We start from the raw sequence: 55,107 nt of genomic DNA, 5'->3' as shown, positions 1-55,107 counted from the left end.
CGGAAATTGACGTGGTGGCGCGGCGTCCAGGCGCGTCGGGCAAGTGTGAGGAGCCAGTCGCCGGACGCTCGCGTGGTGTGGGTTCCGCCCGCCGTGACGGACGGTGTCACGAATGTGACGCGGGACGCCACGCGTCGTTCTTACGTCACGTGACGTAAAAGGTCACATTGCCTCTTGGCCACCGTCCGCAGGCCGGGCCTGGGCCCGCGCCTCGGCCACCTGGCGCCGGTGCTGGCGGAAAACCAGCCGCTCGATACCGTCGCGAACGGCCTCGGAGAGCCCTTCGAAGGCGACGAACCCCTTGCCGTCGCTAGGTCCCGCCATGCGCATGCCGGGCAGTTCGAGGGGCAGCGCCCGGCAGCTGTCGAAGTGGATCTTCAGCATGACCGACTGCCCGACGGGCGGCAGGCCGGCCCAAGACAGCACCGCGCCGGCGGCGTTGAAGCGCAGGGGAATCCGCGGCGGCAGTCCAGACTGCGGAAGCAGTAGCCGGTTCACGATTTCCATCAGGACGTTGAGCTTGGCGTCCAGTCGGGCCACTTCATGGGAAAGCGGACTGTCGTCTTCCGCGCTGTCCGTACGGCGCTCCATGAGGGCCGACACGGCGACGAGGACGCTGGCGTTGCGATCGTTGATCAGCCCCAGGGCCGCGGCATCGGGCCGTGAGGTGGTTTCGCACGTGGCGTGGAACGCGGCGTCCCAGGCGACCCGTTCGGAAAATGCCTTCCAGCCTTCGTCGCCCATGCGCCCTACCCCCACCGCAGAAGGATACCGCTCAGAAGGAACTATACGCGGCCACGGCGCGGCGCACGCGACGCGATGCATCCCAGGCCGCGGCCGCTTCGTCGCGCGCCACGGAAACGAGGTCCTTGATGAGACCGTCCAGCAGCATGATCGACTTCAACGCCTCCAGGGCCTCCGGCGCCGGTCGCATGCTGCCGCGGCGCAGGATCGGTTCCCGCTCGGCCTCGAGATCGGTCAGGTCGTCCCAGCGCCCCTCGCTCGCGGCGGCGTGCATCGCCTCGGTCAGGTCCAGCACGCGGTCGAGGTCGCACCAGACCTCGGTCACGCCCCGGCTCCGGCGGGTTGGCGCGCCTCGACGGGAATAGCGACCCAGCTGTCGCGGATCTGGACGAGCAGGCGGTTCACTTCCTCGATGGCGTCGCTGTCGCTGTGCAGGTTGGCGTGCAGGAGCCGGCGCGTCATGTAGTCGTACAGTGCCTCGAGCTGTCCGACCAGGGGCGTCCCCACCTCGTGGTTCAGGGCGGACTGCAGGGCGCCGACGATCTCGATGGCCTTGGAGATGGCCTCGCCCTTGCCCGCGACGTTTCCCGTCGCGATGCAACCCCGGGCGACGCGCATTCGCTCGAGGGCGCCATCCATGAGCATGGTGATGAGGCCATGCGGATCGGCCGTTTCGACGCCGCCTTGCGTGCGGACTTGCTGGTAGGCGCCTGCGCCCTGGGAGTATCCGAGTGCCATGTCTTTTTTCCTGGGACGGCCGTTACTTGTTCGCGGTCAGCGCGTCGAACTGCTGCTGGAGGTAGCTGCTGGTACCGGCGAGCTTGGTCATCATCGCGTCGAGCGCCGTGTACTGCTTCGTCAGGCGGTCGCTGTAGTCCTGCATCTGCTTGTCGAAGTCCGCGGCCTGATCCTGCAGGTCCTTCGTCTTCTGGTTCAGATTGTTCTGGCGCTGGGTAAGGATGCCCGTGGTCGACGTCCAGCTGGTGATCAGCTTGTCCAGTTTGGGCGCGATGCCGCTGTCCCCGCTGAGCAGGTTCTGGGTCTCCTTCGGGTTGTCTGCCAGCGCCTTGTTGAGCTTGGTGGTGTCCAGCTTGAGGCTGCCATCGACCTGGAAGGCGACGCCAAGGTCGCTCAGGGACGTCGGCCCACTGGTGTTGCCCGTGAACTGGGATCCGAGCAGGGTCGAGACCTGGTTCTTGATCGAATTGACCGTGGCGTCGCCAATGAGGGCGCCGACCTGCTGGTTGGTCGCGTCGTACTTCGTCAGCTGCTGATAGGTGGAGATGAACGAGTTATAGGAGGTGACGAGCGAGCTCAGCGCGCTGGAGACGGCGCTGGTGTCATTGGTGATGGTGACAGCGGTGGGAATGGCAGCAGGAGGCGTGCCGTTGTCCTTGGCGCTGACCTTGGACAGTGTCAGCGTTACGCCGTCGATCGCTTTCGTAACGACATTGGTCGGACTGCTGGCGGCGAGCCCGTCGATGGTGAATTCGGCGTCCTGCGCCGCGACCGTCGGGGTACCCGTGGCAGGGTCGAAATCCAGCTGCGAAAGTTTGCCGTCGCCTCCGCTGGTGACGACCTTGAAGGCATTGTCCTTGCCGGTGACCGACGACGTGAGCACGAGGTGCGCGCCATCCTTGCCAGTCACGATACTGGCAGTGACACCAGGGTTGTCCTTGGCCTTGTTGATGATGTCGCGGATGTTCTCCAGCGTGTTCGCGCCGGACGCGATGTCCACGCTCATCGACTTGTCGCCGATGGAAATCGTGAGGTTTCCGGTGCCGAGCGCGGACTTGCTGTCGGTGAAAGCACCGGAAGTCGTCTTCTGCGACGTCGCCAGCTGGGTGACCGCGACGTTGTAGACGTTGGGCTGTGCCGTGCTGTCGGCGGCGGCCGAGAGGATCGTGGAGTCGCCCACGGAAGTCTTCGTTGTCGTGAACGCGGTGCCGTTGGTCAGCGCCTTGATCGCGCTCTGCAGGCTGGTCAGCGACGAGGTGCAATTGCCTACCGCGGAAATCTGGGTGGCGTTGGCCTGCGAGTCGGCCGTGTTCTTCGCATCCTGCGCCTTGCGCTTGTTGGCGACAAGGTTGGTGACGATCGATGCGACGTCGATGGAACTGGAACCGAGATTGACGGGATTCGTGGCCATGAAGCTTCTCCTTGAAGACGCCTCACTGCCCCGGGCGCCAATTTGTCGACGGCTGGCCACCCTCGCGGGCGCCAGCCGTGACAACTAAGCAATTACCCTGCCAAGGCCCGGCGTATCCGGGCCCGGCGGTCTTACATCTGTTACTGGAGCAGTTTCTGGACGATCTGCTGGCTCTGGTTCGCCTGGGCGAGGACCGAGACGCCGGCCTGCTGCAGGATCTGGGCCGAGGACATGTTGGCCGTTTCCTGGGCGAAATCCGCATCCGTGATGGCCGAACGCGAGGCCGTCAGGTTCTGCGAGATGTTCTGCAGGTTGGAGATCGTGGACTCGAAGCGGTTCTGCACGGCGCCGAGGTCCGAACGGAGGTCCGAGATCGACTGGAGGGCGGCATCGACCCGGTTGATCGTGTCGTTGGCGCCGTCGACCGTCTTGATGCTCGAGTCGGCGAGCGTGCTCGTGGTGGAGACGTCGATCGCACCCGCCGTCAGGCCGGCAGCCGTGATGTCGGCGGCGGTACCACCCACCGTGATGGTGGAGGCCGAGGCGAACTTCACCGCGCCGTCGGAACCGACGTAGGCATTGATGCCGTCACCCGACTTGGCGTTGACCGCATCGGCCAGGTCCTGGGCCGTGTTGAACGTGCCGGAGATGCTGAATGCGGCGTTGCTGCCGACCTGCAGGGTGACGTCACCGATCGTGAGCGGAGCGGGCGAACCCGCATCCACACCGGCAACATCCTTGAGCGTGCCGAGCTGGGCCACGTCGGCGCCAGCGACGACCGGGGCGGCGGAATCCTTGCCCGTGGTGCCGCTGGTGATGACCAGGTGGTTCGTGGCGTCGAAGCTGGCCGTGGCGCCGGAGGTGCCGCCAGCCAGGGACGCGTTCAGCGCGGTGAGGAAGCTCGCCTGGTCGGTGGCGCCGGTGACGCTGGCAGCCTGGCCGTCGACCGTGATGTCGAAGTCGGCCGTGTAGTCGGCGATGACGCTGGAAGCGGTGGTGGTGCCCGCCGTGTTGGCGGCAGCCTTGAAACCGCCCACCGAACCGGTGGCCAGCTGGCCGACCTGGTTCGCCTTCACGCCCTTGTCGAGGCCCACGGTGATGACTTCACCGACGTTCGCGCCGACCTGGAAGCTGAGTTCCTTGGCCGAACCGTCGAGGACCTTCATGCCGTTGAAGTTGGTCTGCGTGGCGATACGGGTCACTTCCGACAGACGCTGCTGGACTTCGGCGTCGAGAGCGGCACGGTCGCTGGCGGAGTTCGACGCGTTGGTCGACTGCACGGCCAGCTCGCGGATGCGCTGCAGGTTGTTGGTGACTTCGTCCAGCGCCGACTCGGTGGTCTGCGAGAGCGAGATACCGTCGTTGGCGTTGCGGACAGCCTGGGTCAGGCCGTTGATCTGCGTGGTGAAGCGGGTCGAAATGGCGAGGCCGGCGGCATCGTCCTTCGCGCTGTTGATGCGGTTACCCGACGACAGGCGCTCGATCGCCGACGACAGCTTGGTCTGCGAGGTGCTCAGGTTACGCTGAGCATTCAGCGACATGATGTTGGTGTTGATGGTCAAAGCCATGATCTTGATCCTTGGTAAGCGGAACCGAATTGCCGGAGGTTGTGCGGCGTAGTCCGGCGGGGTTCCGTTAGGGAAGCCTTCCGCCTCAGGGAGGTTTACGGCACGCCGGGGACAAACTTGAGGACTTTTTCTTCCTGTCAACAACTTTCTTGATCAGGGCCAGGTAGGCGTGAAGCCCGTGGCTCTGTCGGGGAAGTTATCGGCCGCTCCTCCACGGGGTTTAGGATCAATTTCATGGCTCTGGACGAGAGCCGTGGCCAAAAGGAAAGGGAACCTTTCGGCTCCCTTCCCTGGCGACGCGACTCCACCCGCAGGGCGACTCATTCGAGTAGCTTGAGGACCAGCTGTTGCGACGCATTGGCCTGCGCGAGCACGGCCATGCCCGATTGCTGGAGGATGGTCGCCATGGTCTTCTCCGCACTTTCCTCGGCCATGTCCGCTTCCCTGATGGCGGTACGGGATTCGGTGAGGTTCCCCCGGATGTTGTCGAGGTTACGGATCGTCGACTCGAGTCGATTCTGCACGGCGCCGAGCTTGGAGCGCGTGGTGCTCACGGATTCGAGACTTGCATCGATGCGAGCGATGAGCGCGTAGGCATCGTCCTTGGTGAGGACGGAACCGTCCGCGAGCGAGCCCGCGGCATCCACATCGTAAGTCGTCGCGAAACCCAGACTCGCCGCCTTGGCACCTGAAACGGTGGCTGCCGATCGGGCATTGAACTGTAACTTACCGTCGGCATCGACGAAGGCGGACACGCCAGTCTTCGCATTGGCGTTCAATGCGTCAGCGACCTGTTGTGTGTTGCGGAACGAACCCACGATTTCGAACTGCCCGCCGTCCGCGGTACTGAAGCTGAGGTCGCCCGCCTTGAGATCGAGGCGGGCTCCGCCGACGCGCTCGATATCCAGATCGTTGCCATTGGCATTGATCGTGACCTTGTACTCCGAACCGAGCTTGGCCTGGAGGAAGCTCTGGGCATCGTTCGCAGTGCTGCCCTTGTAAGTCGACCAATTGACGTCCGCGCCGCCATAGTCCTTCACTCCCAGCGCTTGGCCGCTGGCTTCCATCCAGTCGGGATTGGCAGCCTCGCTTCCTTTGTAGGGATTCGCGACGAACGCAGCCTTAAGGTCGACTGCGCCACTGGCGAGATGACCCACCTGATCCGCCCGCATGCCCTGCTCCAACTGCATGTCGATGGTATCGCCAATGTTCGGGCCGACCTGGAAGGTCAACCGTGCACTGCTGCCGTCGAGGACTTTCATGCCGTTGAAGCTTGTCTGCGTAGCGATGCGCGTGATCTCCGCAAGGCGCTCCTTCACTTCCTCGTTCAGCGCACGACGGTCGTTGGGAGAGTTCGAGCTGTTCAGGGACTGCAGTGCCAACTCACGAATTCGCTGGAGGTTCGCCGTCATTTCGTCGAGCGCCCCCTCGCTGGTCTGCGCCAGTGAGATGCCATTGCTCGCGTTGCGCTTGCCCTGCGCGAGGCCGTTAATCTGCGTCGTGAACCGGGTCGAGATGGCAAGACCCGCCGCATCGTCCTTCGCGCTGTTGATACGCATGCCTGAACCCAGGCGCTGGTAACTCGTCGCAAGCCTGCCCTGGGTGAGCCCAAGGGACCGTTGCGCATTGAACGAAGCGATATTGCTGTTGATGTTGAACGCCATGCCGATGTCCTTCCTTGTCGTGGCGAACACGCCGCGTGGTCGCGACGGCGGTGCGTGTCCGCGGCTACGTGATTGCCGTAGAAGGTGATCGACAACTTGGCGACGTGTTGTTGACAGCGCGGACTGACGTGTGCGTCGGGGATGATGGAAGTCGGCGTAGGCTTTCCCGGTGGACAGGCACAAAAAAAGGCGGCCCGTGGGCCGCCTGGATTAACGCACTTTCGCTAGCACCCATCGCCGCTCTAGCGGCTCCTACATTACCTTCTTGTCACTTGAGGTAATTGAACAACGTCAGGTTCTGCATCTTCACGTACGCCTGCTGCGCGGCGGTCAGCGCCGACTGCTGCTGCACGAACTGGCTCGTCGCGCTGGCGTAGTCCAGGTCCTGCAGGTTCGACAGCGTCGTCTTGTACTGCAGCTTTACGTCGTCGCCGATCTGCGCCTGCTGATCGAGCGTGTTCATGCGTGCGCCGATCTTCGTGCGCGTGTTGAGAAAGCTGGTCGATGCCTGGTCCAGGTTCTGCAACTGCGCGTTGATCTGGTTGCTCATCGGCGCGCCGCCGCCCGGCGCCTCGAACGCATTGATGATGCCGGCGACGGTCGAGAAGACATCCTGCGACGACGACGGCCCCACGGCGAAGGTGTCGCCCGCGGCCGGCGTGCCGGTGATATTGAGCTGCGCGCCCTTGAAGTTGATCGTGCCGGTCTCGCCGGTATAGGTACCGGTGCCGAGCGGCGGATCCGTCGGTAGCGCGGCGGCGTCGCGGATCTCGTAATCCGTCGCCGTGGTGAAGGTGATGGTGTAGTTGCCGCCGTCCCACGCCGAGGCGTCGGTGACCGACGTGGCGCCCACGACGGCCGTGCCGGTGTTGGTCGCGCCGGCACTGGTGAGGAACGTGCCGTTGCCCCCGCGGATGGCCATGAAGACGTCGGAGCCGCTGTCACCGGTGGCTACCTGGAGGCCGGCTGCCGCGGCGACCATGCGCTGGTTCTGGTCGCCGCCGTAATTCACGGTCAGGCCGTCGATGGTGAACGGCTGGGTGGTGGTCCGGCTGCCAGCGAAGATGTATTCACCCTGCCCGTCCCGGGTGTTTCCCAGGGCGACGAGCTGCTTCAGCGTCTGGCGAAGTTCGGTGGCGATCGACTGGCGCGATTCGTCGGTCTGCGTGCCGTTCACGCCTTGCAGCGTGAGCGAACGGATGCGGTCCAGGATGTCGCCTGCCGAGTTGAGCGCCTGCTCTTCGACGGAGAGTCGGGTCGTCGCCGACTGGATGTTGCGGGTGTACTGGTCGTTCTGCGCGCTCGCCGAACTCGTGTCGATGGCGCGCGCCGCCGCGGCGGGGTTGTCGGCAGGCGTCTGGATCGCCTTGCCGTTGCCGAGCGCGAGCTGGGTCTGCGACAGCGAGTACTGCCGGTCCAGCATGGTGTTGACGGCCTGCTGCTGCCCCCAGGAGGTGGAAATGCGCATGATCAGCCCCGCACCGCGCTGAGGAGGGAATCGAAGATGGTATTCGCCGCGTTGATGACTTGCGCCGCCGCCGCGTAGGACTGCTGGAACCGCAGGAGGTTTGCCGCTTCTTCGTCCATGTTCACTCCGGAAAGGCTCTGCTGGGCGGACGTGGCCTGGTCGAGGATGCTTTGCTGCGCGTCGAGCGCGGTGTTCGCCTGCGCGCCCGCCGTGCCCACCTGGGCGATCAGCTGGCTATAGGACTTGCCCACCGTCGTGACGCCGTTGTCGAGCACGCCCTTGTTGGCGACATCCGCCAGGGCGAGCGCGTTCCCGTTGTCACCGCTGGCCGATCCCGCCGGCTTCACGCTAAACGTATCGTTAGCGGCAGGTACGCCCGAAAGCTTGAGCGTCCAGCCATTGCCGGTGATCGTGTCACCGTCGGCATAGGTCTGCACGGGTCCGCCACCCACCTGATACGTCGTCGGCGAAAGGAAGACGATGTTGGTCGGGGTATTGAACGCTGGATCCGCGGGATCGGTGACGGTCAGGTTGCCGAGGGTCGCCTTACCAGTGTTGAGCGCACCCTTGCCGGCCGCCAGCGGGCCGGACGCCGCAATCTTGTTCGTGTCGCTGATCGCGACGCTCAACGTCGACGCCACGTTCCGGGTCGGCTGGATCTGGAAACTGTCGCCGGCCGCCGGCGTACCGGACGGCACGGTGATCGCCAGGCCATCGATCAGGATCGGATCGGCCGCCGTGCCCGTGCCGCTGGACGGCACGGCGACGCCGGCGGTGGTCGTGACCGACCAGTTCGTGCCATCGAACCGCATGATGTAGTCGGACGGGCCCAGCTTGCCGACGTCGGTGACCTTGGCCACGACTTGCGCATTGCCCGTGTTCCCCGTGCTGTTGAAGATCGCCGAGTCGTTGATGTTGAAGAACTTGCCGCCGGCGTCGCCGTTGAGGTCGATACCTTGCGCATGCTGCTTGTTGAAGGCGTCGCTGAGCGCGATGGCCGCGCGGCCGAGCTGGTTGCGTGCCGGATCGAGTACGTTCGTGCGGAAATCGAAAGTCGCGCCGAGTGAGCCGGAACCGAGCTGCCCGCTGATGACGGAGCCGGTGGGCCCAACCACCTCCAGCCGCGAGGCATCGTACGGGTTGCGCGCGGTCGCCAGCTGGGTGGCATCGGTACCGTTCACCAGCGGCTGGCCGTTGCCAACCGAGACCGTGACCATGTTGTCGCCGCCCTGGGAGACGTTCACACCGACGATCTGCGAGAGCTGCGAGATCGCCTGGTCGCGTGCATCGAGCAAGTCGTTCGGCGCGGCACCGCCTACCGAGGCCTTCTGGATCTGGCCATTCAGGTCGGCGATGCTCTTCGCCAGGCTGTTGATGCTGTCGACCGAGTTGCTGATCTCCTGGTTGGTCTGCTGGTCGATCTGCTGGAACTGCGACGATAGCGTGCGGAAGGTCGAGACCAGCGAGTTGGCCTTGCCAAGCAGCGCCTGGCGGCTGGCCGTGTCGACAGGGGCGTTGGCGACGTCGCTCACGGCGCCGAAGAAGCCATCGAGGGCGGTCTGCAGGTTGGCCGAGCCACTCACCGCGTTGTTGGCCGCGGCGGTGAGGCCTGCGTATTGCAGCGCGCGGCTCTGGCCGGAGTTGGCCGACCACACGGACTGCGTGAGGAACTGGCTGTAGGCACGCTGGACGCTGACCGCGTCGGCACCCTGCCCGACGTAGAAGCCGCCATTGAACTGCGGCGTGCGCGCGTTGAAATTCGTGATCTGCCGCGTATAACCGGCCGTATTCACGTTGCTGATGTTGTGGCCCACGGTCGCCAGGCCTACCTGCGAAGCAAGCAGTCCCGAGATACCTGTGGAGAGCAGATCGGCCATCGTCGTATTCCCTTCTAATCCCTGGTCGGTTCGCGGGTCACAGTTCCGCGGCGATGTTCTTCAACGCGGCGAGCGCCTGCTTCATTACCGGGCCGTTCGCAATATCGGTGAGCTTGCGCGCGTAGCTGGGATCGGTGGCGTACCCGCCTTTCACCAGCGCATGCGCGAAGCCGGCCACATCGTCGCCGCGGCCCACCGCGGCCGCGTAGCGGGGGCTGCTGGAAACCATGTCGGCATAGTCCTTGAACGAGTCGGACGGCGAGTCGTAGGCGCGGAAGCTGTCTTTTCGCCGCACCGCCACGCCGTCTTCGTATTCGAGCGTCGGCACGTTCACACGCTTGCCGTCCCAACTGCTGCCGGCCTTGATGCCGAACATGTTGAAACTGGACGTATGGCCCTGCGCCGGCATGTGCTTGCCCCAGCCTGTCTCGAGTGCCGCCTGGGCAAGGAGCGCTCGGACGGAGACGCCGAGCTTCTTCGCCGCTTCAATGGCATGCGGGGCGAGCTTCTGCACGAATTCCTCGGGGCTCGACACGGTGAGCTTGCCGACCGCCCCGGCGACCGCATCGGCACCCTCGCCCACGGCGCGTCCGGCGCGCCCAAGCATACGCTCGAGCGAATCCATGAGTCCGCTTTGCTGGTCCGACGGCGAAGACACGGCGGCAACAGTGCTGGCGTCACCCGTGACGTCCGCGAAAGGATCGTTGGACGCCGAGGTCTGCGCCGGCGTACCGCCCAACTGGCGGATGAGCATGTCGGCGATGCCGATGCCCCGGCCTTGCGAAAGGGTCAGCGAAAGCTGGTGGTCGAACATGTCGCGATAGGCGTTGCCCGCCTGCGAACCCATGATGTCGTCGCCCAGCGCCGAGCTCGCGTCGCGCATGGACTTCAACATCATCTGCGTGAAGATCGATTCGAACTGCTTCGCGACGGTCGGCAGGGCCGCCTTCGAGTCCTTCTGCGCGGCCGCACGCAAGCCGGCGAACGCGGACATGTCCGTGTAGGTGCCGAGCCTTTGGTTGTCGACCGGCGCGGCCATGTCAGATCACCACCAGCTCGGCATGCAGCGCGCCGGATTCCTTCAGGGCCTGCAGGATGGAAATGAGGTCACTGGGCGAGGCACCCACCTGGTTCACCGCACGCACGATGGCGTCGAGGCTGGTGCCCGGTCCGAACTTGAACATGTGGCCGCCTTCCTCGCTCACCGCCACCTGGCTGCTCGGCACTACCGCGGTCTGGCCGCGACTGAACGGGGCCGGCTGGCTCACCTGCGGCTGCTCGCTGATGGTGACCTGGATGGCGCCATGCGCCACCGCGGCGGCACCGACCTTCACGTCGGAGCCGATCACGACCGTGCCGGTGCGCGAATTCACGATGATGCGCGCGGGCGCGTCGCCCGGCGTGACTTCCAGCGCCTGGATGGTGGATAGCCAGGAGACGCGCTGCGACGGGTCCATCGGAGCGCGCACGGCGACCGACGCGGAATCGAGGGCATTCGCCGTGCCAGCGCCGAAGGACTGGTTCACGGCCTGCGCGATACGCGCGGCCGTGGTGAAGTCCGCAGTGTTGAGGTTGAGCATGAGGTCGCCGCCCTTGTCGAAAGACGAGGCGACGCTGCGCTCGATGCTGGCACCGCCGGGAATGCGGCCGCTGGCGGAGATGTTCACCTGCACGCTCGAACCGCTCTTGCCCTGCGCGCTGACGCCACCCACGACGACGCTGCCCTGGGCAATGGCGTAGACCTGACCGTCGGCGCCTTTCAGCGGCGACATCAGCAGCTCGCCACCGCGAATGCTCTTGGCGTTACCGATCGACGCGACGGTGACATCGATACGCTGCCCGGGCTTCGCGAACGGCGGAAGGTCGGCGGTGATCGTCACCGCCGCGGCGTTCTTCAGCTGCGGCCGCACGTTGGCCGGGACGTTCACGCCGAACTGCTGGAGCATGTTCTCCAGGCTTTGCGTGGTGAACGGGGCCTGGCTGGTCTGGTCGCCGCTGCCATCGAGGCCAACGACCAGGCCGTAACCGATCAGCTGGTTGCTGCGGACGCCACCGACCTGCACGAGGTCGCGGATGCGATCCGCGTGCGCGGGCAGGACGGCGCCCAGCGCGAGCACCGCGATCGACGCCTGGAGGATGCTGCGGAAGGAACGGAAAGCGTTCATCAGAACGGCATCCACTTCGAGTCGAAGAAGCGCGACAGCCAGCCACGCGTGTTGGAATCGGCGAGCGTGCCTTTGCCGACGTACTCGATGCGTGCATCGGCGACGCGGCTGGACGGCACGATGTTGTCGTTACCGATGTCCTGCGGGCGGACGATGCCGGAGATGCGCACCAGTTCCTCGCCCTGGTTGATGGTGAGCCACTTCTCGCCCCGGACTACCAAGGCACCATTGGACAGGCGCTGCGCGACGGTGACGGTGATCTCGCCGGTGAGCTGGTTGCTCTGGCTGGACGAGCCGTCGCCGTCGAAGGCGTTGTTGCTGGAGAGCGAGCTGTCGGCCGTCTTGCCACCGATGCGCAAGCCCTGGCCGAGCAAGGTCGGCGACGAGATGGTGTTGCCGTTCTTCTTGGTCGTGCTCGTCGCCGCCTTCTTGCTGGCCTGGGTGGCTTCGACGAGGGTGATCGTCAGGATGTCGCCGATGCGATGCGCGCGCGGGTCGGCGAACAGTTCCATGGATTGCTGGTCGGCGTAGATCGACCCCGTGGCCTGCGGCTGTGCGGCCGGCTCGACGGGCAGCGTGGCTGTATACATGGGCTTCGGTGTCGGCGGCACCATGGCGCAGCCGCCGAGCGCAAGGAGCGGCAGCGCGGCGACGAGGAGGCGGGCGATGATGCGGTTCATGGGGTGTCTCAGGTCTTGTTGGAGATGAACTGCAGCATCTGGTCGGATGCGGAGATGGCCTTCGAATTCATCTCGTAGGCGCGCTGCGTCTCGATCATGTTCACCATTTCCTCGACGACGTTGACGTTCGACGTTTCGAGGGAGTTCTGTTCGATCGTCCCGAGGCCGTTGAGACCGGCGGTGCCGGTTTGCGGCGCACCGCTGGCGGCCGTCTCCAGGTACATGTTGTCTCCGCGCGGCTCGAGGCCGGCGGGATTCACGAAGTCGGCGAGCTGGATGGTGCCGATCTGCTGCGACGCCGGATTGGCGGCGGTGGTGACACTGACCGTGCCGTCCTTGCCGATCGTGATCGTCTTCGCGTTCGCGGGAATGGTGATGGCCGGTTCGATCGGATAGCCGTCGTTGGTGACGATCTGACCGTCCTGGTCCTGCTTGAGAGCGCCGTCGCGCGTGTAGCCGACCGTGCCGTCCGGCATCGTCACCTGGATGAAGCCCCGGCCCTCGACGCGCATGTCCAGCGGATTGCCGGTCTGCTGGACGCCACCCTGGTCGAACATCTTCTGCGTACCGACCACGCGCACGCCGGTACCGATCATGTAACCGGTGGGCGACTGCGTCTGCTCGGTCGTCTGCGCGCCGGCCTGGCCACGGTTCTGGTAGGACAGGTCCTCGAACTCGGCACGGGAGCGCTTGAAGGCGGTCGTGTTGGTGTTGGCGAGGTTGTTCGACACGACGTCCATGCGCGTCTGCTGCGCATCGAGGCCGGTCTTGGCGATCCAGAGGGACGTGAACATCGTTGACTCCTGCGCGCTGGCGCTTTACGTGCCGGCGACGGAATTGCGTCGCGCGGCGGTGGTTACCCCACCTGTAGCAATTTCGATGCCGACTGGGCGTTCTCGTCGGCGGCCTTGATCGAGCGGACCTGCATCTCGAACTCGCGCGAGAGCGAGATCATCTTCACGAGCACGTCGGACGGGTTGACGTTGCTGGCCTCGACGGCGCCGGAGACAAGCTTCACGCCCGCGTCTGCCGGGGCTTGCGTGCCGTCCCTCATGTGCATGAGGCCGTCGGGGGCGTACGCGAGCTGGTCGTTACCGGGATTGACCAGCTTGATGCGGTCCGTCGTGGCGATCGTGGCTGGCGATTCGCCGAGCGGCACGACCGAGATCGTGCCGTCCGAACCGATCTTCACGCTGGACGCCTGGGGAATGGTGATCGGACCGCCGCCGCCGAGGACGGCGTTGCCCTTGGCGTCCGTCAACAAACCGTCGGCGTCTATCCGCAGGTTGCCAGCCCGGGTGTATCCCTCCGTGCCGTCGGGCGTCTGCACCGCGATCCAGCCGTCGCCCTGCACCGCCACGTCGAGGTCGTTGCCGGTTTCCATCTGGTTCCCGGCCGTGGTGTCCCAACCCGTGCCCTGGGCGATGCCGTTGATCCGCGTCTGCAAGCCGTCGCCCTGGACGGGCAGGCTCTGGAACGCCGACAGTTCCGCCTTGAAGCCGATGGTGTTGGCGTTGGCCAGGTTGTGGGCCACCTCGGCCTGTGCACGCATGATCTGCGTGGCACCGGTCATCGCGACATATACGGAGCGGTCCATGGCGGGCTCGTTTAGTTACGAATGTTGATGATGGTCTGGGTCAGCTTGTCGTCGGTCGAAATGACCTGCGCGTTCGCCTGGTAATTGCGCTGCGCCTTGATCATGTTGACTAGCTGCGCCGTCAGGTCGGCCGTGTTCGATGCCTCGAGCTGACCGGCCTGCACGGTGCCGACATCGCCGGAGTTCGCCACGCCGCGGATCGGCTGGCCGGACTCGGACGACGGCACCCAGTTGGTGTCGTTGAGCTGGCGCAGGCCCTGGTTGTTGGCGAACGTGGCGATCGCCAGCTGGCCCAGCGGCGTCGATACGCCGTTGGAATAGATCGCCGAGACCGTGCCGTCCTTCGCGACATCGATCTTGGAGAACTTGCCGGCGGCGTAGCCGTCGGTCGGCGCGGCGGTGGTCGCGTAGTTGTCGCCGAACTGGGTGATTTTGTTGATGTCGACGGTGACGTTCAGCGGATCGGCGCCCGGATTCGGCGAGGCCGCACCGAACGTGAGCTGGCCGTTCGCCGGGGTGACGATCGCGCCGCCCGAGCTGAAGGCGATGGGCTGTGCCACGCCGACCTGCGTGCCGTCCATGGTCATGTACGCGCTCCACGTGTTCGGGTTGGTCGCGTCTTTCACGTAGTAGATGTTCGTCGTGTGCGTCGCACCCAGCGAGTCATACGACTGGAAGGTGGACAGGTAGTTGTAGGTCTTGTCGTTCGTCGCGTCGAACGCGCCACCCGTCGGCGCCGTGGCGCTGGCCGAGAGGTTGGCGGTCAGCGTGACCTTGGTGCTGGCCTTCGCCGGGCTGGAGCCGCTGGTGATCTTCAGGTCGGTAAGCGCGCTGATGTCGAAGCCGCCCGCCGCCGACGGCGGATAGGCCTGCACGAACTGTCCGGTCGCCGTGACGATGTTGCCCTGGTCGTCCGGATGAAAGTTACCCGCACGCGTATACGAATAGCCCGCGCCGTCGCGGATCGTGAAGAATCCCGCGCCGCTGAGGCCGAAGTCGTACGAGTTGCCCGTCTGGGTGAGGTTGCCGTCGCTGAACTGCTGGGCGATGTTGGTCAGGCGCACGCCGCTGCCCGCGGCATTGGCCGAGAGGTTCTCACCGGCGACCGAATAAACCTGGGAGAACTCGGCGCGCGAGCCCTTGAAGCCCACGGTGTTGACGTTGGCGATGTTGTTGGCGGTGACTTCCAGGTCGGAAGACGCCGCGTTGATGCCGCTGAGGGCGATTTCGAATGGCATGGTGGGGTTTCCTCGCTGGACTTACAGGATTTGCGCGATCTGGCTGAGCAGGGCGCCGCCGTAGCCGGCCACCTGCAAGTACGTACCGTCGGTGCCCGAGGCACCCACGCCTTCCACCTTTCCGCGAACGAACGTGTCGATCGCGGTCCCGCCGGAAGTAGCGGAAATCTGGTAAACGCCGTCGTTGAGCTGCGTGCCGTCGTCGGATTTGCCGTCCCAGGTGAACTTGACGAGGCCCGCATCCGGCTGGCCGAGCGCCAGGGTGCGAACCACGTTGCCTGCCTGGTCCTTGACCTGCACGTTGACGTAGGTGCCCGAGGTGCCGACATTCACTGCGCCGTTGAGCGTGCCGTCGGCCAGCTTGCCCGCCGAGGAGGGCACCAGCACTTCCTGGCCGACGAGCGAGGCGGCACGCACGAACTGGTCGCCGCTGAGGTTCGTGGCGAGCGAGTCGAACGACTGCTGCAGTTCCTGGGTGGCGGCCACCTGGGAGAACTGCGCCATCTGGGCCACCATCTGCGTGGAGTCCATCGGCTTGGTCGGATCCTGGTTGGTCATCTGCGTGACCATGAGCTTCAGGAAATCCGACTGGCTCAAGGTCTGCTGCTGCAGCTGGCTGGAGGACGACTGCTGATTCGTGGAACTACCGTTGATGGAATCGACTGCCATGGGAGGGGCCCTTACTTGCCGAGGTCCAGCGTCTTCTGCATGAGCTGCTTGGCGCTGTTCATGACTTCGACGTTGTTCTGGTAGGAGCGCGACGCCGAGATCATGTTGACCAGTTCGTCGACCGGGTTGACGTTGCTCGAGTACACGTAGCCGTCCGCGTCCGCGAGCGGATTGGACGGCTCGTAGCGCGACTGGATGGGGGCTTGGCTTTCGGTGACGCCCAGGGCGCGTACGCCGGCGTTCTCCATCTGCCCGTTGACCTGCTGTTGCACCGCCGAGAACAGCGGCTGCTTCGCGCGGTATGCGGTGGCTTCGCTGCTGGCGAGGCTGTCGGCGTTGGCCATGTTGCTGGCGGTGGTGTTGAGGCGCGCCGACTGCGCGGCCATGCCGGACCCCGCGACATCGAAAATCTTGAGCAGGCTCATGAGGCGGATCCGGTGATGGCCAGGCGCATCGTGTGGATCTGGCCGTTGATGAAGCCGAGCGACGCCTGGTAGTGAATGGCGTTCGCCGCGAACTGGGCCTGCTCGACCTGGGTGTCGACCGTGTTGCCGTCCATCGTCGGCTGGGTCTCCGCGCGGTAGGCGAGCTTGTCGGCGTCGGCGAGGGCGACGGCGGGGTTACCGCCGATATGGCCCGGCTCGGTCGCCGTCATTGGCAGCGCATTGCCTTCCACCGCACCGGTGGCGGCCTGCATTGCCTTGCGGAAGTCGAGGTCGCGGGCGAGGAAGCCTGGGGTGTCGGCGTTGGCGAGGTTCGAGGAAATGACCTCGGCACGGCGCTGCCACAGGCCGAGGGCCTGCGCGTGTACGCCGAACAATGCATCGGGTTTGTCGATCATGGGCTCTATCCCCCTCGTGACCTTGGCGAGGGGTTCGAGCAATTCGCGTGCCACGACCGGGGCACGGGCGGGAAATGGCGCCCTGGCGCGGTTTCCGGCGATCCACGACGCGCCGAGGACGGTAAGCGCCGGAAATCCGACGCCTCGTGAGGTCGCCAGACGTCAGAGAACCGCCTTAGGCCGGCAGGAGCTCCAACACCGCCGTCGCCAGCACGTCTGGCTGGAACTTCGCGATGAATCGGTCCGCGCCGACGCGCGCCACCATGGCCTCGTTGAAGACGCCGCTCAGGGAACTGTGCAGCAGGACCTTGAGGTGACGCAGTTGCGCGTCCTCGCGGATGGCGCGGGTGAGCGCATAGCCGTCCATCGACGGCATCTCGATGTCGGAGACCACCAGGGCGATCCGCTCGGGAACGGGTCCCATGGTCAGCGTGCGAAGGACGTCCAGCCCTTCAGTACCGTCCTTCGCGACCACGCATTCGAGGTCCATCTTGCGGAACAGGTCGACGAGCTGGGTGCGCGCCACCAGGGAATCGTCCACCACGAGCACTCGCCGGTTACTGGCGTGTTGCACCTGGGCCGCCTGCTGCACGCGGTCGGAAAGCTCGACGGCCCGCGGATCCACGCTGGCGATCACCTGCTCCACGTCCACGATGGCGAGCAGGTCGCCGTCGAGGCGGGTGACCGCGTTGACCCGGGCGCCGTAGCCGAGCGCCGGCGGCGGCGCAGCCATCTGCGCGCCGTCCACATGGACGATCCGATCCACGTCGGAGACCAGGAAGCCCTGCACCGAGCGGTTGAATTCCGTGACGATGAGGTGCGCGGTATCCACCGCCGCGAGTGCCGGGTAGCCCATGGCGGCGGCCAGGTCGATCACCGGGATGGTGTTGCCGCGGTAATCGAAACTGCCCGAGACCAGTGCGTGCATGCTCGGCATCCGCTCCAGCCTGGGGCGGCGCAGGACCTCGCGCACCTTGAACACGTTGATGCCGAACGCCTGCCGATCGCCCAGGCGGAACAACAACATGGCCACGCGGTTGTGGCCGGCGAGGCGGGTGAAGGTATCCACGGTGTCGAGGAGCGGTCGGGCCATGGGCTGCGCGTGCGTCGTCAGGGGGTGTCGCGAACCGTATCGGCCGGCCCACGACTTTCTGTAGCGGCACCTACGTGCGCCATGGCACATGGATTGCATGATTCAAGAAATCACGGCCCCGACCGATCTTAAGGGCCGACCATCCGTAGAGCGAAAGCGAAATCATGACCCTCCTCTGGAGCCAGCACGTCCGCCTCCTCGCCCATGCCGCCGCCAGCGGCGACGCGGCGCGCGTCCGCACCCTGGCCGCCCAATACCCGGCCGCCGCCAGCGCGCTGGGCGCGCTGCTCAAGCCCGCCGCGCCGCGCACCGTGGCGGCGACGACGATCCAGGCGATCGAGCAGCAGGGCATGGCGCTGACCAACGCCCAGGCGCTCGGCACGACCTTGCTGGAGCTCGGCACCGCGGTCGAAGGCGCACGCGATACCGCCGGACGTTTGACGGAAGCCAGCGCCAGGATTTCGACGGCGCTCGACCAGGCGCATACCGGCGTCGCCGGCATGGCCGACGCGGGCAGCCAGGGCCAGGCGACCTCGGCCGACCTCGATGGCCAGCTGCGCCTCCTGCGCAGCGCCCTCTCCGGCATGAGCCGCAACCATGCCAAGTTCTCCGAATATTTCACCGCCATCCGCAAGCTCACGGCCACTGTGCAGGACATCGCCCACCAGACGAACCTCGTGGCATTGAATGCCGCCATCGAGGCCGCGCGCGCTGGCGAAGCCGGTCGCGGTTTCGCGGTGGTCGCCGACGAAGTGAAACAGCTGGCGGAAAAAACCACGCAAGCCACTGCCGAGATCGATGAAGTCACCCAGGCGGTCGGCGAGTTCTCCGGCCACCTCGACGACGCCGTGCAGACCAGCCTCCGCCGCCTCGAGCAATCGCAATCCGGTATCGCCGGGATGCAGGCGTCGCTGGGGCGCGTCGACGATGCCGTGCGCGGCGCGCGCGGCAGCCTGGAAGCCGCCCGCGAAGGCATGGGCATGCTGCAGGGCCGCGTCGCCGCCATCCAGGCCACTCAGGCCACGCTGGGCCGCGTAAGCAACGAGGCACGCCGCCAGGCAGACGCCGCCGCGCGTGCGGTGGTGCTCGCGCATCGCCTGAGCCTCGCCCGCCTCGAAACCGAGGGCAACCTCGACGCCGCCAGCCTCAGCCAGATGATCCGTGAAGCAAGCCAGGGGCTGCGCTATGCGCTGGAACTCGCCTCGCGCGATCCCTCCAGCCTCGATCGCCGCTGGCTCGACACGACGCCCATGATGCGTTGCATCGACCACCTGCGAGCGCTTCGCCCAGATGGTTCGGCGGACGCCGTGCGTGACGCGGGTGAGCGTTTCTCCATGCAGGCCTCGCAGTACGCCATCACCCTCGGCGAAGGACGCCATGCCGACGCCAGCCACATGCTTTCCGGCCTGACCCGTGAGCTGGACGCGATCACGCAGGGTCTCTCGGCGTCGATGGCTGAGCGCGCGGCGTGATCCACCGGCTCGTCACCCGCCTCGCCCTCTTGGGCCTGCTCGCCTGTCCGCTGTGCGCGGCGGCCACGCAGTCGCTCGAGGTCGTGCGTGCGACGGCGGTGGACTGGCTGCAGCACCATCGCACCCTCCCGGGTGCACGCATGACGGCGGAAGCCGCGCCGCTGGACAGCCGCCTGCAACTGGCCGATTGCGCCGCCCCGCTGGAAGCCTCGCTACCGGCCAACCGACGGCTGACCGCCCGCGTCAGCGTGGCCGTCCGCTGCCCCGTCACGGGTGGTTGGACGGTGCGCGTGCCGGTCCGGGTGAAGATGTTCACCAACGTGCTGGTCACCAGCCGGCCCCTGGCTCGCGGCGACGGCATAGGTGCCGCCGACGTGCATATCGAGGAACGCGATGTGGCCGGCCTGGCCTATGGCTACGTCGCCGCGTTGGACCAGGTCGACGGCCGCTCCCTCGCCCGACCGCTCAACGCCGGCACCGTGCTCACCCCCGGGATGCTCGCCGGCCGCCAGGCTGTGCGCACCGGGGATGCGGTGAGCATGGAAGCCAGCGTCGAGGGCGTGACGATCCACGCGGACGGCGTGGCCATGGGTGCCGGCGATACCGGCGCCCGGATCAAGGTCCGCAACGCGTCGTCGGGCAAGGTGCTCGATGCGATCGTCAGCGGCCCGGGCACCGTCGCGGTCCTGCCATGAACGAAATACGGCACCTGTCACACTCCGGGGCCGAGGGCCGGTTAAAGTTCGCCGGCCAGCCGCCGATACAGGGTCTGACGGAACAAAAGCTCCGAGGGATACAGCGATGACCACGACGATCAAACCCGGCCTACAGGCTCCGCAGCCGCAGGTCCAGCTGCGCACCCAGAACCCCGCCGGTTCGGCAGGTTCCGCCCAAAGCGCGGGCGCGGTGCGCCCGAGCGACGACAGCGTGAAGATCACCGACTCGGCCAAGGCGCTCGATGCCGCCAGCCGTGGCGACGGCGTCGACACGAAGCGGGTGGAAGACATCCGCGCCCGTCTCGCCGACGGTACCTACAAGCCCGACGCCCAGGCCATCGCCAGCAAGTTTCTTGCGCTGGAAGGCCAGATCGGTGGCGCCAAGGCATGAACCCGCCGCTGGGCCAGGACTTCGACACGGCGCTCGTTGCCGTCATGGGCGAACTCGCCTCTGAGGTCGACGCCCTGCACGCCAGCCTGATTGAAGAGCGGATGGCGCTCGACCAGGCCGACGTCCAGGCACTCGAAGTCGCGGGCCGGACCAAGGGCGACCTCCTCGACCGCATCGAGAAGCTGGACGTCGAGCGACGGCAGCTGAGCGACGCGGCCGGCGTGGACAGCCTCGGCGACCCGCGCTGGACAACCACCATCGATCGCCTGCGCGAGTGCAGGACCCTCAACGAGGTGAACGGCCGCATCGTCGGCCAGCGGATGAGCCACGTACGCCAGGCGCTGGCCCTGCTTTCGGGCGATGCGCCCGGGGGTTCCACCTATGGCCCCAACGGCGTGTCGAAGGTAAAGCTCCGTTCCGCGACGCTTGCACAGGTTTGACCGCTGCGAAACAGCGACACTCACGATTCACGAAGACGGTGCAAGAAGAAGGCAATGGCAGTAACTCCCCAGCTGACCGCGGTGAATGACGACGGCATCCTTCCCATCGTCCGCGTGCCGATCCTGGACAGGAAGCAATCGCTGTTCGCCTATGAGTTGCTTTTCCCACGGCCGATCGGCAGCGACATCGACGCCGCCGCGCTCGCGCACACGCAGGCGACGCTGAGCGCCATCGCCGATGGCAGCCTCAAGCGGCTCGTGCGCGACAACCGCGCCTTCCTGCACATGTCGCGCGACCTGCTCCTGCAGCACGCCGACATCCTCCGTCACAACGCGCGCCTCGGCGCCAGCATCAGTGCCGACGTCGGCACCGACGAACAGTTGCTGACCAAGCTGCGCGAGCTGAAGGGCCACGGTTGCCTGTTCATGCTCGAGGACTTCAACCTTCCCGCCGACCCGGAACACCGCGCCGGCGTGGACGCGTTGCTGCGCATCGTGCAGTTCGCCAAGGTGGCGGTGGACCATCGCCACCCGCTGGCGGCGCGCGCGCATATGGACTACGTGCACGCATTCGGCGTCAAGGTGATCGTCACCGGCGTCGATACGCACGAAACCTTCGTCGACTACGCCGACCAGGATGTCGACGGTTTCCAGGGCAAGTACCTGCTCCGTCCGGAGCGGGTCGACATGCCCCGCCTGACGCCGAGCAAGCTCGGGGTGCTGCGCCTCATGGGCGCATTGCAGGATCCCGACAACGGGCCGGTGGAGCTCGGCAAGATCATTCGAGACGACGCCATCCTCAGCTACAAGCTGCTGGGTTGCGTGAACTCCGCCTACTTCGCCTTGCCCCGCCAGCTTAAATCGGTGGAGCAGGCGGCGGTGTTCTTCGGCGTCAATCGCATGCGCAACTGGATCTTCACCATGGCCGTATCGGGCATGGACGAGCGTCCGCCGGAACTCCTGCGCCTCGCGCTCATCCGTGCGCACATGTGCGAGAAGCTGGCGCGCGCAGTGAAGCCGGAGCTACAGGAAATGGCCTTCACGGCCGGGCTCTTCTCGCTGCTCGACACGCTCATGAACGTCTCGATGGCATATGTGCTGGAGCACCTGCCGCTCGCCATCGAGATCCGCGAGGCGCTGCTCGACGGCACCGGTCCGTTCGCCGCGATCCTCGACCAGATCCGCCACTGGGAACAGGGCGAACTGGAATCCGATTCGGCGCTGCGCGAGCAGCACGTCGCGGCCATGGCCCAGATCTATGTGGAAGCCGCCAGCTGGGCCGACCACGTTTACGCGTTCGCGGACGGCACGGCGACCGCCGAAGCCTGAGGCATCCCCATCGCGGGCGCGGTCCGCGATGGGTGCTCGCGCTGGCTAAGCGGGATGCGTCCGCTGCTGCACGCGCCAGATCGCCAGGCCGGCGCCCAGCACCGCGAACAACAGCCACACACTCGCGGACATCGCATCGCTTGCCAGCCACATGACGCCCGCGACAGCGGGCACCACGACCGCGCCGATACCGATCGCGAACAGCACGTCGCGCTGCAGCCGGCTGGTGTAGGCGAGCAGCCAGGCACCCAGCGCCGCCAGCAGGAACGACGCGAAGCGCAGGGCCAGCACCGCCTGCGGCGGCTCGGGCAAGGCCGGAAGCACGTCGAGCAGGCTGCGCTCCCCGACCTGGACGTCGAAACCCGCGCCTGCGTCGCCTCCCGACGTCGCCGGAACCAGCGTGTCGCCGTCGATGCGCGCGAGCACGGTCATCGCCTGCACAGGGACCGCTTCCCAGGTGATGCGCAAGTCGCCCAGCCGGGGATGTGCCGGCTTGCTGCTGGTGACCAAGGCGTCGTCGGAACGCTGGAAGGTGGCGGCGAGGTTCGGCGGCAACGCCTTTTCATCGGGCGGCACCGTCACCCGGCCGGGGAAGGCACGCAGGATGGGCTCGGACAGCTTGAAGTTGCCCAGCTTGACTTCGCCGGCCTCGAACTGCCGCCCCTGGATCGGGAAAGCACCTGGGTTCACGTGACCGGCGGGTTTCGCGAAATCCGAGGCGTCGACGGGACGATCGACCCAGTCGAGCTCGTAGTGGGTGGCCCCGCCGACCGTGATCTCCCGCCACTGGAACATCTCCACGTGCCGGATGAGGATCGGCGCATTCGCATGGACGTTGAACTCCGCGTCGCGCGGTGCCTCGACGATCTGCGGCATGCCACTGACGCGGGTCAGCGACCCGTACTGGCCGGCTGAGGGACGGCCGCCCGCGCCGAGGTCGAGGACAGGCGCCCCGTGCCGCGCGAGTGCCGCCGCGTAATCCATCACGCGACGCTCGTTCCAGGCAATGAGGCCCAGGCCGGCGAGCAGCAGGACCGCTCCGGCCAACCGGGCGCCCAGGGCCATCCCGGTATGCTTCATTTTGTATGTCGACGTCATCCAGCCCCCGTCATGCACCCGCCCAGGCATCGACCCCGGTCATTCGTTCAAGCTTATCGGCCACGATGTACCGACCTTTATCGTCCGTCGCCACCGTGGCCACGGCGCAGCCATGGTCATGGGTGAAAAAGAGCCGGATGCCGCGGGCGATCTTGTCGTCGAGGAAGGTCTTCTTCTCGTCGATGACCTTCTCCGGCCAGCGGTCGTAACCCATCGTCACCGGCAGGTGGACCCAGGCACGCCCCGGGATCAGATCGGCGCAGAAGGCCACGCCGCCGACTTCCGCCAGCATCAGCCCCGGGGTATGGCCCTGCGAAAACGAGAAACGCACCGCGTCGCCCAGCGACGAGCCCTTGCCCTCTTCCACAAGTTCGAGCCGGCCGCTCTCCTCGAGCAGGCGGACGATATCGGGTACGAAGGACGCCCGGTCGCGCGGGTGCGGGTCGCGGGCACGTTCCCAATGCGCGGCCCCGACGATGAAGCGGGCCTTCGGGAACAGCAGGCGCGCCGGCTCGCCGGCCGCCCACGGCGCCAGCAATCCCCCTGCGTGGTCGAAATGCAGGTGCGATAGCACCACGGCGTCGATGTCCTCGTGCCCTAGCCCGGCCTCCGCGAGCGAATCGAGCAGCACGTGGCGGTCCTCGACCACGCCGTAGCGCTCCCGCATGGCGGGGTCGAAGAACGCGCCGATGCCGGTTTCGAACAGCACGTTGCGCCCGCCGAGTCCGGTGACCAGCAGGCAGCGGCACGCCAGCGGGATGCGGTTTTCCTCGTCCGGCTCGATCCAGCGGGACCACATGGCGCGCGGCGCGTTGCCGAACATCGCCCCGCCGTCCAGCCGTTGCGAGTTGCCGATCAGGGACCAGAGTTTCATGCCGCTTGCCTCACTGCACCTTGCCGAGACCGGACGGACGGCGCGGATCGCTCGCCGCGTCCAGCGTGTTGGTGCGATGGTCCCACGTGACGACGTTCATGAAGCCCCACGGCGAGCGGTTGCGCAGCACATGGCCCATGTCGGTGAGGGTCTTCGTCGTGGCGGCATCGAAGACGCCCGCTTCCACGTCCACGCGGTCCGGCAGGTATTGGTGGTGGAACCGCTTCTGCGCCGTGATTTCCGACGCGTTCTTGCCGTCGACGAAAGCAAGGATGCCTTCGAGCACCTGGGTGATGATCGTGGAGCCGCCCGGCGAACCGATCACCGCCGTACGGTCGGCGCCGAAGACGAAGCTCGGCGACATCGACGAGAGCATGCGCTTGCCCGGCTCCGGCGCGTTGGCGAGCGCGCCGCGCAGGCCGAAGGCGTTCGGCTGGCCGGGAACCAGGGCGAAGTCGTCCATTTCGTCGTTCAACACCACGCCGGTGCCCTTGGCGACGAACGCCGAGCCGAACTCCAGGTTCACGGTGAGGGTGGACGCGACCATGTTGCCCTCGGCGTCGATCACCGAGAAATGCGTGGTGTGCATGCCCGGTTCCGGCGCCATGGCGGCCGGCAACAGGTCGGAAGGCGTGGCCTTGTCCGGCGAAATGGTCGCGCGCAGGCCGTCCGCGTAGTGTTTCGACAAGAGCATGTCGAGCGGCATCTTCACGAAGTCCGGATCGCCGAGGTACTCGTTGTGGTCGCGGAAAGCGCGGCGCATGGCTTCGATGGTGAGGTGCGCGGCATGCGCCGGATCGAGCTTGGCGAGGTCGAAGCCGGACAGGATGTTGAGGATCTCGGCGATCGCCACGCCGCCGGACGACGGCGGCGGCGCCGTGACGATGCGGTAGCCCTTGTAGTCGACGCTGAGCGGCTCGCGCTCCTTCGCCTTATAGGCCTCGAGATCGGCGGCCGTCCAGTTCCCGCCCGCGCTCCGCGAAGCGGCGACCAGCAACTTCGCCGTCTCGCCCTTGTAGAAGCCGTCGGCACCGCCGGCGGCGAGGCGCTCGAGTGTCTTCGCCAGGTCCGGCTGGCGCAGCGTCCATCCCTCCGAAGGCACCTTTCCGCCGGGCAGGTAGATCGCCGCGGAGGCCGGATAACGCGCCAGCACGTCCTTGCGGTCCTCAATGGTGCCGAGGAAGCGCTTGTCGGGCTGGTAGCCCTCCTTCGCGATGCGTATCGCGGGGGCCAGCGACACCGACAGCGGCAGCTTGCCGTAGTGGGAAGCGATCCACGCCAGCCCCGCCGGCTCGCCCGGAATACCCGCCGAGAGCGGGCCGTTCGTGGAAACATCCCGGTTCGGCTTGCCGTCCTTGCCGACGTAGACCTTCATGTCCACGGCCTTCGGCGCGGTTTCGCGGGCATCGATGAAGATGTCGCGCCGGTCGGACGCGCGATGCAACAGGGCGAGGAAGCCGCCGCCGATACCCGAACTCTGCTGCTCGACCACCGCCAGGGTGGACGCTACCGCGATGGCGGCGTCGAACGCGTTGCCGCCCTTGCCCAGCACCTCGAATCCGGCGTTCGTGGCGAGGTAGTTGGCGCTCGCAATGGCGGCATGCCCGGGGCCCTTGTCAGCCGCGGACGGAGCGGACGGCCCGGCGACCTTGGGAGCATCGGCGGGCGCCTCGAACGCGGCGGCCTGGCCGGCGCCGACGACGAGGAAGAAGCTCGCGGCAAGCACGCGCCACGACGGAGCATGGACCATGGGAATCTCTCCGGAAGGGATATCGCAACCCCGAAGATTAACCGATGCCAGCGATCGAAGCTTACGACGCGCCCTTGGCCATCAGGTGCTCGTACTTGAGCATGAGCTGCTCGCGGCTCTCGACGCGGTCAGGGTCGTTGGGGATGCACTCGACGGGGCACACCTCGACGCACTGGGGATTGTCGAAGTGGCCGACGCACTCGGTGCAGAGGTCGGGGTCGATCACGTAGTACTGCTCGCCCAGCGAGATGGCCTTGTTCGGGCACACGGGCTCGCAGACGTCGCAGTTGACGCAGGTGTCGAGGATCATCAGGGACATGCGGGGCATTTTACACCCGCCCAGCAAAAAGGGCGCCGCTCATCGCGGCGCCCTTCGCTTCGGCCCGCTGGGGCCGGCGGTATTACATCGCGACGAAGCGGAAGGTCGCGCCGCTGGGGTTCACGGCGTCGGCAACGCGCTGCTGGTCGGCCTGGTCGCCGATGAAGAGCACGATCACGTTCTTGAACGAGCCCGGGTTCGCGCCCTTGAAAGCCTCGATCATGAGGTCGGCGGTCTTGGCCGATTCCGGGCCGCCGAAGACGAGCATGTTGCCCGGCGTGACGCCGCGGGCGACGGTGCCCTGCACGTTTTCGAGCTGGCGGGCGCGGCCGTCCTGGCCGGCCTGGTCGTCGCCGGCGGGCACGAAGTACGGGAACGGACGATCGGCCGTCATGCCCTGCATGTTCTTCCGCACGATCTGGCCGAAGTACTGGCTCCAGGCCTTGGTATCGGTCGGATTGGTCGGCTTGGCGACCTGGGCTTCCTGCTGCGTGGCAGCCTGGTCGGTGTCTTCGGACTTGTTGCAGGCCGAGAGGGCCAGCGTGGCGGTCAGGGCCACGGACGCGGCGAGGATGAACTTACGCATGATGATCACCTGTTTGGTTAAGAGTTGCGCCAGCGTTGGCGCATGGCCTGCTGCACCGCCGGATGCACGAATCCGGAAATGTCGCCACCGAGGCGACCGATTTCGCGCACGAGCGAGGAAGAGATGAAGCTGTATTGCTCCGCCGGTGTCAGGAACAGCGTCTCGGCCTGGGGAATCAGGTGACGGTTCATGCTGGCGAGTTGGAACTCATATTCGAAATCCGATACCGCGCGCAAGCCACGCAGGATCACCCCCGCGCCGATCTCCGTCACGAAGTGGGCGAGCAGGCAGTCGAAGCCGCGCACTTCCACGTTCGGCAGGTCGGCGAGCGCCAGACGGGCCAGCGCGATGCGCTCGCCGAGACTGAAGCCCGGCCCCTTGCTCCGGCTCTCCGCCACGGCGACCACGATGCGGTCGAACAGCGGCGCGGCACGGGACACGAGGTCGGCGTGACCGTTCGTGATGGGATCGAACGTGCCGGGATAGACGGCGAGACGCGGATTGGCCGGCAAAGAGGTCATGAACGGGCAGTTGGACGAAACGCGGGCTAGCTTAACGGATCGGCCGGTGTGCGGCGATAGAGGGCGTAGTCCACCTCCCCGGCGTGCCCCTGGCGATGCGGTAGCCACGTGTCCGGCAGCGCGAACGCGGCGCCGCGCGGCGCTTCCACGTAGATCCATGCTCGCGGCGCCAGCCATCCCCCGTCCTCGAGCGCCTTCGCCGTTTCCGCCCACGCATCCAGCGCGAACGGCGGATCCAGCAGGACGAGGTCGTAGGGCTGCGCGCCGTTGCGCAACCAACGCCCGGCGTCGTCACCCCGCACTTCCGCGACGACTTTGAGCCTCGCGAGGTTGGCCTTCAGTGCCGCGACGAGGCGCGGCTCGCGCTCGACGAACGTGACCGCGGCGGCACCGCGGGACAGCGCCTCGATCCCGAGCGCGCCGGTGCCGGCGTACAGGTCCAGGCAGCGGGCGCCCTCCAGCATGGGCTGCAGCCAGTTGAACAGCGTTTCGCGGACGCGGTCAGGCGTCGGCCGAAGGCCCGGCAGGTCTGGGACTTCGATCCGTGAATTGCGCAGTGATCCGCCGATGACGCGGATGCGGCCAGGAGCGCTCATCGCTCAGCGGCCAGTGAGGGCGAGGGTGATAGCATTCGCCTATTGTCTTTGAATCCCTCGCGCAATGCTCAAGTTCTGGAAGAAGAAGACCACCGAGCCGGCAGCCACCGAGTCCACGGAGCCCGTGGAGTCCGCCGTACCGGAAGACCGCGCCAACCGGGCGGCCGACCCCGCGTCGGCTGAAGCCGGGGCGGGCATCGCCGAGGCGCTGTCGGAAACGGCGGCGCCAGAGCCCGAAACGCCCGAGATCGAGGCCGAGGTCGAGGAAGCCGAGGTGGTCGAGGCCGCGCGCGACGCCCAACAGCCGGCGAAGCGCAGCTGGCGCGAGCGCCTGTCCGGCAGCGGTTTCGCGAAGAGCCTCACCTCGCTCTTCGTCCGCCACCCGAAACTCGACGACGACCTGCTCGACGAACTGGAAACCGCGCTGATCACCGCCGACGTGGGCGTCGATGCGAGCACGCGGCTGGTGGAAGACCTGCGCAAGCGCATGCACAAGCGTGAGTTCGCCGATGCGGGAGTGCTGCTGCAGGCCCTGCGCGCCGAACTCGTCGCCATGCTGAAGCCCGTCGAGCAGCCGCTCGATGTCGCCACGCCCTCGCCGTTCGTGATCCTCACCGTCGGCATCAACGGCGTCGGCAAGACCACCACCATCGGCAAACTCGCCCGGCGCTACGCCGACGAAGGCCGGAGCGTGATGCTCGCCGCCGGCGATACGTTCCGCGCCGCTGCCGTCGAACAGCTGAAGACCTGGGGCGAGCGCAACAAGGTTCCCGTGGTGTCCCAGGGGCAGGACGCCGATTCGGCGAGCGTGATCTTCGATGCGTTGCAGGCGGCACGTTCGCGCGGCGCGCAGGTGCTCGTCGCCGACACGGCCGGTCGCCTGCACACGCAAGGCGGACTGATGGACGAGCTGGGCAAGATCGTCCGCGTCATGAAGAAGCTGGACGCCAGCGCGCCGCACGAAGTGCTCATGGTGATCGACGGCACCACCGGGCAGAACGCGATCAGCCAGGTCCGCCAGTTCCGCGATACCGCGGGCGTTACCGGACTCGTCGTCACCAAGCTCGACGGCACGGCCAAGGGCGGCGTGATGTTCGCGCTGGCTCGCGAATTCGGCCTGCCGATCCGTTACGTGGGCCTGGGCGAAACGGCCACCGACCTGCGCGTGTTCGATGCCGAGGCGTTCGTGGACGGCCTGTTGCCGGCCAGCATCGGCAGCTGAGTGACGCGGCGGATGCGAGGAACGCGGCAATGAAGCGGCCCGTGCGGATCGGGCTCTACGTCGTCGGCGGCCTCGTCATCGCCGTGCTGTTGGCGGCCTTCGTCGCCACCTACGTGATGCTGCAGCCGGAACGCTTCACCTCGCTCCTGCAATCGCGCGCACGCGCCGCCGGACTGGAGCTCACGCTTGCCAGCCCGGCCAGCCCCACCCTCTGGCCCAAACCCGCCCTGGCACTGGAAGGCATGACGGTCCGCGCCAGCGGTGCCGACACACCGCTGCTCGTCGCTTCCCGCGGCAAGCTCGTCCTCCCCTGGCATACGCTGATCGGCGGCGAAACCCGCATCTCGCGGCTGGAAGTGGACGGCGCGCGGATCGACGTCGACGCACTCGCAGGCTACCTGGACACCCTGCCCTCTCGTCCCTCGACCGCGGGCGCGATCCTGCCCACCGTCGACGCCGGTTTTCGCATCGAGCGCGGCACGCTGCTGCGCGGGAACCAATTGCTCCTGTCGAACGTGGACATCGACGCCGGGCGTCTCGCGAATGGCCTCCCCTTCGCGCTTGCCCTCGCGGCCAGCACCGCCGACGGCACGAGCTACGCGCTCGAGCTGGAAACGACGCCGAGACTGTCCCGCGGCGTGCTCACGCTCGACGACGTGGAGCTCGGCCTGTCGAGCGAGCCGCGGTTCGCGGCGTCCCTGCGCGGCAACGCCACCTGGCGCGGCGGTGCCGACGCGGGGGCGTCCCTGTCGGGTCGCGTTACCCGCACCTCGGGACCGCCCTACAGTCTCGTGCTCAAGATCACGCCGGCGAACCAGCAGGATCCGCTCTACGTCGCACTCCGGCTCGACGGCGAGAACGACCGCACCGACATACGCATTCCGCCGATCGGGTTCACCGAATGGTGGAGTGGGATCCAGGCCGGCGGTCCGCCCACGCTGCCGCCGCTGCTGGGGACGATCGAGGCGAAGGCGCTCGACATCGGCAACGTGCACGTGAAAGGCCTACGCATCCGCGCGACGCCGTCCGTGCCGGCCGCCGCGTCGTCCACCGCGAGTGCGCCATGAACGTCTTCGCGCGCGAACTCCTGCGCTGGTACGACCACCATGGACGCAAGGACCTGCCCTGGCAGCATCCCCGCGACGCGTACCGGGTGTGGCTTTCCGAGATCATGCTGCAGCAGACCCAGGTGGTCACGGTCGTCGGCTATTTCCAGCGCTTCGTGGAGCGGCTCCCGACCCTCGCCACGCTGGCGGCGGCCGACGAAGACACGGTGCTGGCACTCTGGTCGGGGCTTGGCTATTACCGTCGCGCCCGCTTCCTGCATCGCGCCGCGCAGCTGTGCGTCGAACGGCACGGCGGCGAGTTGCCGCGCGATCTCGATGACTTGGTGGCCCTGCCGGGCATCGGTCGCTCCACGGCTGGCGCGATCCTCGCCCAGGCCCACGGGCTGCGCTTTCCCATCCTGGACGGCAACGTCAAACGCGTGCTTTCCCGTTACCACGGCGTCGCCGGATTCCCCGGCGAGAGCGCCGTGGAGAAACAGCTCTGGCGTCACGCCGACGACCACACGCCGGCCGAGCGCACGGCGGATTACACACAGGCCATCATGGACCTCGGCGCCACCGTCTGTGTGCGCACCAAGCCGCTGTGCCTTCTTTGTCCGCAGGCGGCCACGTGTGTCGCCCATCGCGATGGCCTCACGGCTGTGCTGCCCACCGCCAAGCCTGGCAAGAAGATCCCGACCCGTTCGCTGGCGATGCTGCTCCTGCGCGACGCGCGTGGACGCGTGCTCCTCGAGAAGCGCGGGCCGCAAGGCGTCTGGTCGGGCCTGTGGAGCCTGCCGGAGGCCGTGGACGCCGATGCCGCGGGCACCGTCGCCTCCGCGTTGGCCCGCGTCGGCGCGCCGGATCCCTTGCCCGCCTTCACCCACGTCTTCAGCCACTACAAGCTGGACGTTTCGCCCATCCTGTTCGACCATGCGGCCCCACTCGCCACCGTGGCGGAGGGCAGCGACCGACGCTGGTGCGATGCCGGCGAACTCGCCTCGCTCGGCCTTCCGGCCCCGGTGCGCACGCTGCTGGCCAATCTTCCGGAGAAAACCTCATGACGCGCATGGTTCATTGCGTGAAACTCGGCCGCGACGCCGAAGGCCTCGACTTCGCGCCCTGGCCCGGCGACCTCGGCAAGCGCATCTACGAGAACGTGTCGAAGGAAGCCTGGGCCCAGTGGCTGGCCCACCAGACCATGCTCATCAACGAGATGCGCCTGTCCCCGCTCGATCCGAAGACACGCACCTTCCTGAGCGGCGAGATGGAGAAATACTTCTTCGGCGGCGACGTGGTCCAGCCCGCCGGGTACGTTCCACCCGATTCCGACGCTTGACGTCGGCGCCCGCACCCGATTTAATACGCGGCTCCACTCGCCGCAACGATCGTTGCAGGCACCCGTGGCTCGGTAGCTCAGTTGGTAGAGCAGGGGATTGAAAATCCCCGTGTCGGCGGTTCGATTCCGTCCCGAGCCACCATCTTGCGAGGCTTCCAGCGATGGAAGCCTTTCTTGTTTCCACGCGTCTTACTGATCAGACCGTGCTCGGCCGGGCGACGACCATCCAACCGCCGGAAAGCGTCTCCTTCAACACCTCGACGCGGCGCATGCGCCCCGTCACCGTGGACGCCGATGCCAGGGCGAATTCGACGGCCCGGCCCTCGGTGGGAAACAGGTGCTTGGCACCGCCCGGCAGCACGACGCGCCAGATCCGTTCGTTGATGCCGGGATAGAAAATAAAAATACGGAACGGTCGGCCTGCGTCGTTCATCGACGGCGCCGGCGGCGGAGTTCCGCCCTCACGTCCCAGGAATGCTCGCCGACATTCTTCACCGCGCTGCGCAACACGTGCTCGCTGACGCCAAGTGCGCGCGTCCAGTAACGAATGTCCGATCGAAGGGTAACGTTCACCCTCGTCAGATCGGTTGGCGCGGCGACGTAGATCTCGTCGTTCATGCAAGACACCTCTTCCGAAGGACCACGGTTAACACGAACCTTGTTACGCCGGCGTAAGGGTGAAACCGCGCACCGTGACGACGCCAACGGAACGTCAGATGGTGACGTCCCTGCCCCGCGTGACCTCGCATTCGCGCAAGGCCGAGTCGAGCACGGAAGACTCGTCCGTGTTCGTCTCACCCGACTCACCGCGCAGCAGGGCACGCGCGCGTTCTTCCATCGTCCGCACCAGTCGGTCGCGCGCTTCCTGACCGCAGGGCGTGCGCGGCTTCCAACTCGACAAGCCCTGGGTGAGGGTGACGAGCCGATCCAGGTACGGCTGACGACTTTGCTCCGGGGCCTTCAGTGCGTCGCCCAACTGCGCCTTCCAGCTGACCAGGTCGCCACGCAGGTCGGCGGTGTCGGCCGCCAGTGCTTTCGCGTCGGCCTCGCGGGCGCGATGTGAGGCGGTGAAGGCGAGCATGGCGGTGGTCGCCGACGCGATGAAGGCAACGGCCACGACGAGCAGCACGACCTTGCGGCCGTTCGACGATTCATTGCGGTCGGTCCGATCGTTCATGCAGCCTCCGGGCCGCGCCAGTGCGGCCTACAGTTGCCGATGATACGTGCGAAACGTCTCCTTTCCTCAGCAACGGACCGCGCGCCGGTCATGCGGGAGGCGTCACGACAGCGACGTTCGTGCGGCGTTATAGTCGGAATCCCGTTCAGCAGAAGCCGATGCCCATGACTCGTCTTTCCCGGATCGCCCTCACCGTCGCTCTCGCCGCGTTCGCGTTGCCCTCGGTCGCGGCCGACCTGAAGGTCATGACCTTCAACGTCCGCACGATGACCGGCAAGGACGGTCCGAATGGCTGGGAGTTCCGGCGCGACCTGTTCGCCGATACCATTCGGAAGCTCCACCCCGATGTCATCGGCACGCAGGAGCTGTACAAGCAGCAGGGCGACGATACGGTGGAGCGGTTGCCGGAATACACCTGGTTCGGACGCGACCGGTACGGCAAGCACACCGACGAGCACATGGGCATCTTCTATCGGAAGGACAGCCTGAAACTCATCAAGTCCGGCGATTTCTGGTTTTCGAGCGAGCCGGACAAGCCGGCCAGCATGGACTGGGGCAACATCATGCCGCGCATGGTCAACTGGGCGCTGTTCGAGCGCCTCTCCGACCACAAGCGTTTCTACCTGCTCGACACCCACCTGCCCTATCGCGACCAGGACGAAGACGTCCGCACGCGCTGCGCGAAGCTGCTCGAGTCGTTCATCGCGAAGCTGCCGAAGGGTGTTCCCGTGATCGTCACCGGCGATTTCAACACCGGGCCGGACGGCGAGTCGCACAAGGTGCTCACGGCGGTTCTGAAGGATGCCTGGGAAACGGCGCCGAAGCGCGAAGGACCGGCGGAAACCTTCCACGACTTCACCGGGAAGGCGACCAAGCGCATCGACTGGATCCTTTCGAGCGGTGTGTCGGCGACATCCGTGCAGACTGTCACGACGTCGAAGGACGGGCGTTATCCGTCGGATCATTTCCCCGTCTTCGCTGATTTCGACCTTTAATCGATGATGCTGCACACCTCCAGGGGATTCGCCATGCGCCGCCTGCTCACCGCCGCCCTGCTCGCCTTCGCCGCCTTTTGCGCCCATGCCGCCTCGCCGGCGACGACATCACCGTCTTACTTCGACAACACCGGCCGTGACGACGTCCTGTCCGGCGGCCAGAAGTCCATCGTCGTCGACACGCCCAAGGGGAAGTTCCGGGTCTGGACAAAGCGGGTCGGGAACAACCCGACGATCAAGGTCCTGCTCCTGCACGGAGGCCCGGGTGCGACGCATGAGTATTTCGAGGCCTTCGACAGCTACTTCCCCGGCGCCGGCATCGAGTATTACTACTACGACCAGCTCGGCTCGGCCTTCAGCGACAAACCCACCGATCCCTCGTTGTGGGAAATCCCGCGCTTCGTCGACGAAGTGGAACAGGTGCGCAAGGCGCTGCACCTGGACAAGGACAACTTCTTCCTGCTCGGCCATTCCTGGGGCGGCGTGCTTGCGATCGAGTACGCGCTGAAGTATCCGCAACACCTCAAGGGGCTGGTCATTTCCAACATGATGGACAGCATCCCTGCGTACAACGCGTACGCCAGCAAGGTGCTGATGCCGTCGATGGATCCGAAGAAGCTTGCCGAGGTGAAGCGGCTCGAGGCGGAGCACAAGACACAAGACCCGGCCTACATGGCCATCCTGATGCCGATGCATTACGAGAAGCACATCCTGCGCATGCCGGCGGCGCAGTGGCCTGAGCCCGTGGAGCGGGCGTTCGGGCATATCAACGAGCAGATCTACGTCTCCATGCAGGGCCCCAGCGAGCTAGGCGCCAGCGGCAAGCTGCTGCACTGGGATCGTAGCCAGGCGCTGAAGACGATCAAGGTCCCCACGCTGGTCATCGGGGCCCAGTACGACACCATGGATCCGAAGTACATGGAGGCCATGGCGAAGAAGATGCCGAACGGCCGATTCCTCCTTTGCCCGCAGGGCTCGCACCTGGCGATGTACGACGACCAGAAGACGTACTTCACGGGGCTGATCGGCTTCCTGAAGGACGTGGACGCGGGTAAGCCGTTGAAGTGATGACCAAAGGGTGGGAGCTTGACTCGTCGGTGATAGGCCGGCGGCCGCAAGCTCCCATCGCCGACAGGGTCGGCTCCCACCGGGCAGGTGCCTTACCGTCCGATTCCGGTCTTCGCTCCTGAGACGCCTTTCTGGCAACATCGTCCGGTTATCGACGCGCCGTGGCGCGCCTGCCGGATGCTCAAGCCCATGAATTTGCAAGCCAATTACGAACAGATCCCGCTCAAGGAGTACGCCGAGCGGGCTTATCTCGACTATTCGATGTATGTGGTGCTGGACCGAGCCCTGCCCTTTGTGGGTGACGGGCTGAAGCCGGTCCAACGGCGCATCATCTACGCCATGAGCGAACTGGCGCTGGGCGCCACCGCGAAGCCGAAGAAGTCGGCGCGCACCATCGGCGACGTGATCGGCAAATTCCATCCGCACGGCGACTCGGCCTGCTACGAAGCCATGGTGCTGATGGCCCAGCCGTTCTCCTACCGCTACCCGCTGGTGGACGGGCACGGCAACTTCGGCTCGCCGGACGACCCGAAGAGCTTCGCGGCCATGCGCTATACGGAGTCGCGCCTGACGCCCATCGCGGAGGTGCTGCTGTCGGAGCTCGGCCACGGCACCACCGACTGGGTGCCGAACTTCGACGGCACGATGGACGAACCGTCCTGGCTGCCGGCCCGCGTGCCGCATGTCCTGCTGAACGGCTCGATGGGCATCGCCGTGGGCATGGCCACCGACATCCCGCCGCATAACCTGCGCGAGATCGCCAGCGCCTGTATCCGCCTGCTTGACGATCCCGACGCCACGATCACCGACCTCTGCGAGCATGTGCAGGGTCCGGACTATCCGACGAGCGCCGAGATCATCACCCCCCGCAAGGAAATCCTTGCGATGTACCAGAACGGTGTGGGCTCGGTGCGGGCCCGCGCCGTCTACGAACGCGACGACGGCAACATCGTCATCACCGCCCTCCCCCACCAGGTCTCCCCGTCGAAGATCCTCGAGCAGATCGCCGCGCAGATGCGCGCGAAGAAGCTGCCGATGCTGGAGGACCTCCGCGACGAGTCGGACCACGAGAACCCGATTCGCCTCGTGCTCGTGCCGCGCTCCAACCGCGTGGACGTCGACGAGATGATGCAGCACCTCTTCGCCACTACGGATCTGGAGAAGAGCTTCCGCATCAACCTGAACATGATCGGCCTCGACGGCCGTCCGCAGGTGAAGGACCTCAAGACGATCCTCAGCGAATGGCTGCGCTTCCGCACCGACACGGTCACCCGGCGCCTGAACCATCGCCTGGGCCGGGTCGAGCGCCGCCTGCACCTGCTCGAAGCGCTGCGCATCGCCTACCTCAACATCGACGAAGTAATCCGCATCGTCCGCACCGAGGACGAACCGAAGCCGGTGCTGATCGCCCGCTTCCGCCTCGACGAGGAGCAGGCGGATTACATCCTCGAAACGAAGCTGCGCCAGCTGGCCCGCCTGGAGGAAGTGAAAATCATCGAGGAGCGCGACAAGCTCGAGGAAGAGCGTGCGCGCATCAACGTCCTGCTGAAGTCGCCGGCCAAGCTCAAGGGCCTCATCAAGGAAGAACTGCGCGGCGACGCGGAGAAGTACGGCGACGAGCGCCGCTCCCCGTTGATCGAGCGCAGCGTCGCCCAGGCCCTGGACGAGAGCGCGCTGGTCGCCTCGGAGCCGGTCACCGTCGTGCTGTCGCAGAAGGGCTGGGTCCGTGCCGGCAAGGGCCACGACGTCGACGGCGAGGCGCTGTCCTACCGCGATGGCGACAGCCTGCTGGCCGTTTCCCGCGCACGCACGACGCAGCAGGTGGCGTTCATCGACTCGACCGGCCGCGCCTACGCCACACCGGCACACACGTTGCCGTCGGCGCGCGGCAATGGCGAGCCGCTCACCGGCCGCTTCAGTCCGCCGGCGGGCGCGCGCTTCGACGCGGTGGTCGCGGCGGACAACGACACCCGCATCATCCTGGCAACGGACTTCGGCTACGGCTTCGTGACGCGCTTCGAAGCGCTGACCGGGCGGCAGAAGGCCGGCAAGCAGATCATCTCGCTCAGCGACGGCGCGCGGGTGCTGGCACCGGCGATCACGCCGGACCCGTCGCGGGACCGCATCGTCGTCGTCACCGGCGAAGGGCACCTGCTGATGTTCTCCGTGGCGGAGCTGCCGGAACTCGACAAGGGCAAGGGCAACAAGCTCATCGAGATCCCCAAGGCCAAGCTGGTCTCGGGCGAGGAGCGCGTCGTGGGCGTGGCGGTCGTTGCGGAGGGCAAGGGCGAGGTCACGCTCTATGCCGGCCAGCGCAAGCTCACGCTGAAATGGGCCGACCTGGTCGAATACGGCGGCAGCCGCGCCACGCGTGGCGGCGTCTTGCCACGCGGACTGCGTCGCGTGGAGCGGATCGAGACGACAGGCTGACGCCGCCCTCGCTCCTACAGCCGCGTCACGTTCCAGGACACCATGCGCCCGTCCTTGTACGGCATTACGCCATGGAACGGACGGGGATCGGCGTCGAAGACCAGCGGCAGGAAGTGGCGGTCGCCCTCCCACATGGGCAGGGCGTCCAGCGACTCCAGCGGCACCCATTCGAGCGCGCCTTCATGGTTCGACGTGAACGGCGTGCCTTCGAAGCGCGTGACCACGAAGATGAAGCCCAACCAGTCTTCGCCATGTTTGCCGAAGCCTGGCCAGTTGAGCGTGCCGCGCAGGCTCATCTCGTGGCATTCGATGCCCGCCTCTTCGCGAATCTCGCGCCGCATGCACGAGGCGATGTCCTCGCCAGGCTCCATCTTTCCGCCCAAGCCGTTGTATTTCCCGAGGTGCTGGTCGTCCGGACGGGCGTTGCGATGGATCATGAGGACGCGCTTGCCGTCGGGTGACAGCACGTAACCGAGCGTGGCGACGATGGGCGTATAGGGCATGGCGAGGGGAGGAAGGGGGAAAAACGCTGGAGTTTACGCGCTTGGGCCACGTCCCGCGCCACCGCCGCTTGCACTGTCGGGCTCCCCCGGCGAACATCAACACATGCTCCATCCCCGCCTCCCCTCCCTGCTCCGTCATTCCGCTGTCCGTCTCCTTGCCGCAGGCCTCGTCGCCGCGCTGACCGCCGGTTGCGCGGACACCGCCGACGCGCTCGATGGCCGCGGCGTCGTCTTCGACAGCCAGTCCTACTTCACCGTCACCGTCGACACGCGCGACGAGGACATCGAGCTTTACTGGCGCAACCCGGACACCGGCCAGCCCTTCGGCGGCATCGAGGCGTTGAAGACCTGGACCGCCGGCAAGGAGCGCCCGCTCGCCTTCGCCACCAATGCCGGCATTTACGACCGCGAGTTCAGGCCGCTGGGCCTTTACGTGGAAAACGGCAAGACCATCGTGCCGCTCAACCTCGTGCACGGTAACCCCCGGTCGGGCAATTTCTCGCTCCTGCCCAACGGCGTTTTCGCCGTCTACGACGATGGCAGCGCGCAGGTACGCACCAGCGACGACTTCCGCGCCGCCGGCCGCAAGCCGCGCTGGGCCACGCAGTCCGGGCCCATGCTGGTGATCGACGGCGAGATCAATCCGCAATTCGACAACGGCTCCGACAGCATGAAATGGCGCAGCGGCGTCTGCGCGAAGACACCGCACGAGGTCGTGTTCGTCGTCAGCCGGGCGCCGGTGAATTTCCACAGCTTCGCCCGGCTGTTCCGGGACGAGATCGGATGCCGGGACGCGCTATTCCTGGACGGCACGATCTCGCAGGCGTTCACGGCCGAGGCCGGCTATGTCGGCGCGCCGGCCTTCATGACCCAGCCGTACGCCGGCATGATCGCCGTTTTCCCCAAGCGCCAGCGTTGATCGCCGGAGCTTTTTGTCAGACTCGTGAGGCGAGCATGCGCTCGCAGATCGCCGCGTAGAGATCGGGCAGGCGCTCCAGGTCCGCCAGGGATACGCACTCGTCCACCTTGTGGATCGTGGCGTTCACCGGCCCCAGTTCGATCACTTCGGCGCCCATCGGCGCGATGAAGCGACCGTCCGACGTACCGCCGCCGGTACTCTGTTCCGGATCGATGCCGCACAGGTCGCGGCAGACGCCTGCCACCACGTCGCGCAACCTTCCCCCCTGTGGCGCAAGAAAGGGCATGCCGGAGAGGTGCCAGTCGATGGCGAAGTCCACGTCGTGCGCACGCAGGATCGCTTCCGTCCTCGCGCGCAGCTCCTCGGCGGTGCTCGCGGTGGAGAAGCGGAAGTTGAAGAGCGTCACCAGCTCGCCGGGGATCACGTTGTTCGCGCCGGTGCCAGCATTGAGGTTGGAGACCTGGAAAGACGTCGGCGGGAAATCGTCGTTGCCCTCGTCCCAGCGCTCCGCGGCCAGCGCCGCTAGCGCGGGAGCGAACGCGTGGATCGGATTCCGCGCCTTCTCCGGATACGCCACGTGCCCCTGCACGCCGTGCACCGTGAGCGTGCCCGACAGCGAGCCGCGACGCCCGACACGCATCAGGTCGCCCAGTCGTTCTTTCGCCGAGGGCTCGCCGACGACGCAGGCGTCGATGCGCTGGCCCGTGCGCCGGAAATGCTCGACGACCTCGCGCACGCCGTGCAGCGCCACGCCTTCCTCGTCGCTGGTCAGCAGCAGGCCGACGGTGCCGGCGTGGCCGGGCTGGGCTGCGACGAAACGCTCCAGCGCCACCACCATCGCGGCGACGGAACCTTTCATGTCCGCCGCCCCGCGGCCGTAGAGCAACCCGTCGCGCTCGGTCGGCTCGAAGGGCGGCGAGGCCCAACGGTCTTCCGGTCCGCTCGGCACCACGTCGGTGTGGCCCAGGAACGCGAGCACGGGGCCTGCGTCGCCATGCGTGGCCCAGAGGTTGTCGACGTCCCCGAAGCGAAGGTGCTCGATACGAAAGCCGAGGCGCTCGAGCCTCGTCGCGATCAGTGGCAGGCATCCCGCGTCCTCGGGCGTGACGGAGCGGCGGCGAATCAGGTCGTGGGTGAGTTCGAGTACGGGCGACATGGTTTCAGATGGCCGTTACTTGCCAAACCGCTTCTTGAACGCGTTGTCGGAAAAACCGACCGACACGTCGTCGCCATGCACGACCACCGGGCGCTTGATCAACGCCGGGTACTCCTTGAGCAACAGCGTCCACTCCGGGTCGGACCGCGGGTCCTTGCGCTGCGGCAATAACGTGCGCCACGTGGTCGACGCCTTGTTTACCAGCTTCTCCCATCCGCCCAGCTGTTCCGCCCAGGCCTTCAGCGTCGTCGCGGGTACCGGATGCGCCCGGTAGTCGACGAACTCATGGGCGACATCGAAGCGCGTGAGCCAGTTGCGCGCCTTCTTGCAGGTATCGCAGGTGGGCAGGCCGTAAACGGTGATCGTCATGGCTCAGTCGCCGCTGCGCAGGAGTTCGTTGATGCCGGTCTTCGCGCGGGTCTTCTCGTCCACCTGTTTCACGATCACTGCCGCATAGAGGCTATGGCTGCCGTCCTTGGCCGGCAAGCTGCCCGACACCACGACGCTGCCCGCCGGTACGCGACCGTAGCTGACCTCGCCGGTCGCGCGGTTGTAGATGCGCGTGGACTGGCCGAGGAACACGCCCATGCCGATGACCGAGCCCTTCTCCACCACCACGCCTTCCACGACCTCGGAACGCGCGCCGATGAAGCAACCGTCCTCGATGATGGTCGGATTCGCCTGCAGGGGTTCCAGCACGCCGCCAATGCCCACGCCGCCGGAAAGGTGCACGTTCGCGCCGATCTGCGCGCAGGAACCGACGGTGGCCCAGGTGTCGACCATCGTGCCGGACCCGACATACGCGCCGATGTTGGTGTAGCTCGGCATCAGTACCGCGTCCTTCGCGATGTGCGCCCCACGGCGCACGAGGGCGCCCGGCACGACGCGCGCGCCGAGGTTCGCGTACTCGGTCGCGTCGCCTTCGGTGAAACGCAGCGGCACTTTGTCAAAGGCGCTGGACGGACCACCATCCATCACGCGGTTGCCGTTCATGCGGAAATAAAGCAGCACCGCCTTCTTCAACCAGGCGTTGACCGTCCAACCGCCCTTGCCGTCCGGCTCGGCCACGCGGCGCTCGCCGGACTCGAGCAGGTTGAGTACTTGCTCAACCGCCTCGCGCAGGTCGCCCTCCATTTCGTTCTGGCTGAGCGCGGCGCGGCGCTCGAAGGCGTCGTCGATGAGGGATTCAAGCGTTTGCATCTGCATGGGGAGACGTCCTGGGGCTTTCGGAACCGATGTGGCGTAGCAGGCAGGCCCGCAGGACGTCCCGGTGACCGGACGAGAGCGGCGCATTGCTGCGATCGGTGAGTTGGAAGAAGTCCTCGACACGTTCGCCGAACGTGGCGATCCGCGCATCATGCACGCGTACCTCCGCTTCGGCCAGCGCCTGCGCCACCGCGGCGAGCAGGCCCGGCCGGTCGGTGCACACGAGCGCGAGCTGCGTCCGGTCGCCGGCATCCACGAACTCGATGCGGGGCGCCATCTGGAAATGCCGCAGGTGGCGCGAGAGCCCGCGCTTGGCCGGGCCGTGGCCCGCGGGCTGGTCGAGCGCGCGCAGCATCCTCGCGCGCAACTCCTCCGCGCGCTGCAACGACGCCGGCGCCTGCGAATCCGATTCCAGCAGCAGGAAGGTGTCCAGCGCCTTGCCCGTGCTGGAGACGAGGATGCGCGCCTCCATCACCGAAAAACGCAGGCGATCCAACACCGCTGTGACCGTGGCGAACAAGCCATCGCGATCGGGGGTGTAGATGAAAAGCTCGGTGCTGCCGCGCACGGAGAACGGATGCACTTCCACGAGCGGCGTTACACCGCGCGCGCGCAGGATCGCCGCGGTCTGCCAGGCCACCTGTTCGGGACGATGGCGCAGGAAACTCGTGTCGGGGAATTCGGCCCACACGCGGGCGATGTCGCCGGCGTCCACATGTTCCGCCGCCAGCATCTGGAGCGCGCGCTCGCGGCACTCGCGCACGCGGACACCGGCATGTCCGGGAGGCGTGAGGTCGCTGCGCAGCGCGAAGCGCGTGGCCGTATAGAGGTCCGCCAACAGGCGATCCTTCCAGGCGTTCCATAGCTTCGGGCTGGTGCCGATGATGTCGGCGATCGTCAGCAGGTAGAGGTGGTCGAGATGTTCCCAGTCGCCGACCTCCGCGCCGAACCGGTGCACCACGTCGGGATCGGTGATGTCCTGGCGCTGCGCCGTGGTGCTCATCGAGAGGTGGTGGCGAACCAGCCAGGCGACCAGCTCCACCTGCTCCTCCGGCAAACCCAGGCGCGTGCAGAACGCACGGGCCTCCTCCTCGCCCAGTACCGAATGATCGCCACCCCGGCCCTTCGCGATGTCGTGGAACAGCGCGGCCAGCAGCAGCAGTTCGGGCTTCTCGAGATGCGGCCACACCTCGCAGGCGATGGGGAACTCGCGGCGCGCCGCCGGATCGGCGAAGCGTGCCACCGTGCGCAACACGCGGGTCGTGTGCTCGTCGACCGTATAGACGTGGAACAGGTCGTACTGCATGCGCCCCACCACCTTGCCGAAGGCCGGCAGGATGGCCGCGAGCAGCCCGTGCCTGTTCATGCGCCACAGCGCGTCGACGGCGGGCGCGCCACGACGCAGCAAGGCGAGGAAGGCGCCGAGCACCTGCGGATCGTCGGCCAACGATTCGCCGTGCTGCGAGACGGCGTGCTGGATCCGGCGCATGGTTTCCGCCGTGAACCCGGTGATGCCCGGTTCGTCGAGGCGGGCGATGAAGATCTCAACCAACGCCGAAGGCCTGCGCACGAACAGGTGCGAATTGCGCGGCGCGATGCGCGACCCGTAGCGGACGTAGTCGCTGCCGACCGCCTGCGGCTCCGCGACCGGGTCCAGCATCTCCTCGAAGCGCTCCACCAGCTGCGTGCCCGAACGCTCGATCTGGGTCGCCGCGCGGTAATAGCCCTGCATGAACTGCTCGACGCCGAGGTTCTTGGCGTGCTCGTCCTCGAAACCGAGGCGAGACGCGAGCGCGCGCTGGTAATCGAACAACAGGCGCTCCTCGGCCCGACCGGCCTCCAGGTGCAGTGCATAGCGATACCGGCGCAGCGTTTCCTCCGCGCGGGTCAGGCGCGCGGCTTCCACCGGTTCGAGCAGGCCTTCGGCGACCATCGCGTCGAAGTCGGGAGCGTTGGCGAGGCGCCGGCCCAGCCAGCGGATGGCGTCGAGCGTGCGCAGGCCGCCGGGGCCGTCCTTGAGGTTGGGTTCCAGGTTCTGCGCCGTGTCGTCGTAACGGGCATGGCGGGCGTCCCGCTCGGCGAGGCGCGCCGCGAGATACGCGCGCGGCGGCCAGATCGCCGGATCGTCGAGGATGCCGCGCAGGCGCTCGCCCAGGGCGGGCTGGCCGACGAGGCGGCGCGCATCGAGCAGGCTGGTGAAGACGCTGGCGTCCTTCATGGCGAGTTCGCGGCACTGCTCCACGGTGCGTACCGCGTGCCCAGGCTTCAGCCCGATGTCCCATAGGCAGCCGAAGAAATGCTCGAGCGCCCGCGCCAGGGCGGGGGCGTTGCCATCGACCAGCGCCAGCAGGTCCACGTCGGAGCGGGGAAACAGGAGCCCCCGACCGAACCCACCGACCGCAAACAGAGCAGCCTCGGCGGAGTCGCCGAGGCTGGCGTGCCATGCGTGGACGACGATCCGTTCCACGATGTCGCCCCGCCGCCGCGCCAGCGCCGACGCGTCTTCGCCCTCCTGGAAGGCGACGGCCAGTGCACGGTCGACGTCGCCGAGCAGTTGGCGAAGCGACCGCCGCGCCTCCGGCGACACGCCCGAGCGGGGCACCACCTTCGGAAGGCGCGGAAGCGATGGCAGCGTCACGTCGGCATCCTACTCAGGAAAACTGTGGTGGAGCGCCTTATGTGGGAGCCGCTATAGCGGCGAGAAGCCCACGAAGCATAGAAGCGGCACGGTAAGGCGCTTGCCGCTATAGCGGCTCCTACAGGGCATGTCCTCAGGCCGCGTCGGGCCAAGGCGTCAGGATCTCGAAACCGTCCTCGGTCACGGCCACCGTATGCTCCCACTGGGCCGACAGGGAATGGTCCTTCGTGACCACCGTCCAGCCGTCCGGCAGGGACTTCGTCTGCGGCTTGCCGGCGTTGATCATGGGCTCGACGGTAAAGGTCATGCCTGGCTTCAGCTCCAGGCCGGTGCCCGCGCGGCCGTAATGCAGGACCTGCGGCTCGTCGTGGTAGACCTTGCCGATGCCGTGGCCGCAATACTCGCGGACGACCGAGAAACCCGCCGCCTCGGCGTGCTTCTGGATCGCGGCGCCGACATCGCCGAGGGTGGCGCCAGGTTTCACGGCCTGGATGCCCTTCATCATGGCCTCGAAGGTGGTCTCCACCAGGCGCTTCGCCAGGACGCTGGGCGTGCCCACGAAATACATGCGGCTGGTGTCGCCATGCCAGCCGTCCTTGATGACGGTGACGTCGATGTTCACGATGTCTCCATCCTTCAGGACCTTCGTCGGGCTCGGAATCCCGTGGCAAATCACGTGGTTGACCGACGTGCAGGTGGTCTTCGGATAGCCCCGGTAGCCGACGTTGGCCGGGATCGCCTTCTGCACGTTCACAATGTGGTCGTGGGCGAGCTGGTCCAGCTCTTCCGTGGTCACGCCCGGTTTGACGTGCGGGACCAGCATGGCCAGCACCTCGGCGGCCAGTCGGCCGGCCTCGCGCATGGCCTGGATTTCTTCGGGGGTTTTCGGTACGACTGCCATCGATCTCTCTCTTTTCCTTTGCCCGTCAGGGGATTGGGCCTCCCATCCAAGATGGGGGCGCCCCTGCCGGTTGCCACCCTCGACTTGCGGTCGGGAGACTCCGGAGGCTACAATTAGCGAGTTTTGCTGTCCGGCGAAGTCACCCATCAGGTGGCCACGGCGGCGATTCGAAGCGCGATTGTAACCGCACGGCGCCACCCTTGGCCCGGTGCGAGGCAATCGCTTAACGCCACACACGCATCGGCACCGCCTTCGGGGTGCCCGTCCTTTCCAGGCCGGGTCGAAGCCGGGGATGCGTGGAGGTCCCAACCCCCATAGAACCGCTCGAGCGGTTCGCCCAGGAGTATTCCATGGCACAAGTCACCATGCGCGAGATGCTGGAAGCCGGCGTCCATTTCGGTCACCAGACGCGTTACTGGAACCCCAAGATGGCTCCGTACATCTTCGGCGCCCGCGGCAAGATCCACATCATCAACCTCGAGAAGACGCTCCCGCTCTTCACCGACGCAATGAACTTCCTCTCGGGCCTGGCCCAGAAGGGCGGCACCATCCTGTTCGTCGGCACCAAGCGTTCGGCCCGCGAGGCCCTCGCCGAGGAAGCCGCGCGCGCCGGCCAGCCGTTCGTCACCGCCCGCTGGCTCGGTGGCATGCTGACCAACTTCCGTACCGTGAAGCAGTCGGTCGCCCGCCTCAAGGAACTCGAAGCCGCCGAAACCGACGGTTCGTTCGATCGCCTGGTGAAGCACGAAGTGCTGGCCCGTCGCCGCGAGCGCGACAAGCTGCAGAATTCGCTGGGCGGCATCAAGGACATGAATCGCCTGCCGGACGCCCTCTTCATCGTGGACATCGGCCACGAAGATATCGCCGTCCAGGAAGCCCGCAAGCTCGGCATCCCGGTCGTCGCGATCGTCGACACCAACTACGACCCGGCCCTCGTCGACTACGCCATCCCGGGTAACGACGACGCCATCCGTGCCATCCAGCTCTACGCCCGCGCCGCCGCCGATTCCATCCTGGAAGGCAAGGCCGCCTCGCCGAACGCCGCCCGTGGCGACGCCAACGAGTTCGTCGAGCTGGACGAGGAAGGCAACCCGGTCGCCAAGGACGACGCCCCGCGCGGCGATCGTCGTGGCGCCCCGGCCAAGAAGGGTGCGCCGCGCCGCGAAGGCGGCCGTGAAGGTGGCCGCGGCGCCCGCGCTTAAGCGCTCGCCCGGTTTCCGTATCACCCGGCGCCGCGGCACCACCGCCGCGGCGCCCATCAATCATTGAGGAATTACCATGGCTGAGATCACCGCGGCCCTCGTCAAGGAACTGCGTGAGCGTTCCAGCGTCGGCATGATGGAGTGCAAGAAGGCGCTCGTCGAAAACAACGGCGACATCGAAGCGGCGATGGAATGGCTGCGCAAGAACGGCATGGCCAAGGCCGACAAGAAGGCCGACCGCGTCGCTGCCGAGGGCCTCATCGCCGTCGCGCAGAAGGCCGGCAAGGCCGTCCTGGTCGAAGTCAACAGCGAAACCGACTTCTCCTCGCGCAACGAGCAGTTCATCCAGTTCACCAAGGACGTCGCCAATGTCGCCCTCGAGTCCGGCGCCGCCGACGTCGAGGCACTGAAGGCCGCGAAGCTCGGTGACGGCACGGTCGAGGAAGGCGCCAAGGCCCTCACCCTCACCATCGGCGAGAAGTTCGACGTCCGCCGCATGGCCAAGGCCGAGAACGACGGCCCGATCGGCGCGTACTCGCACAGCGGTCGCATCGGCGTGCTGGTGGCCCTGAAGGGCGGCACGGAAGAGCTGGCCAAGGGCATCGCCATGCACGTCGCCGCGATGAACCCGAAGTTCGTCAGCGAGAAGGACGTGCCCGCCGACTTCCTCGAGAAGGAAAAGGAAATCGAGCTCTCGAAGATGTCCGATAAGGAAAAGGCCAAGCCGGCCGAGATCCTCGAGAAGATCGTGTCGGGCAAGGTCAACAAGATCCTCGCCGAAGTGACCCTCGTCGGCCAGCCGTACGTGCTCGACGGCGATGTCACCGTTGGCGAGGCCCTGAAGAAGGCCGGTGCCGAGATCGTCTCGGTCGAGCGCCTCGCCGTCGGCGAAGGCATCGAGAAGGTGGTGGACGATTTCGCCGCCGAAGTGATGAAGCAGGCGGGCCTGGCGTAAGCCGGTCTTCGCTGGAACGAAAGGCCGCGAGCGATCGCGGCCTTTTTTTTGGGCGCTTTTCACATTCCTGCCATAACGCCGTGCAGGTTAGACTACGCCCGTTTTGCCCCACACAATCTGGAGATCCCCCATGAGCAACTCGCTGAACCACCGCCGCATCCTGCTCAAGCTCTCCGGAGAGGCCCTCATGGGTAGCGAGGACTACGGCATCGATCCGAAGGTGATCGGGCGACTCGCCAAGGAAATCCTGGAAGTGCGCGAGGCAGGCGTGCAGGTGGGCGTCGTCATCGGTGGCGGCAACATCTTCCGCGGCGCCGGCCTCGCCGCCGCGGGCATGGACCGCGTCACGGGTGACCACATGGGCATGCTGGCCACCGTCATGAACGCGCTGGCGATGCAGGACGCCATCGAAAAGCTCGGCGGCGAAGCCCGCACCATGAGTGCCATCAAGATCAACGAGGTCTGCGAGGACTTCATCCGTCGCCGCGCCATCCGCCACCTCGAGAAAGGCCGTGTGGCCCTGTTCGCCGCGGGCATCGGCAACCCCTTCTTCACCACCGATTCCGCTGCCGCCCTGCGCGCCGTGGAAGTCGGTGCCGACCTGCTCCTGAAGGCGACCAAGGTCGACGGCGTGTATTCGGCGGATCCGAAGCGGGTCCCTAACGCGGAGCGCTACGAACACCTCACTTACAACCAGGTGATCGAGCGCCGCCTCGAAGTGATGGATACGGCGGCGATCGCCCTCTGCCGCGAGAACAAGCTTCCGCTGCGCATCTACGACATGACCCAGCCGGGCAACCTCATGCGGATCATGCGCGGCGAGCCGGTGGGCACCCTCGTCGACGCCGGCTGAACGGCCCGACCCGCACTCCTGGCGCAGCGCGGCACGGCCGCCGCCGGCCTCGCTGCTATACTCGCTTGCTGACCCGCTCCACCGGACAATCCCATGATCAACGACATCAAGAAAGATGCTGAGACCCGCATGGGCAAGAGCATCGACTCGCTGAAGCACGACCTGAAGACGATTCGCACCGGTCGCGCCAACCCGTCGATCCTCGAGAACATCGTCGTGCCTTATTACGGCGCGCCCACCCCTCTCGCCCAGGTTGCGAACATCACGACGCCGGACGCGCGCTCGCTTTCGGTCAAGCCCTTCGACAAGAGCATGGTCGGTCCCATCGAGAAGGCCATCATGGCCTCCGACCTCGGCATCACGCCGACGACGATGGGCATGGACATCCGCCTGAATTTCCCGCCGCCGACCGAGGAGCGCCGCAAGGAGCTCGCCAAGAGCGTGGCGAAGGAAGGCGAGGCCGCCAAGATCGCCATCCGCAATGTCCGCCGCGATGCCATCCAGCATGTCGACAAGCTGCTGAAGGACAAGGCGATCACGGAAGACGACAAGAAGCGCGCCGACGACGACATCCAGAAGCTGACCGACAAGTTCGTCAAGGAAGTGGACGACGTGGTCAAGGACAAGGAGAAGGAGCTGATGGCGCTCTGACGCGCCATCGGCCGCCTCCATGGCAGCGAAGCCCGCCGACCGGGTTCCCCGCCACCTCGCCATCGTGATGGATGGAAACGGCCGCTGGGCGAAGCAGCGCCTGCGCCCGCGCACGTTCGGTCATCACGCGGGCCAGAAGGCCGTGAAGGAGGCGGTGGAGTTTTGCCTTCGCCGCGGGATCGGCTCGCTGACGCTGTTCGCCTTCTCCAGCGAGAACTGGCAGCGCCCGGCCACCGAGGTGTCGGCGCTGATGGAGCTGTTCCTGAAGGCGCTCGACAAGGAAGTGGACGAACTGCACGGCAACGGCGTGCGCATCCGCTTCGTGGGCAACCTCGATGCCTTCGCCCCCGAGCTGCGCAACCGCATGCTGGGCGCGATGGAACGGACGGCGGGCAACACCGCGCTGAACATGAATGTCGCCGTGAACTACGGCGGACGCTGGGACATCGCCCACGCGGCTCGCCTCGCGGCCGAAGCCGTAGGCCGCGGCGAGTTCCGGGCCGAGGACATCGACGAGCAGCGCCTGCACGGTTACACCTGCCTCGCCGACCAACCGCCGCTCGACCTCTTCATCCGCACCGGCGGCGAGCACCGGGTGAGCAACTTCCTGCTCTGGCAGATCGCCTATGCCGAGCTTTTTTTCACCGACACCCTGTGGCCCGACGTCGACCAGGCCTGCCTCGCCGAGGCGCTGGAAGACTATGCCCGCCGCGAGCGCCGTTACGGCCGCACCGGCGAACAGGTCACGGGCTGACGCCGGAATCCCATGCTGAAGCAACGCATCACCACCGCCGCGATCCTCATTCCGCTGGTCCTGGCGCTCATCCTGCTGCCACCCACGACATTCTTCGCGGCCATCATCGCCGTCGTCTTCGTCGGGGCTGCGTGGGAATGGAGCCTGCTGGCTGGCTGCCGTACGCCGGTCGGTCGCGGGATCGTTGCCGGCGCGGCCGCCGCGATCTTCGCCGCCCTGCTCATCGTGCGCACGCCTGGCCTGCTCCTCATGCTGACGCTGATAGGCGTGGCCTGGTGGATCGGCTGCTGCTTCTGGCTGCGCCACTTCACGTTCGCCGCGGCACCGAATGCCGAGAACCGCATGCTGAAGCTCGGCACGGGCGCGCTCGTGATCGTGCCGACGCTGGCGTCCGCCATTCTCCTGCACGCCAGCACACGCGGTAACTGGTGGACCCTCGTGGCCCTCGTCATCGTCTGGGCCGCGGACACCGGCGCCTATTTCAGCGGCCGCCACTTCGGCAAGCGCAAGCTTGCCCCGCGCATCAGCCCGGGAAAGACCTGGGCGGGCGTCTACGGCGCCGTGCTGGCAGGTGGCTTCGTCGCGGTGCTGGGCGGCTTCCTGCTCGGCGTTCGCGATGGCGGCCAACTGCTCGGTTTGTTGCTGCTCGGCGTCGTTACCGTCGCCATCGCCGTCGTGGGCGATCTTTTCGAGAGCCTGATGAAGCGCCACGCCACGGTGAAGGATTCGGGCACGCTCTTCCCGGGCCATGGCGGACTGCTCGACCGCCTCGATAGCGTCTTCGCGGCCTTGCCGGTGTTCGTCGCCGGCAAGCTCCTGCTGGGTCTCTGACCGTGGCCGTGCGGCGGGTCGCGGTGCTCGGCGCCACCGGTTCCATCGGCGGCAGCACGCTCGACGTCATCGCCCGCCATCCCGACCGCTTCCACGCCAGCGTCCTGGCGGCGAATCGGGACACCGCGGGCCTCACCGCGCTCTGCGAACGCTTTCGGCCGGACCTCGCCATCGTAGCCGATCCCGCGATGGAAGCCGATCTCGTCCGCCGCCTCGCCGCCGCGGGCGTGCGCTGCGCGGTCGCCAGTGGCGCGGATACCGTGACCGCCGCGGCCGCCGGCCCCCTTTGCGACACGGTGGTCGCCGCCATCGTCGGCGCGGCGGGCCTGGAGTCCACCCTGGCCGCCGCGCGCGCCGGCAAGCGACTGCTGCTGGCGAACAAGGAATCCATCGTGATGGCGGGCGCCCTGCTGCTCGATGCCCTGCGCGAAGGCGGCGGCGACCTCATCCCGATCGATTCCGAGCACAACGCGATCTTCCAATGCCTGCCCGGCGGGCGGCCCGACCTCGGTCGCGCCGGCGTCCGGCGGATCATCCTCACCGCGTCCGGCGGTCCGTTCCGCGGCCGCACGCGGGCCGATCTCGGCCGGATCACGCCCGACGAAGCCTGCGCCCATCCGAAGTGGTCGATGGGGCGGAAGATCTCGGTCGACTCGGCCACCCTGATGAACAAGGGACTCGAGGTCATCGAGGCCCACCACCTGTTCGCCGCCCCCGTCGACGCCATCGAGGTCGTGGTGCATCCGCAGAGCCTGGTCCACTCGATGGTCGACTACGTCGACGGGTCGGTGCTGGCCCAGCTCGGCAACCCCGACATGCGCACGGCCATCGCCTGCGCCCTGGCGTGGCCCGAGCGGATCGACGCCGGCGTGACGCCGTTGGACCTGGCCGCGCACGCGCGGCTCGACTTCGAGAAGCCGGACACCGACACCTTCCGCTGCCTCGCCCTCGCCTTCGCCGCCCTGCGCGAAGGTGGCGACGCCACGGCCATCCTCAACGCCGCCAACGAGGTGGCCGTGGAGGCCTTCCTCGCCGGGTCCCTCCCCTTCCTCGGCATCGCCGAGCTCGTGGAACGTGTTCTTGAGGAACTGCCGGCCCAAGACGTGGTCGATGTCCAGACCCTCGTCGCCCGTGACGCCGAGGCGCGCCGGGTCGCCCGGGGCGTGCTCCACCGCGCTTACTGCTAAACTCGCTCCACCCAAACGTTTTTTTGCCGAGACCCGCCCTCCCCGATGAGCCCTGTCCTAGGTTCTGTCTTCTGGCTGCTAGTCACGCTCGGCGTGCTGGTGACCTTCCATGAATTCGGCCATTACTGGGTCGCGCGCCGCTGTGGCGTGCGGGTGCTGCGCTTCTCCGTGGGTTTCGGCCGTCCGCTCTGGCGCCGCGTGGCGAAGGACGGCACCGAATACCAGATCGCCGCCATTCCGCTCGGCGGCTACGTCAAGATGCTCGACGCCCGCGAGGGCGATGTGCCCGCCGCCGAGCGCGGCCAGGAATTCACCGGCAAGTCCGTGTGGAAGCGCATCGCCATCGTCGCCGCCGGGCCCGCGTTCAACCTCATCTTCACCATCGCCGCGTTCTGGGCGATGTACATGGTCGGCAAACCCGACGTGGCGCCGATCGTCACCGCCGATCCCGGCACGGTGGCCGCCACCGCGGGCATCCGTCCGGGCGACCGCCTGATCGCCATGAACGGCGATCCCGTGGGCAACTGGAGCGACGCGACCGAGGTCCTCGCCAACGGCCTGCTCGGTAACGAACCCCTACCGGTGCGCGTCAAGGGTGCCGACGGCGCGCAGCGCGACATCGTCCTGCCCCTGCAACGCCTGGATGCCGGCGGCGACATCGGCAAGCGCTTCACCCAGCTGGGCATGGGCCTGCAGGTGCCGCCGGTCGTCGGTGAGGTGGTCAAGGGCGATCCCGCTTCGCTCGCCGGCATCCGCGCGGGCGACCGCATCCTCAGCGTCAACGGCAAGCCGGTGTACGACTTCGAGGACTTCACCAAGCTGGTCCCGGAGCAGGCCGCCATCTCGCCCAAGCTCGCGGTCGCCATCCAGCGCGACGGCCAGACGAAAACCTTCGAGATCACCGCCCGGATGAAGTCCGAGCAGGGCCAGCCCACGCGCTGGCTGATCGGCGTGGCCCGCCAGCCGCTGGAAGAGGCCACGCTGCGCTACGGCCCGGTGCGCGCCTTCAGCGAATCGCTGCGATCCACCTGGACCGGCGCCGCTTCGACCTTCAACCTGATCGGCAAGATGCTTTCAGGCGAGGCGTCCACGAAGAACCTGTCCGGCGTCATCGGCATCGCGCAGGTCGCCAACGATTCGGCGAACCGCGGGCTCGGCTGGTTCCTCAACTTCCTGGCCCTGGTGTCGCTCAGCCTGGCCATTCTGAACCTGCTGCCGATCCCGGTCTTGGACGGTGGACACCTGCTGTATTACCTTATCGAGTTGATCAAGGGCAGCCCGGTCAGCGAACGCACCATGATCGCTGGCCAGTACGTGGGGATCGTCCTGCTGTTCACGTTGATGGGGCTGGCGTTCTTCAACGACATACAACGCATGCTCGTCTCGTGAGCCGACAGCTCACGGGCGCGATCGTATTACCAAGGCTCCTGGCGCTTCCGCGCCCTGCGCCGAACGACGCAAGGCAAGAGTCTTGCGCGTGCTCCTCTTCGGTTGCCGGCCTCGTCCGCCGTCGACTGGAATTAACCCAACGGAATCGACGATGAAGCGTATCGCCGCCCTGATCCTGCTTGCCTCCTTGTCTGCAAATGCGCTTGCCGCTTTCGAGCCGTTCGTCGTTTCCGACATCCGCATCGATGGCCTGACGCGTATCGCGCAGGGTACGGTGCTGAGCTACCTGCCGATCGAGAAGGGTGAAACCCTTAGCGACGACAAGGCGCAGGCCGCCATTCGAGCCCTCTACCAGACCAAGTTCTTCAGCGATGTCGAACTCGATCGCCAGGGAGACATCCTGGTCATCAAGGTCATCGAGCGTCCCGCCATCGCGAAGCTCACGCTCCGCGGCAACAAGGACATCAAGGAAGACGACCTCCGCAAGGGGCTGAAGGAGATCGGCCTGGCCGAAGGCGAGACCTTCGACCGCCTCTCGCTCGACCGCGTGCAGCAGGAGCTCATCCGCCAGTACTACAACCGCGGCAAGTACAACGTCTCCGTCGAACCCCACGTGACGCGGCTCGACCGCAACCGCGTGGCGATCGACATCGAGATCCGCGAAGGCAAGGCGGCGAAGATCAAGGAGATCAACGTCATCGGCAACAAGGCCTTCGCCGACAAGGACATTCGCGACGGCTTCGAGTCGAACACCACGAACTGGCTGTCCTGGTATTCCAAGGACGACCAGTACTCGCGCGAAAAACTCTCGGGCGACCTCGAGAAGCTCAGCAATTACTACATGAACCGCGGCTACGCCGACTTCGGCATCGATTCCACGCAGGTGGCCATCAGCCCGGACAAGCGCGCCATGTACGTCGATGCCAGCGTCAAGGAAGGCGAGGTCTATACGGTTTCCGACGTGAAGCTGCTGGGCGAGCTCATCCTTCCGGAAGACACCCTGCGCAAGCTGGTCTTCATCCATAAGGGCGACACCTTCAACCGTGGCGCCATCGAAGCCAGCACGGACGCGATCAAGGGCATCCTGGCCAACATCGGCTACGCGTTCGCCAAGGTCACGCCGATTCCCAAGCTCGACAAGGACAAGCGCACCGCCGACCTCACGCTCTTCATCGAGCCGGGCAAGCGCGTTTACGTCCGCCGTGTGGTCTTCCAGGGCAACACCCGCACGGAAGACGAAGTCCTCCGCCGTGAAATGCGCCAGCTCGAAGGCGCCTGGTATTCGCAGGGTGCCATCGACCGTTCGAAGACCCGCCTGCAGCGCCTCGGCTATTTCAAGACCGTGGACATCGACAAGGCCCTCGTCCCGGGCACGGTCGACCAGGTGGACCTGACCGCGAAGGTCGAAGAACAGTCGGCGGGCTCGCTGATGTTCGGCGTGGGCTATTCGCAGTACTCCGGCATCATCCTCTCGGCCTCGGTGTCGCAGAACAACTTCCTGGGTACCGGCGACCGCTTCTCCATCGCGGCTGAAACCAGCACGTACTACAAGCGCATCAATGCGAGCTACACGAACCCGTACCTGACCGATTCGAATATCGCGATCGGCTACAACCTGGGTTACAGCAAGCTCGACTACGGCGATACCGACCTCGCCAACTACACGTACAGCACGAAGTCGTTCGAGACCACGGTATCGATCCCCATCACCGACTTCGACAACGTGTCGACGAGCCTGGGTGTCAGTTCGAACCTCATCAACACCTCGTTCTATACGCCGCAGGAACTGGTGGCGTACCAGAACGCGCTGGGCAACAAGACGATCCACTCGTGGACGTCGAGCCTGGGTTACTCGCACGACACCCGCAACAGCTATTGGGCACCCACCCGCGGTGGTCAGCTCACGGCCTCCATCTCCGGTGCTCTGCCGGGCTCGACCGTGCAGTTCTACAAGCTGTTCGGCGAAGCCAACCACTACTGGCCGATCGGCAAGGGCTTCGTGCTCTACCTCGATGGTCAGGTCGGTTACGGCAAGACCTACGGACAGACCTACGACAACGACGGTTACATCATCAACGCGGACGGTACTCGCGGCGCGCAGATCTACAAGAAGGGCGACAAGATCGACTTCCCCTTCTGGGAGAACTACTACGCGGGCGGCGTGCGTGACGTGCGCGGCTTCCAGGACAACACGCTGGGCCCCCGTCTCTGCGACGGCCTCTCCACCACGCGCGAACCGGACAGCAAGGGTCGCTGCGCGGGCGGTGCGTACACCTACGGCCAGCCTGTCGGTGGCGCGTTCAAGGTGCTCGGCACGGCGCAGGTCTTCCTGCCGCTGCCGTTCCTGAAGGACGTGAACACGGCCCGCGTGTCCTGGTTCGTCGACGTCGGCAACGTGTACAAGAACTACGCCGCCTTCGACGCCAGCGAACTGCGCGCTTCCACCGGCCTCTCGCTGCAGTGGCAGGCGCCGATCGGTCCGCTGATCATCAACTTCGCCGTGCCGTTCCGTAAGAAGGATGCCGACAGCCGCTTCGTCGAGCGTATCCAGTTCACCTTCGGCAACACGTTCTAAGCCGGGGGCGACCTCGGGCTCCGCGTCAAGACACTGTAGAATGAGAGGGGTGGCCCAGTGCCACCCCTTTCTATTTGGGAGCTTTCCGTGAGCGGAAATCCGCAATTCACTCTTGCCGAACTGGCCGAACGGTTCGGGCTGGACGCGCACGGCGACCCGGCCACGACCGTGGACAGTGTCGGCACGCTGGCCGCCGCCACGCCCAACCAGTTCACCTTCCTCTCGAACCCGAAGTACACCTCGCAGCTGGCCGAATCCAAGGCGG

At 66.5% G+C, this 55,107-nt stretch carries 57 protein-coding genes and 1 tRNA gene (1 of these 58 cut by a window edge); 24 read left to right on the top strand and 34 right to left on the bottom strand.

Annotated features, from left to right (window positions below):
- Positions 1 to 162: 162 nt before the first annotated feature.
- The 18 genes from ACQKIE_RS11205 to ACQKIE_RS11120 form a co-directional block, all read right to left on the bottom strand.
- Positions 163 to 744, bottom strand: a complete 582-nt coding sequence (locus ACQKIE_RS11205) for a PilZ domain-containing protein (protein ID WP_427459012.1) — start codon at positions 742 to 744, stop codon at positions 163 to 165.
- A 31-nt stretch (positions 745 to 775) separates the two neighbouring features.
- On the bottom strand, positions 776 to 1,069 hold the full coding sequence (locus ACQKIE_RS11200) for a flagellar protein FliT (RefSeq protein WP_427459010.1): 294 nt from the start codon (positions 1,067 to 1,069) through the stop codon (positions 776 to 778).
- Positions 1,066 to 1,482, bottom strand: coding sequence for a flagellar export chaperone FliS (fliS, locus tag ACQKIE_RS11195; RefSeq protein ID WP_427459007.1), 417 nt, complete (start codon positions 1,480 to 1,482; stop codon positions 1,066 to 1,068). Before fliS ends, ACQKIE_RS11200 begins: the two co-directional genes overlap by 4 nt.
- Positions 1,483 to 1,504: 22 nt before the next feature.
- A complete protein-coding gene (gene fliD, locus ACQKIE_RS11190; RefSeq protein ID WP_427459004.1) occupies positions 1,505 to 2,893 on the bottom strand; it encodes a flagellar filament capping protein FliD in 1,389 nt (462 codons plus the stop codon).
- A 140-nt stretch (positions 2,894 to 3,033) separates the two neighbouring features.
- Positions 3,034 to 4,461 (bottom strand): flagellin, encoded by a 1,428-nt coding sequence (locus ACQKIE_RS11185; RefSeq protein WP_427459002.1) that lies wholly within the window; start codon positions 4,459 to 4,461, stop codon positions 3,034 to 3,036.
- A gap of 320 nt (positions 4,462 to 4,781) precedes the next feature.
- Positions 4,782 to 6,125: a flagellin gene (locus ACQKIE_RS11180; protein ID WP_427459000.1), complete on the bottom strand. Its 1,344-nt coding sequence runs from the start codon at positions 6,123 to 6,125 to the stop codon at positions 4,782 to 4,784.
- 268 nt (positions 6,126 to 6,393) lie between these two features.
- Positions 6,394 to 7,593 carry a flagellar hook-associated protein FlgL gene (flgL, locus tag ACQKIE_RS11175; protein WP_427458998.1) on the bottom strand — a complete coding sequence of 400 codons (1,200 nt, stop codon included), beginning with the start codon at positions 7,591 to 7,593 and terminating at the stop codon, positions 6,394 to 6,396.
- A 2-nt stretch (positions 7,594 to 7,595) separates the two neighbouring features.
- On the bottom strand, positions 7,596 to 9,470 hold the full coding sequence (gene flgK, locus ACQKIE_RS11170) for a flagellar hook-associated protein FlgK (protein ID WP_427458996.1): 1,875 nt from the start codon (positions 9,468 to 9,470) through the stop codon (positions 7,596 to 7,598).
- Between the two features lie 37 nt (positions 9,471 to 9,507).
- Positions 9,508 to 10,509 (bottom strand): flagellar assembly peptidoglycan hydrolase FlgJ, encoded by a 1,002-nt coding sequence (flgJ, locus tag ACQKIE_RS11165; protein ID WP_427458994.1) that lies wholly within the window; start codon positions 10,507 to 10,509, stop codon positions 9,508 to 9,510.
- A 1-nt stretch (position 10,510) separates the two neighbouring features.
- A complete protein-coding gene (locus tag ACQKIE_RS11160; RefSeq protein ID WP_427458992.1) occupies positions 10,511 to 11,635 on the bottom strand; it encodes a flagellar basal body P-ring protein FlgI in 1,125 nt (374 codons plus the stop codon).
- Entirely contained in the window at positions 11,635 to 12,315 is a 681-nt protein-coding gene (gene flgH, locus ACQKIE_RS11155; RefSeq protein ID WP_427458990.1) for a flagellar basal body L-ring protein FlgH, read from the bottom strand. Before flgH ends, ACQKIE_RS11160 begins: the two co-directional genes overlap by 1 nt.
- Before the next feature lie 8 nt (positions 12,316 to 12,323).
- Positions 12,324 to 13,109, bottom strand: coding sequence for a flagellar basal-body rod protein FlgG (flgG, locus tag ACQKIE_RS11150; protein WP_427458988.1), 786 nt, complete (start codon positions 13,107 to 13,109; stop codon positions 12,324 to 12,326).
- Positions 13,110 to 13,171: 62 nt separating this feature from the next.
- Positions 13,172 to 13,912 (bottom strand): flagellar basal-body rod protein FlgF, encoded by a 741-nt coding sequence (gene flgF, locus ACQKIE_RS11145; protein ID WP_427458986.1) that lies wholly within the window; start codon positions 13,910 to 13,912, stop codon positions 13,172 to 13,174.
- A gap of 11 nt (positions 13,913 to 13,923) precedes the next feature.
- On the bottom strand, positions 13,924 to 15,150 hold the full coding sequence (flgE, locus tag ACQKIE_RS11140; RefSeq protein WP_427458983.1) for a flagellar hook protein FlgE: 1,227 nt from the start codon (positions 15,148 to 15,150) through the stop codon (positions 13,924 to 13,926).
- Positions 15,151 to 15,171: 21 nt separating this feature from the next.
- Positions 15,172 to 15,819 carry a flagellar hook assembly protein FlgD gene (locus ACQKIE_RS11135; RefSeq protein ID WP_427458981.1) on the bottom strand — a complete coding sequence of 216 codons (648 nt, stop codon included), beginning with the start codon at positions 15,817 to 15,819 and terminating at the stop codon, positions 15,172 to 15,174.
- 11 nt (positions 15,820 to 15,830) lie between these two features.
- Positions 15,831 to 16,244, bottom strand: coding sequence for a flagellar basal body rod protein FlgC (flgC, locus tag ACQKIE_RS11130; protein ID WP_427458979.1), 414 nt, complete (start codon positions 16,242 to 16,244; stop codon positions 15,831 to 15,833).
- Positions 16,241 to 16,660, bottom strand: coding sequence for a flagellar basal body rod protein FlgB (gene flgB / locus ACQKIE_RS11125; protein WP_427458977.1), 420 nt, complete (start codon positions 16,658 to 16,660; stop codon positions 16,241 to 16,243). The genes flgC and flgB overlap by 4 nt, the downstream gene beginning before the upstream one ends.
- A gap of 175 nt (positions 16,661 to 16,835) precedes the next feature.
- Positions 16,836 to 17,753 (bottom strand): chemotaxis protein, encoded by a 918-nt coding sequence (locus ACQKIE_RS11120; RefSeq protein ID WP_427458975.1) that lies wholly within the window; start codon positions 17,751 to 17,753, stop codon positions 16,836 to 16,838.
- 164 nt (positions 17,754 to 17,917) lie between these two features.
- Here ACQKIE_RS11120 and ACQKIE_RS11115 point away from each other — a divergent pair, with 164 nt between their 5' ends.
- The 5 genes from ACQKIE_RS11115 (at position 17,918) to ACQKIE_RS11095 (ending at position 22,101) form a co-directional block, all read left to right on the top strand.
- Positions 17,918 to 19,225 carry a methyl-accepting chemotaxis protein gene (locus ACQKIE_RS11115; protein ID WP_427458973.1) on the top strand — a complete coding sequence of 436 codons (1,308 nt, stop codon included), beginning with the start codon at positions 17,918 to 17,920 and terminating at the stop codon, positions 19,223 to 19,225.
- Complete coding sequence (gene flgA, locus ACQKIE_RS11110) at positions 19,222 to 19,920, top strand: flagellar basal body P-ring formation chaperone FlgA (RefSeq protein ID WP_427458971.1); 699 nt, start codon at positions 19,222 to 19,224, stop codon at positions 19,918 to 19,920. The genes ACQKIE_RS11115 and flgA overlap by 4 nt, the downstream gene beginning before the upstream one ends.
- 106 nt (positions 19,921 to 20,026) lie before the next feature.
- Entirely contained in the window at positions 20,027 to 20,332 is a 306-nt protein-coding gene (flgM, locus tag ACQKIE_RS11105) for a flagellar biosynthesis anti-sigma factor FlgM (RefSeq protein WP_427458969.1), read from the top strand.
- Positions 20,329 to 20,772, top strand: coding sequence for a flagella synthesis protein FlgN (locus ACQKIE_RS11100; protein ID WP_427458967.1), 444 nt, complete (start codon positions 20,329 to 20,331; stop codon positions 20,770 to 20,772). The genes flgM and ACQKIE_RS11100 overlap by 4 nt, the downstream gene beginning before the upstream one ends.
- 54 nt (positions 20,773 to 20,826) lie before the next feature.
- Positions 20,827 to 22,101, top strand: a complete 1,275-nt coding sequence (locus ACQKIE_RS11095; protein WP_427458965.1) for an EAL and HDOD domain-containing protein — start codon at positions 20,827 to 20,829, stop codon at positions 22,099 to 22,101.
- A 45-nt stretch (positions 22,102 to 22,146) separates the two neighbouring features.
- Here ACQKIE_RS11095 and ACQKIE_RS11090 read toward each other — a convergent pair whose 3' ends face one another.
- The 7 genes from ACQKIE_RS11090 to rsmD form a co-directional block, all read right to left on the bottom strand.
- Positions 22,147 to 23,181, bottom strand: coding sequence for a TMEM43 family protein (locus ACQKIE_RS11090; protein WP_427458963.1), 1,035 nt, complete (start codon positions 23,179 to 23,181; stop codon positions 22,147 to 22,149).
- A gap of 28 nt (positions 23,182 to 23,209) precedes the next feature.
- On the bottom strand, positions 23,210 to 24,073 hold the full coding sequence (locus ACQKIE_RS11085) for an MBL fold metallo-hydrolase (RefSeq protein ID WP_427458961.1): 864 nt from the start codon (positions 24,071 to 24,073) through the stop codon (positions 23,210 to 23,212).
- Positions 24,074 to 24,083: 10 nt separating this feature from the next.
- Complete coding sequence (ggt, locus tag ACQKIE_RS11080) at positions 24,084 to 25,823, bottom strand: gamma-glutamyltransferase (RefSeq protein WP_427458959.1); 1,740 nt, start codon at positions 25,821 to 25,823, stop codon at positions 24,084 to 24,086.
- 61 nt (positions 25,824 to 25,884) lie between these two features.
- Complete coding sequence (locus tag ACQKIE_RS11075; protein WP_427458957.1) at positions 25,885 to 26,142, bottom strand: YfhL family 4Fe-4S dicluster ferredoxin; 258 nt, start codon at positions 26,140 to 26,142, stop codon at positions 25,885 to 25,887.
- Between the two features lie 82 nt (positions 26,143 to 26,224).
- Complete coding sequence (locus tag ACQKIE_RS11070) at positions 26,225 to 26,728, bottom strand: hypothetical protein (protein WP_427458955.1); 504 nt, start codon at positions 26,726 to 26,728, stop codon at positions 26,225 to 26,227.
- Between the two features lie 17 nt (positions 26,729 to 26,745).
- Complete coding sequence (coaD, locus tag ACQKIE_RS11065; protein ID WP_427458953.1) at positions 26,746 to 27,249, bottom strand: pantetheine-phosphate adenylyltransferase; 504 nt, start codon at positions 27,247 to 27,249, stop codon at positions 26,746 to 26,748.
- A 26-nt stretch (positions 27,250 to 27,275) separates the two neighbouring features.
- Positions 27,276 to 27,845 carry a 16S rRNA (guanine(966)-N(2))-methyltransferase RsmD gene (gene rsmD / locus ACQKIE_RS11060; protein ID WP_427458951.1) on the bottom strand — a complete coding sequence of 190 codons (570 nt, stop codon included), beginning with the start codon at positions 27,843 to 27,845 and terminating at the stop codon, positions 27,276 to 27,278.
- A gap of 64 nt (positions 27,846 to 27,909) precedes the next feature.
- Here rsmD and ftsY point away from each other — a divergent pair, with 64 nt between their 5' ends.
- The 5 genes from ftsY to ACQKIE_RS11035 all read left to right on the top strand — a co-directional run bounded on the left by ftsY (position 27,910) and on the right by ACQKIE_RS11035 (position 31,594).
- Complete coding sequence (ftsY, locus tag ACQKIE_RS11055; protein WP_427458949.1) at positions 27,910 to 29,067, top strand: signal recognition particle-docking protein FtsY; 1,158 nt, start codon at positions 27,910 to 27,912, stop codon at positions 29,065 to 29,067.
- A gap of 29 nt (positions 29,068 to 29,096) precedes the next feature.
- On the top strand, positions 29,097 to 30,134 hold the full coding sequence (locus ACQKIE_RS11050) for an AsmA family protein (RefSeq protein WP_427458947.1): 1,038 nt from the start codon (positions 29,097 to 29,099) through the stop codon (positions 30,132 to 30,134).
- Positions 30,131 to 31,177, top strand: coding sequence for an A/G-specific adenine glycosylase (mutY, locus tag ACQKIE_RS11045; protein WP_427458945.1), 1,047 nt, complete (start codon positions 30,131 to 30,133; stop codon positions 31,175 to 31,177). Before ACQKIE_RS11050 ends, mutY begins: the two co-directional genes overlap by 4 nt.
- A complete protein-coding gene (locus ACQKIE_RS11040) occupies positions 31,174 to 31,452 on the top strand; it encodes an oxidative damage protection protein (RefSeq protein WP_427458943.1) in 279 nt (92 codons plus the stop codon). The genes mutY and ACQKIE_RS11040 overlap by 4 nt, the downstream gene beginning before the upstream one ends.
- A gap of 66 nt (positions 31,453 to 31,518) precedes the next feature.
- Positions 31,519 to 31,594, top strand: a tRNA-Phe gene (locus tag ACQKIE_RS11035).
- Positions 31,595 to 31,648: 54 nt separating this feature from the next.
- On the opposite strand, the gene ACQKIE_RS11030 is transcribed toward ACQKIE_RS11035, so the two are convergent.
- The 3 genes from ACQKIE_RS11030 to ACQKIE_RS11020 form a co-directional block, all read right to left on the bottom strand.
- Positions 31,649 to 31,885, bottom strand: coding sequence for a hypothetical protein (locus ACQKIE_RS11030; RefSeq protein WP_427458941.1), 237 nt, complete (start codon positions 31,883 to 31,885; stop codon positions 31,649 to 31,651).
- Entirely contained in the window at positions 31,882 to 32,070 is a 189-nt protein-coding gene (locus tag ACQKIE_RS11025) for a DUF3606 domain-containing protein (protein WP_427458939.1), read from the bottom strand. The genes ACQKIE_RS11030 and ACQKIE_RS11025 overlap by 4 nt, the downstream gene beginning before the upstream one ends.
- Before the next feature lie 94 nt (positions 32,071 to 32,164).
- Entirely contained in the window at positions 32,165 to 32,629 is a 465-nt protein-coding gene (locus tag ACQKIE_RS11020; RefSeq protein ID WP_427458937.1) for a hypothetical protein, read from the bottom strand.
- Positions 32,630 to 32,793: 164 nt separating this feature from the next.
- Between ACQKIE_RS11020 and ACQKIE_RS11015 the strand changes: the two genes are divergently transcribed.
- From ACQKIE_RS11015 to parC, 3 genes are all read left to right on the top strand, one after another.
- Positions 32,794 to 33,624: an endonuclease/exonuclease/phosphatase family protein gene (locus ACQKIE_RS11015; RefSeq protein WP_427458935.1), complete on the top strand. Its 831-nt coding sequence runs from the start codon at positions 32,794 to 32,796 to the stop codon at positions 33,622 to 33,624.
- 33 nt (positions 33,625 to 33,657) lie between these two features.
- Positions 33,658 to 34,692, top strand: coding sequence for a proline iminopeptidase-family hydrolase (locus ACQKIE_RS11010; RefSeq protein ID WP_427458933.1), 1,035 nt, complete (start codon positions 33,658 to 33,660; stop codon positions 34,690 to 34,692).
- A 189-nt stretch (positions 34,693 to 34,881) separates the two neighbouring features.
- Complete coding sequence (gene parC / locus ACQKIE_RS11005; protein ID WP_427458931.1) at positions 34,882 to 37,122, top strand: DNA topoisomerase IV subunit A; 2,241 nt, start codon at positions 34,882 to 34,884, stop codon at positions 37,120 to 37,122.
- A 14-nt stretch (positions 37,123 to 37,136) separates the two neighbouring features.
- Here the strand turns inward: parC and ACQKIE_RS11000 are convergent, their stop codons facing one another.
- Positions 37,137 to 37,625 carry an NUDIX hydrolase gene (locus tag ACQKIE_RS11000; protein ID WP_427458929.1) on the bottom strand — a complete coding sequence of 163 codons (489 nt, stop codon included), beginning with the start codon at positions 37,623 to 37,625 and terminating at the stop codon, positions 37,137 to 37,139.
- Between the two features lie 103 nt (positions 37,626 to 37,728).
- Between ACQKIE_RS11000 and ACQKIE_RS10995 the strand changes: the two genes are divergently transcribed.
- The gene (locus ACQKIE_RS10995; protein WP_427458927.1) at positions 37,729 to 38,544 is read left to right on the top strand and encodes a phosphodiester glycosidase family protein; all 816 of its coding nucleotides are present in this window, start codon (positions 37,729 to 37,731) and stop codon (positions 38,542 to 38,544) included.
- Between the two features lie 16 nt (positions 38,545 to 38,560).
- Here ACQKIE_RS10995 and dapE read toward each other — a convergent pair whose 3' ends face one another.
- From dapE to map, 5 genes are all read right to left on the bottom strand, one after another.
- Positions 38,561 to 39,700 (bottom strand): succinyl-diaminopimelate desuccinylase, encoded by a 1,140-nt coding sequence (dapE, locus tag ACQKIE_RS10990; protein ID WP_427458925.1) that lies wholly within the window; start codon positions 39,698 to 39,700, stop codon positions 38,561 to 38,563.
- A gap of 15 nt (positions 39,701 to 39,715) precedes the next feature.
- Positions 39,716 to 40,069, bottom strand: a complete 354-nt coding sequence (locus tag ACQKIE_RS10985) for an arsenate reductase (protein WP_427458923.1) — start codon at positions 40,067 to 40,069, stop codon at positions 39,716 to 39,718.
- Between the two features lie 3 nt (positions 40,070 to 40,072).
- Positions 40,073 to 40,900: a 2,3,4,5-tetrahydropyridine-2,6-dicarboxylate N-succinyltransferase gene (dapD, locus tag ACQKIE_RS10980; protein WP_427459355.1), complete on the bottom strand. Its 828-nt coding sequence runs from the start codon at positions 40,898 to 40,900 to the stop codon at positions 40,073 to 40,075.
- Positions 40,887 to 43,544: a [protein-PII] uridylyltransferase gene (glnD, locus tag ACQKIE_RS10975; protein ID WP_427458921.1), complete on the bottom strand. Its 2,658-nt coding sequence runs from the start codon at positions 43,542 to 43,544 to the stop codon at positions 40,887 to 40,889. Before glnD ends, dapD begins: the two co-directional genes overlap by 14 nt.
- A gap of 133 nt (positions 43,545 to 43,677) precedes the next feature.
- Entirely contained in the window at positions 43,678 to 44,445 is a 768-nt protein-coding gene (map, locus tag ACQKIE_RS10970; protein WP_427458919.1) for a type I methionyl aminopeptidase, read from the bottom strand.
- Positions 44,446 to 44,795: 350 nt separating this feature from the next.
- Here map and rpsB point away from each other — a divergent pair, with 350 nt between their 5' ends.
- The 10 genes from rpsB to lpxD form a co-directional block, all read left to right on the top strand.
- Positions 44,796 to 45,647 carry a 30S ribosomal protein S2 gene (gene rpsB / locus ACQKIE_RS10965; RefSeq protein ID WP_427458917.1) on the top strand — a complete coding sequence of 284 codons (852 nt, stop codon included), beginning with the start codon at positions 44,796 to 44,798 and terminating at the stop codon, positions 45,645 to 45,647.
- Positions 45,648 to 45,723: 76 nt separating this feature from the next.
- A complete protein-coding gene (gene tsf, locus ACQKIE_RS10960; RefSeq protein ID WP_427458915.1) occupies positions 45,724 to 46,602 on the top strand; it encodes a translation elongation factor Ts in 879 nt (292 codons plus the stop codon).
- A gap of 130 nt (positions 46,603 to 46,732) precedes the next feature.
- Positions 46,733 to 47,455, top strand: a complete 723-nt coding sequence (gene pyrH, locus ACQKIE_RS10955; RefSeq protein WP_427458913.1) for a UMP kinase — start codon at positions 46,733 to 46,735, stop codon at positions 47,453 to 47,455.
- Positions 47,456 to 47,548: 93 nt separating this feature from the next.
- The gene (frr, locus tag ACQKIE_RS10950; RefSeq protein WP_427458911.1) at positions 47,549 to 48,106 is read left to right on the top strand and encodes a ribosome recycling factor; all 558 of its coding nucleotides are present in this window, start codon (positions 47,549 to 47,551) and stop codon (positions 48,104 to 48,106) included.
- Between the two features lie 19 nt (positions 48,107 to 48,125).
- The gene (gene uppS, locus ACQKIE_RS10945) at positions 48,126 to 48,860 is read left to right on the top strand and encodes a polyprenyl diphosphate synthase (protein WP_427458909.1); all 735 of its coding nucleotides are present in this window, start codon (positions 48,126 to 48,128) and stop codon (positions 48,858 to 48,860) included.
- Between the two features lie 12 nt (positions 48,861 to 48,872).
- Entirely contained in the window at positions 48,873 to 49,691 is an 819-nt protein-coding gene (locus tag ACQKIE_RS10940; protein WP_427458905.1) for a phosphatidate cytidylyltransferase, read from the top strand.
- Between the two features lie 8 nt (positions 49,692 to 49,699).
- A complete protein-coding gene (locus ACQKIE_RS10935; protein WP_427458902.1) occupies positions 49,700 to 50,878 on the top strand; it encodes a 1-deoxy-D-xylulose-5-phosphate reductoisomerase in 1,179 nt (392 codons plus the stop codon).
- A 45-nt stretch (positions 50,879 to 50,923) separates the two neighbouring features.
- Entirely contained in the window at positions 50,924 to 52,267 is a 1,344-nt protein-coding gene (gene rseP / locus ACQKIE_RS10930) for an RIP metalloprotease RseP (protein ID WP_427458900.1), read from the top strand.
- 151 nt (positions 52,268 to 52,418) lie between these two features.
- Complete coding sequence (gene bamA / locus ACQKIE_RS10925) at positions 52,419 to 54,842, top strand: outer membrane protein assembly factor BamA (protein ID WP_427458897.1); 2,424 nt, start codon at positions 52,419 to 52,421, stop codon at positions 54,840 to 54,842.
- A gap of 87 nt (positions 54,843 to 54,929) precedes the next feature.
- A protein-coding gene (gene lpxD / locus ACQKIE_RS10920; RefSeq protein ID WP_427458895.1) for a UDP-3-O-(3-hydroxymyristoyl)glucosamine N-acyltransferase crosses the window boundary here: on the top strand, positions 54,930 to 55,107 show its 5' end (the start). 851 nt of this gene lie beyond the right edge of the window; only the first 178 of its 1,029 coding nucleotides appear in the window; its start codon is at positions 54,930 to 54,932; its stop codon lies off the right edge, out of view.

Origin of the sequence: Luteibacter sp. NPDC031894 (genome assembly GCF_050273135.1) — a bacterium.
Classification (GTDB): Bacteria; Pseudomonadota; Gammaproteobacteria; order Xanthomonadales; family Rhodanobacteraceae; genus Luteibacter.
The sequence above is the reverse complement of the archived record's forward strand: the minus strand, read 5'-3'. Positions and strand labels throughout refer to the sequence as shown.

Excerpts from the sequence above, each read along its gene's own strand:
- ACQKIE_RS11205 (WP_427459012.1), bottom strand. The coding sequence starts at position 744 with ATGGGCGACGAAGGCTGGAAGGCATTTTCCGAACGGGTCGCCTGGGAC.
- fliS (WP_427459007.1), bottom strand. The coding sequence starts at position 1,482 with ATGGCACTCGGATACTCCCAGGGCGCAGGCGCCTACCAGCAAGTCCGC.
- fliD (WP_427459004.1), bottom strand. The coding sequence starts at position 2,893 with ATGGCCACGAATCCCGTCAATCTCGGTTCCAGTTCCATCGACGTCGCA.
- ACQKIE_RS11185 (WP_427459002.1), bottom strand. The coding sequence starts at position 4,461 with ATGGCTTTGACCATCAACACCAACATCATGTCGCTGAATGCTCAGCGT.
- ACQKIE_RS11180 (WP_427459000.1), bottom strand. The coding sequence starts at position 6,125 with ATGGCGTTCAACATCAACAGCAATATCGCTTCGTTCAATGCGCAACGG.
- flgL (WP_427458998.1), bottom strand. The coding sequence starts at position 7,593 with ATGCGCATTTCCACCTCCTGGGGGCAGCAGCAGGCCGTCAACACCATG.
- flgK (WP_427458996.1), bottom strand. The coding sequence starts at position 9,470 with ATGGCCGATCTGCTCTCCACAGGTATCTCGGGACTGCTTGCTTCGCAG.
- flgJ (WP_427458994.1), bottom strand. The coding sequence starts at position 10,509 with ATGGCCGCGCCGGTCGACAACCAAAGGCTCGGCACCTACACGGACATG.
- ACQKIE_RS11160 (WP_427458992.1), bottom strand. The coding sequence starts at position 11,635 with ATGAACGCTTTCCGTTCCTTCCGCAGCATCCTCCAGGCGTCGATCGCG.
- flgH (WP_427458990.1), bottom strand. The coding sequence starts at position 12,315 with ATGAACCGCATCATCGCCCGCCTCCTCGTCGCCGCGCTGCCGCTCCTT.
- flgG (WP_427458988.1), bottom strand. The coding sequence starts at position 13,109 with ATGTTCACGTCCCTCTGGATCGCCAAGACCGGCCTCGATGCGCAGCAG.
- flgF (WP_427458986.1), bottom strand. The coding sequence starts at position 13,912 with ATGGACCGCTCCGTATATGTCGCGATGACCGGTGCCACGCAGATCATG.
- flgE (WP_427458983.1), bottom strand. The coding sequence starts at position 15,150 with ATGCCATTCGAAATCGCCCTCAGCGGCATCAACGCGGCGTCTTCCGAC.
- ACQKIE_RS11135 (WP_427458981.1), bottom strand. The coding sequence starts at position 15,819 with ATGGCAGTCGATTCCATCAACGGTAGTTCCACGAATCAGCAGTCGTCC.
- flgC (WP_427458979.1), bottom strand. The coding sequence starts at position 16,244 with ATGAGCCTGCTCAAGATTTTCGATGTCGCGGGGTCCGGCATGGCCGCG.
- flgB (WP_427458977.1), bottom strand. The coding sequence starts at position 16,660 with ATGATCGACAAACCCGATGCATTGTTCGGCGTACACGCGCAGGCCCTC.
- ACQKIE_RS11120 (WP_427458975.1), bottom strand. The coding sequence starts at position 17,753 with ATGGCCCGACCGCTCCTCGACACCGTGGATACCTTCACCCGCCTCGCC.
- ACQKIE_RS11115 (WP_427458973.1), top strand. The coding sequence starts at position 17,918 with ATGACCCTCCTCTGGAGCCAGCACGTCCGCCTCCTCGCCCATGCCGCC.
- flgM (WP_427458969.1), top strand. The coding sequence starts at position 20,027 with ATGACCACGACGATCAAACCCGGCCTACAGGCTCCGCAGCCGCAGGTC.
- ACQKIE_RS11100 (WP_427458967.1), top strand. The coding sequence starts at position 20,329 with ATGAACCCGCCGCTGGGCCAGGACTTCGACACGGCGCTCGTTGCCGTC.
- ACQKIE_RS11095 (WP_427458965.1), top strand. The coding sequence starts at position 20,827 with ATGGCAGTAACTCCCCAGCTGACCGCGGTGAATGACGACGGCATCCTT.
- ACQKIE_RS11090 (WP_427458963.1), bottom strand. The coding sequence starts at position 23,181 with ATGAAGCATACCGGGATGGCCCTGGGCGCCCGGTTGGCCGGAGCGGTC.
- ACQKIE_RS11085 (WP_427458961.1), bottom strand. The coding sequence starts at position 24,073 with ATGAAACTCTGGTCCCTGATCGGCAACTCGCAACGGCTGGACGGCGGG.
- ggt (WP_427458959.1), bottom strand. The coding sequence starts at position 25,823 with ATGGTCCATGCTCCGTCGTGGCGCGTGCTTGCCGCGAGCTTCTTCCTC.
- ACQKIE_RS11075 (WP_427458957.1), bottom strand. The coding sequence starts at position 26,142 with ATGTCCCTGATGATCCTCGACACCTGCGTCAACTGCGACGTCTGCGAG.
- ACQKIE_RS11070 (WP_427458955.1), bottom strand. The coding sequence starts at position 26,728 with ATGCGTAAGTTCATCCTCGCCGCGTCCGTGGCCCTGACCGCCACGCTG.
- coaD (WP_427458953.1), bottom strand. The coding sequence starts at position 27,249 with ATGACCTCTTTGCCGGCCAATCCGCGTCTCGCCGTCTATCCCGGCACG.
- rsmD (WP_427458951.1), bottom strand. The coding sequence starts at position 27,845 with ATGAGCGCTCCTGGCCGCATCCGCGTCATCGGCGGATCACTGCGCAAT.
- ftsY (WP_427458949.1), top strand. The coding sequence starts at position 27,910 with ATGCTCAAGTTCTGGAAGAAGAAGACCACCGAGCCGGCAGCCACCGAG.
- ACQKIE_RS11050 (WP_427458947.1), top strand. The coding sequence starts at position 29,097 with ATGAAGCGGCCCGTGCGGATCGGGCTCTACGTCGTCGGCGGCCTCGTC.
- mutY (WP_427458945.1), top strand. The coding sequence starts at position 30,131 with ATGAACGTCTTCGCGCGCGAACTCCTGCGCTGGTACGACCACCATGGA.
- ACQKIE_RS11040 (WP_427458943.1), top strand. The coding sequence starts at position 31,174 with ATGACGCGCATGGTTCATTGCGTGAAACTCGGCCGCGACGCCGAAGGC.
- ACQKIE_RS11030 (WP_427458941.1), bottom strand. The coding sequence starts at position 31,885 with ATGAACGACGCAGGCCGACCGTTCCGTATTTTTATTTTCTATCCCGGC.
- ACQKIE_RS11025 (WP_427458939.1), bottom strand. The coding sequence starts at position 32,070 with ATGAACGACGAGATCTACGTCGCCGCGCCAACCGATCTGACGAGGGTG.
- ACQKIE_RS11020 (WP_427458937.1), bottom strand. The coding sequence starts at position 32,629 with ATGAACGATCGGACCGACCGCAATGAATCGTCGAACGGCCGCAAGGTC.
- ACQKIE_RS11015 (WP_427458935.1), top strand. The coding sequence starts at position 32,794 with ATGACTCGTCTTTCCCGGATCGCCCTCACCGTCGCTCTCGCCGCGTTC.
- ACQKIE_RS11010 (WP_427458933.1), top strand. The coding sequence starts at position 33,658 with ATGCGCCGCCTGCTCACCGCCGCCCTGCTCGCCTTCGCCGCCTTTTGC.
- parC (WP_427458931.1), top strand. The coding sequence starts at position 34,882 with ATGAATTTGCAAGCCAATTACGAACAGATCCCGCTCAAGGAGTACGCC.
- ACQKIE_RS11000 (WP_427458929.1), bottom strand. The coding sequence starts at position 37,625 with ATGCCCTATACGCCCATCGTCGCCACGCTCGGTTACGTGCTGTCACCC.
- ACQKIE_RS10995 (WP_427458927.1), top strand. The coding sequence starts at position 37,729 with ATGCTCCATCCCCGCCTCCCCTCCCTGCTCCGTCATTCCGCTGTCCGT.
- dapE (WP_427458925.1), bottom strand. The coding sequence starts at position 39,700 with ATGTCGCCCGTACTCGAACTCACCCACGACCTGATTCGCCGCCGCTCC.
- ACQKIE_RS10985 (WP_427458923.1), bottom strand. The coding sequence starts at position 40,069 with ATGACGATCACCGTTTACGGCCTGCCCACCTGCGATACCTGCAAGAAG.
- dapD (WP_427459355.1), bottom strand. The coding sequence starts at position 40,900 with ATGCAAACGCTTGAATCCCTCATCGACGACGCCTTCGAGCGCCGCGCC.
- map (WP_427458919.1), bottom strand. The coding sequence starts at position 44,445 with ATGGCAGTCGTACCGAAAACCCCCGAAGAAATCCAGGCCATGCGCGAG.
- rpsB (WP_427458917.1), top strand. The coding sequence starts at position 44,796 with ATGGCACAAGTCACCATGCGCGAGATGCTGGAAGCCGGCGTCCATTTC.
- tsf (WP_427458915.1), top strand. The coding sequence starts at position 45,724 with ATGGCTGAGATCACCGCGGCCCTCGTCAAGGAACTGCGTGAGCGTTCC.
- pyrH (WP_427458913.1), top strand. The coding sequence starts at position 46,733 with ATGAGCAACTCGCTGAACCACCGCCGCATCCTGCTCAAGCTCTCCGGA.
- frr (WP_427458911.1), top strand. The coding sequence starts at position 47,549 with ATGATCAACGACATCAAGAAAGATGCTGAGACCCGCATGGGCAAGAGC.
- uppS (WP_427458909.1), top strand. The coding sequence starts at position 48,126 with ATGGCAGCGAAGCCCGCCGACCGGGTTCCCCGCCACCTCGCCATCGTG.
- ACQKIE_RS10940 (WP_427458905.1), top strand. The coding sequence starts at position 48,873 with ATGCTGAAGCAACGCATCACCACCGCCGCGATCCTCATTCCGCTGGTC.
- rseP (WP_427458900.1), top strand. The coding sequence starts at position 50,924 with ATGAGCCCTGTCCTAGGTTCTGTCTTCTGGCTGCTAGTCACGCTCGGC.
- bamA (WP_427458897.1), top strand. The coding sequence starts at position 52,419 with ATGAAGCGTATCGCCGCCCTGATCCTGCTTGCCTCCTTGTCTGCAAAT.